Here is a 57671-nt window from a genome sequence, read left to right on the forward strand (position 1 = left end):
GGATGACATCTGCATCTTCGGCGTCGTCTGCTAATGTGTAGCCATGAGTCGCATCGAGAAGATCTGCCATTTTCTCAGAATCATACTCGTTCATCTGGCAACCCCAGGTTTTGATAAATAACTTCTTGTTCATAATAGCGATATTTCGTCTTTAATTAGTTCGATACGGCCCGAACGAACGATTTTTTCGAGTTCGCTTCGGCTGATCATTCCGCTAGGAATACATAAGTGTAACATTACATTTTAGACTGGAACAGTGATAGACGCTAGTTTATACGCTCGGTAGTTCATGTTTTATTTTGTTTAGATAAACCACCGTTGTCTAATCGTTACATTTGCTGCCCAAATTAAGAGAATTCCACCAAAAAGCATGCCCAATGTTAGCGGTTCGTCCCAGAATGTATAACCAATCATGGCGGCGAAAAATACACTTGAATAGCCGAGTAATCCTATTTTTACAGGGGAGGCGTAATGGTACGCTTGTGTCATCAGCAATTGTCCACAAACCGCCAGCGCACCTATTAGTACTAACAACGCCCAGTTGTGGTTATTGATAGCTTGCCAATCGGTTATCATTAGTGGGAATGAAAATAAGGTTGAAACACAAATGAAATAGAAAACTATTCGCACTGCGGGCTCGGTGTCAGACAATTTTCTAATTGTACATTTGGTAGTGGCAACTAACAGTGCACAAAACAAGACAATAAATAACAAATTGAATTCAATACCTTGCTGAGGGTTTATTATGAAAGCAACACCAACGAAGCCAATCATAATGGCTACCACGGTTTTGGATTGTATCCTTTCTTTTAACCATACTTTGGCAACTATCGGTATAAAGAAGGGGGCCATTTTTAAGGCCATTATAGCGGATGTAAATGGCATCTGTGCAAGTACATAAAAGAAACAATACATGCCACCAAGGCCAGTTGCAGCGCGAAATAAATGCAAACCAATACGCTGCGTATATATTGCTTCAGTACCCTGTTTTAGGCACCAAGGGCCCAAGAATAGTAACGCGAAAAAATTACGGAAGAAGACCATTTGAGATTCAGACAAGCTGTCACTTAAGCCTTTTACAATGGCGCCGACGCCTGCAAAAAATGCCTCTGCAATAACCAGCGCAATAGCCCCCAGAAACACTTTATTTTTCATTATTTATCATATTGTTGAGTTGGCGCATGAAAATATTAACGATACTATGTTAGCGTTGAGTATTTATTTACTATGCGGTTTTTTACCTATCTTTGTAACATTAAGTTCACTGGCAAACTTTGTAATTAAATGTTCAGCGCAGAGTATCGCGTGTAAGTTCGTGAACTGTTTGCTAATTGAAGCGTAGTTAAGCTTAAGGAGCTTGGTAATTCTTTCTCGACCCATGATGAAGAATAACTAACGATAGACTATTGCACGGCGGTTTAGTATGACTATAAATAACATCATAGAAAGTAGGAACGCATGAAGATAACTGTAGATTACTGTATTTTTGGTGGCGGTATGGTTGGCGGTGCTATGGCAATAGGACTGTCGAAGCTAGGCTATAAAGTTGCCATAATAGAGGCAAATAAACCCAAAGCATTCAACAATGCTGAGTTACCTGATTTGAGAGTTTCAGCCTTAAACCGCTTCACGCTGCGCCTGTTGCAATCCTACAATGTGTGGGACAAAGTACTCGCTATGCGATGTCAGCAATACCATCGACTTTCCGTCTGGGAAAATAGTGCTAGGGCGCTTAATTTTGAGGCCTCACAAATTGGTGAATCATACTTGGGATATTTTGTTGAAAACCGCATTTTACAACTTGCGCTACTGGACACTATTGAGCAAGAACATGCTGATAACATCCACTTGGTTTATGGTAGAGCCGTAGATATTAATTTGACCGCAGCCGATGTGTTACTAGATAACGATATTCATATTCAAGCTAATACGCTAATTGGTGCAGATGGTGGGCATTCGCAGTTGCGCCAACAAGCCAATATTGGTGTTACAGGCTGGCAATATGAACAGCAGGCCAACGTGCTTTTGGTAAAAATGGCATCGAAGTTTGAATCTGCAACTTGGCAACAATTTACACCACAAGGGCCGGTTGCTTTTCTGCCTTTGTTTGATGGCTATGCAAATTTAGTTTGGTACGCCGATTCAGCCACCAGTCAGCATATTCGAAACGCCAGCAATACCAATATAAAAAAAGAAATCCTTGCTCGATTCCCCCCTACTTTAGGCGATTTTGAGGTGTTAGATAAAACAGGTTTTCCATTGCGTCGAATGCATGCCAATCAATATTGGCGCAAAAATGTGGTGTTAGTAGGTGATGCAGCTCATCAAATTAACCCATTGGCAGGACAGGGTGTGAATCTTGGCTTTAAAGACGTAGATGCGTTGCTTACCTGTATTGAAAATAAACCCATTACTGCGAATGATAAGCAGGCATTGAAGGATTATGAAAATAGCAGACGAACACCCAATTTAGTTATGATGAGTGCGATGGATATTTTCTATCAAACTTTTAGTAATGACATTAGCGTGTTAAAAACGCTGCGTAATTTAGGTGTTAAAATGGCCAATGTAGCAGGCCCAATTAAGCACAAAGCACTCAAGTACGCCATGGGGATCGAATAAGCCAGAGCTTATCGTTTGTAAAGCGTATGAGGCCGACAAAAAACCAAGCTTAAGCAGCAAATAATTACTTAAGTATATAATAAGGAAGCATTTATGGCAATTTTAGGCATTTTGGCGGTTTTGTTTATCGCTCTTATTGTTATCGTTCCGATGCTTGAGAAATCAAGTGTGAGAATATCGCCAGAAACCCAAGCTAAATTCATGAAGTGGGTGATACCGCTCATCGTAATTCTGCTGGTTATACAGCTATTCATGTATATGTAGGTGTGTGAAAGGTAGGTCGGTAAAGTATAGCTGCGGATATAGATGTGGTATTGCAACGCGCAATCACTAAGAGTGAGCGCGCGTCCACATCAAGTCGGATTGCTACTTCCAAATGTTGTCTTCAGTGCTTCCTTGTATTTTGCAATCAGCTTCAACAAAATCCATTTTCGCCTGATTCTTACGTTTTTCATTATAGTCTTTAGTGACCGCAACAATGGTTGGCGTTAGCATCACAATAGCAATAATATTGACTACGGTCATTAACCCTAAGGCCATATCAGCCATCGCCCAAACTTTTGGCACTGCGGCCATTGAACCCCATAAAATCATTCCAAGGTAACCCGTGGTGTAGAAAGCACGGCCAAACTTATTATCGAGTTTAAATACATGTAAGTTACTCTCTCCGTAAGCGTAGTTTGCCACTACCGAGGTAAACGCAAATAAACTAATAGCAGCCGCCACAAAATCTCCACCGTAAGCCCCTAAATGACTTTCCATGGCAGTTTGTGTTAAGCGAATACCTTCCATTTGGCCAACATCATTGCCATGCCCTGCCAGCAATATTATAAAGGCAGTACAAGTACATAAAATCATGGTGTCAATAAATACACCGAGCATCTGAATATAGCCTTGTGATACCGGATGATTAGGGTGGGGCGATGCACTGGCTGCCGCATGCGGCACGCTACCTGAACCCGCTTCGTTAGAATATAAACCACGTTGGATACCGTTCTTCACTGCTGCTGCGAATGCGCCAGCACCGGCCTCTTGTAAACCAAACGCTGATTTTACGATATCGATAATAACGTCGGGCAACAATTGAATGTTAATAATAGTAATTACCAGCGCAACTAAAACGTAAGCGACACCCATAAAAGGAACTATCCATTCGGCAAATCTTGCAATGGCGCGTAAACCACCAATTACGATTAATCCTGCAAGGACAATAATGACCAGTCCTGAGTGTAAGGTTTCGATACCGTAGCTATTACTCAGCGCGTCGGTAATAGTATTTGCTTGAACCGCTGAAAATACAAACCCGTAGCCAAAAAACAAGCATAAAGCGAATAAGATAGCGAACCATGAATTATTTAAACCTTGCTTAATATAGTAAGCCGGACCCCCTCTATATTCGCCGTTCACGTCTTTGATTTTATATACTTGGCCTAATACGCTCTCAGCGTATCCTGTCGCCATACCGAGCAAGGCTATAACCCACATCCAAAATATAGCGCCAGCACCACCTAATGAAATGGCAACTGCCACCCCAGCTAAATTACCTGTTCCTACCCTAGCTGAAAGACTGGTGCATAGAGCTTGGAATGAACTGATACCAGCAGCGTCGCTTTTACTGCTGCCTTTGAGCAGTGAAAACATGTGTTTGAAGTTAAGTATTTGAATGAATTTTAGTTTAACCGTAAACCAAATGCCCGCGACCAACAGCAGATAAATTAGGACTTGGCCATCACCCCATAAAACCATATTGACAAAGTCGACCACAATGCTGACCCACTGACCCATGAGATTGACTAGTTGAGTAAAAATATTTGCGGATGCGCCAGTGGGTATTTGTATTTCAGTAACTAAGGTAAATAACAAAATTCTGTTCCTCTAAAACGCAAAAAACGCCGGATAAACCGGCGTTCTAAATTTGGCTGGGGTAGCAGGACTCGAACCTACGAATGACGGGATCAAAACCCGTTGCCTTACCAACTTGGCTATACCCCAAGAGTAATCAAGAGTGCTCTAAATTACAACTCAAAACTTTGAGTTTTAAAAACTGAGATGGCTGGGGTAGCAGGACTTGAACCTACGATCGCGGGATCAAAACCCGCTGCCTTACCAACTTGGCTATACCCCAACAGTTTTTGGTGCGGAAGGAGAGACTTGAACTCTCACGCCGTGAAGCACTGGAACCTAAATCCAGCGTGTCTACCAATTCCACCACTCCCGCATATCTCAGTCACTTATCATTCCTGATAAGTGAATTGGTGGCTACGGCGGGACTCGAACCTGCGACCCCATCATTATGAGTGATGTGCTCTAACCAGCTGAGCTACGTAGCCTACCTAACACTCCAAACCGGCGCTAGTCCGTTTCAGAGTGGCGCGTATTATGCTCAGTTGAAGTGAGGTCGTCAACCCCTTTTTTGCATGAAATAACTAGTTGGGCACAAATTAGCCAAGAAACCGTAACTATGCCCAATATTATGGAAATTTTCTTGGTAACATTCCAGTACCAATATTAAATTTTTGCATTTGTGAGACCAGTTTTAGGCCTAATACGGAGTCTGATAATCGCGGTACTCTGGTCTCATCTGTATCATAATTACTTTGTTTAAAAGCTAAGGTAAAATGTATGTCATGCTCGGTAAGCCCTTTGTGTCGGGTTTTAGCTGACAACTCACTTATTTTTCCAATGCTGTTTTTTCTTGAAAACCGCGCGAATGTTTTAAAGGTGAAATGTTCCTCTACATGGCGGTTACTTAAGTGTAATAACGCGTCCATTAAACTGAATAAAAGCGCATTTTCGGTAGGTGCTTCAATGAGCACATTAAAGCTAGACAGTACCAGTAGTTCAGGCAACTTGGTCGTATCAGAGCAATTGAACTGAACTGTTGCAAGCAGTTGCTCGCTGTTTAATGGTAAAAGCTCGACAAGCTCGAAGTAACCACCGTCATATTGTAATTTAGCAATCACCTTTTGCAGCGCAACCTCGCTTATATGGCCGCATTCATCATCGGTATTTGTTTTCCCTGACATCGCCATTAATGGGAGGTCATGATGGCAACTGAACGGTGTTGTCGCTTTGTTATTATCGTTGTATTTTATTAACTCTCGAACTTCATGTTCTCGCGCCTTCATTATCGCTAAAAATGCGGTTTGTATAATTTCAGAAGAAGGGAGCTGTGGTTCAACACGCCAGCGTCGGCCATAAACTATCTTTTGGCTGTCTTGTGATTGGGCACTCATATAATTGTCAACGCCAATAATGCCTACCTGAATAAATATGCCACCTTTGTCTTCGTCTACAAATATCAGGTAACTTGGATCGTAGCTTACTTCAGCTACGATATTGTCTACAGATTCTTTTGTGTGATGATAAGACAAATAGTGCTGCGGAATACAGTTGGTGCCGTCATCCAATAGCACTTTTGGTGCGCTAGGCAGCGCTGTCTCACCGGGTAATAATGGGAGTTGCGTTTTCATGTAGTTTTGTCACCAAATACTATTAACGTGCATTTGACCTACAATAAGTAAGTCGTAATTCGTTTTGTAGCCTTGTTACGTTAAATATATCTTTTGGGTTTTACATGAGAATAAAATATTTGTGATGGTTAGACTGAACCAAGTAATAGATAAATTAAATCAATTGCTTAGTTATGATTAATGAACTGAATGGAGTCGTATTAGGCCCACATTAACTAGTACTAATGCGGGCTTAAAATAAGTTTACACGTTAAAACGAAAGTGAATAACGTCGCCATCTCTGATAACGTAATCTTTACCTTCTAAACGCCATTTACCTGCGTCTTTGGCGCCTGCTTCACCTTTACAGGAAACGAAATCGTCATAACCAATGATTTCAGCACGAATAAAGCCTTTTTCGAAGTCGGTATGAATTTTACCAGCACCTTGTGGTGCGGTTGAGCCGATAGGATAGGTCCAAGCTCTGACTTCTTTGACACCGGCAGTGAAATAAGTCTCTAACGTCAGCAAGCTATAACCGGCACGGATCACGCGGTTTAACCCGGGTTCTGTTAAGCCTAAATCGGCCATAAATTCGGCTTTTTCTTCCTCGTCTAACTCGGCAATATCAGACTCAATAGCGGCACAAATACTGACGACAGTAGCGCCTTCGGCTTCAGCAATCGCACGCACTTTATCAAGATGAGGATTATTTTCAAAACCATCTTCGCTGACATTAGCAATATACATTGTTGGTTTTAAGGTTAAAAAGTTCATATAGGCTATGACCGCGTGTTCTTCTTTGCTTAGCTCAATAGAACGCAGTAATTGACCTTCGTTTAAACAAGGTAGCAATTTTTCAAGAACCTTTAACTCAAATTTAGCATCTGAATCACCACTTTTTGCTCTTTTCCCAACGCGAAATATGGCTTTTTCTGCGGTTTCTAAATCTGACAATGCAAGTTCAGTATTGATGATGTCAATATCTTCTTGCGGGTCTATTTTACCTGCAACATGAATAATGTTTTCATCGTCAAAACAGCGCACAACATGACCAATGGCATCTGTTTCTCGGATATTAGCTAAAAATTTATTACCTAAACCTTCGCCTTTCGAAGCTCCAGCCACTAAACCCGCGATATCCACAAATTCCATGGTGGTTGGAATGACGCGCTGAGGTACTACTATCTTTGCCAATGCATCCAGTCTTTCGTCAGGCACAGGGACAACGCCAGTATTAGGCTCAATGGTACAAAACGGGAAATTTGCTGCTTCGATACCTGCTTTGGTCAATGCATTAAAAAGGGTAGATTTTCCTACGTTTGGTAGGCCTACAATGCCGCATTTAAAACCCATATTAGTGGTCCTTTAATATCTATTTCTGGAGAAGCACTGCGTCAAACGCAATACTAAATAATATTTAATCCGCTTTGAAAGAATGCAATCGCTGTATAGCGGAGACTAAATCTTCTTTGATTAAGATCTCAGTACATCTGATTGCTTCATCTATAGCGGCATCAATTTTTTCTTGCTCTGCTTGTGCGGCTTTCCCTAAAACATGGCCGGTAACTTTACCTTTATGACCTGGGTGACCAATACCTATTCTTAGTCGGAAAAATTCCCGTTGATTGGCTAGGCTAGCAACAATATCGCGAATACCATTTTGCGTTGAACTACCACCTATTTTGAATTTAGCAACTCCTGGGTCAAAATCGAGTTCATCGAATGCAACTAAAAGTTGGTCATAATCTATTTTGTAGAAGTTGGCTAATGCAGCGACCGCTTGGCCACTTTTATTCATAAAGGTAGTTGGGATGAGCAAACGGATGTCGCGCCCGTGCAGCGTAAAACGACCGGTAAAACCAAAAAACTTACTTTCAAACGTTAAAGGACAATTAAATCTTGAAGCTAAGCTTTCAACAAACATCGCACCCGCATTGTGGCGGGTTCTTTGGTATTCGGGGCCTGGATTACCCAGACCCACGATTAGACGAATGTCAGACAAACTGATTATGCCTCAGTTGCGTCTGCTTCACCTTCACCTGCTGCTTCAATGCTTGGGCCCTTAGCCGTTTTAACAGTAACCACTGCTAAATCATGCTCTTCGCCTTTACCTAACTCAACCGATTCAACACCCTTAGGGAATTTAACGTTTGATAAGTGAATGGTTTGACCCATCTCAATATTACGTAAATCAATTTCAATATATTCAGGTAAGTCTTTAGGCATACATAAAACTTCGATATCGTTCATGTGATGCTCAGCGTGACCGCCATTCAATTTAACCGCGTCAGATTCTGCTGCGTTAATGAAGTGAATAGGTACGTTAGTAGTTAACGTTTGACCCGCAATAACGCGTTGAAAATCGATGTGCGTTACTTTTGGCTTAAACGGATGGCGTTGCATATCTTTAACAAGTACTTCTACTTTTTTACCATCAATGTTAATTGTTAACACGTGCGAGTAAAAAGCTTCAAACTCTTGAGCTTGGTTTACTTTATTATGTTCAAGGGTGATAGACATCGGTGCTTCGTCACCACCGTAAACGATTGCAGGCACTTTATCCTGAAGACGAAGGCGGCGGCTCGCACGTTTCCCTATGTCAGTTCGGATAGTTGCATCCAATTTAAAAATTGCTTTAGACATGTTATGTCTCCAAATATATAAAATTAATAAGCTCGATTTTGCGACCAAATCGAGTATGTTGTTGTTTTTCAACGTTTTTATTGTCGTCTGTTCTTTATTGTCGAATTAGTATTAAAAATATAACGTGAGTAGACGACACCGGTAAAAAACAAAAGCCCGTATTAAAACGGGCGGCGCATTCTATCACTGCGTGTACTAACACACAATGTAAACTTAAGCTCAGTCAGCCTAAATTAACCGCAAAGTAAGTAATCATTGGTTTGGTCAGTGTTTTGTTTTACAAATCTGTGTCATTAACGCTGGGACGTCCTGCTTTCTGCGCATTTGACGCATCTAGAATGACGACGCTTTCAACCTTAATAACCTCACCAAATTGGGTAGTTGTGAGCATATTAGGTAATAGTTTGCCGCTCAACTGGATTACTAAGCCATGACGTAAATCAGCTTTGCTCATGCCTATTGGCGTGTATTTATTACCATTCTCATCAATAAAACCAAAAAAACCGCCTTCCATTTGTTGAAATAATACTTGGCCTTTTAAAACCAATAATTCTGCTGTGTCGGAGGATACTTTTGGCATATCGTTACTCAATAGTTGCTCGATTACTTTATCTTCGGGCGTATTTTCAGCTTTATCTGTGTTTTCACTGGAGCACCCGGATAGCGCCGCAGTTAACAGTAAAAGACGAATGATGGAAACCGTTAACATACACATATTAATTTTCCCTTTAAAAAATTTAAGTCCAACTCTGCACCATTAACATTGCAGTTTAGATTGCTAGTGTTGATTGCAGCATGGTCGAACGCACTAAGGTCTATACACACTGGGTTTTGCAGCCTGACTTCATCATGATGTAATTAATTTAGAATAAGTCTGAGCGATGCTTTGTTTTCAATAAAAACAGATTTAAATAAATAACATAGCTTTAAATAGATAATATAATTTTAAATACAAAAAAAGCCGCAAATCGGCAACGATAGGCAGCTTTTTTAGTTGTTTTTAGCGCTTAATATTCAAACATCGCTGATATAGATTCTTCGTTGCTAATACGGCGGATCGTTTCTGCTAACATCTCTGAAAGTGACAACTGCTTAACTTTCTTGAGCGCTCTTATTTCTGCGCGAAGCGGAATACTGTCAGTAATAATGATTTCGTCAATCACAGAATCTCGCAGGTTCTCCACCGCATTACCTGAGAATATCGCATGTGTCGCATATGCAAATACCCTTGCTGCACCTTGCTCTTTAAGTGCTTCGGCTGCTTTCGCTAAGGTCCCACCTGTGTCGATCATGTCGTCGACAATAATGCAGTCCCTGCCTTTTACATCACCGATGATGTTCATTACCTGAGCAACGTTTGCTTTTGGTCGACGTTTATCAATAATAGCTAAGTCTGAATCATTTAACAGCTTGGCAGTGGCTCGCGCTCTCACAACACCACCAATATCAGGTGAAACGACAATGGGTCGAACAAAGTCACGCTGAAACATATCATCAAGTAATATTGGCGTACCAAACGCATTGTCTACCGGTACATCAAAGAAACCTTGAATTTGTTCGGCGTGTAAATCGACGGTTAAAACGCGATCTACGCCAACGTTTGACAGGAAGTCAGCAACAACCTTCGCTGTAATTGGCACTCTTGCCGAGCGCACACGGCGGTCCTGACGTGCATATCCAAAGTAGGGGATAACTGCGGTAATTCGCCCGGCAGAAGCGCGACGGAAGGCATCAATCATAACGATTAATTCCATTAAGTTATCATTGGTTGGCGCGCAAGTAGATTGAATAATAAAAACGTCAGAACCACGCACGTTTTCATGAATTTCTACACAAATTTCACCATCACTAAAACGACCAACACTGGCATTTCCTAATTTAGTGTATAAACGTTCGGCGACTTTCTGGGCGAGTTCAGGTACAGCATTTCCTGCAAAAAGCTTCATATCAGGCACAAGATAATCCTCAGTGCGTTGTTTAGGTGGTGGCTGGGGTAGCAGGACTTGAACCTACGATCGCGGGATCAAAACCCGCTGCCTTACCAACTTGGCTATACCCCAATAATGTTTTAACTTGTCAGGAACTGTATGTTAGCTATTTTAGAGACCTAGGGCGATATGTAAACCTGAACGGTTAACGCTTTTAGCAACAAAACCAGCATAACAATCGGGTAGCAAATGAAGAACTTTGTCTGCGTTTTCTTTCGCATCGAAAACTGCAAAAACACTTGCACCGGTTCCAGTCATCCGCGACGGTGCGTAGTGTAACAACCAGTGTAATAAATTTGCAACATCCTTATGCGTTTTCTCGACTAAACTTTGACAATCGTTGTGGGTTTTTTCAAAACTGTAGGTCTTGAAGTCGATCTTAGGCGTGTTTCGAGGTAAGTCAACCGAAGTAAATATTGTTTTTGTGGATATTGATACATTGGGTGTCGCCACTAAATACCATTTCTCAGTTGTGGCTGTTGGTAATAAAACGTCGCCAACGCCTTCTGCAAAAGCCGTATTTCCATGCACAAATATAGGTACATCAGCACCCAATGTTAGGCCAATTTGGGCCAGCGCTTCGGTGTTCAAGTTGCAATGCCATAGTTGATTTAACACAACTAAAACCGTTGCAGCGTTTGATGAACCGCCACCAATTCCGCCACCCATAGGTAAGCGTTTATTGATATGTAGTACACAGCCGTTTCTTTCATGAGCATAGGCTTTCAATGCTATCGCAGCGCGGTAAACTAAGTTTTCGTGCTCGGGCACGCCAGACAATTGCTCGGCTATTCTAATAGTACTGTTAGCATTGATGTCGAAACCAATTTCATCACCTTGGTCTAATAATTGAAATAGACTTTGCAACTGGTGATACCCATTTTCATAGCGACCGATAATGTGCAAAAATAAATTAAGCTTTGCAGGGCTTGGGTACCACTTTATTTTCGGTGCCACTGTCGGACCTTAAATTTTAATCGGGTTTGCTTTATTGGATTATTAACTTCAATTAAAAATGGAAGCCAAACACCTTGCACATATCCATATTGACTGTAGGTAATTTGCCAACCAGTGCACGTTGCACAAATAGGCTGAATAATTTCTGGTAAGCCTTTATCGTTCAATATTACGTGGTCGCGCTCACTGACGGAGCCTTTGATCCACTGGGGCAAGTTATCTAGAGGAAGTATCCACCCCGTGGTGCGGTATACAAGTGCTTCGGTCGATGCTCCCTCGTACTCCTCACCATCGGCTTCTAAACGCGCAACTTCACCGTTGTAAGTCAAATTGAGCAAAGATACACCAATCAAGTTAGTTAGTCGAAAGTCGACAACCTGATTCGACTGCTGCCAATTTAAATACGCACTCTTGCGTTCACTCGGTGTAATAATTGCCATTTTACCGGTGAGTTCCCAGTGACTCATTAATCTTAGCTTTTCTTGATTTTGTAATTGCAGATACTCAGCCGACATATCAATTACTTTTCGATTATGCAGGTTGTGCGTGTTTTTACAGCTACTAATCAGCAAAATAAGCAGACAAATACCAATAAATTTATATGATGAAGAAGTGAGCACTAAAAAACCTTTGGTAAAATAATACGTTGAAAGACTAGCATTTTGCTACTTAAATTAAATTAGCGAGATAATGAGATGATAAAGTTAAAAAATATGCATATCAATTGCTTAATTAATGCTCTTTACTATTTATTGAGCTAGGCCCTCAATTATAACGCTCATAATGAGTATTTTTAATAGTAAACCCTATTTAATATAGCATAATCGTCTTATAATCGAGCATGATCGACTGACGACGGACGTCTATTCGTAAATTCTTTAATCTCAATTTCTTTCAATCATATACGCTTTTTCGTACAATGCCGCGGACAAACTAAACATGGGACTAATATCTTTTTTTAATGACCATCATTGCGCTCGGGATTAATCACAAGTCTGCACCGGTAAATTTGCGGGAGAAAGTTGCGTTTTCGCCTGACAAACTTGCGCATGCTCTGCAATCTTGCCCTCAATATACGGGTGCTAAGCAGGTAGTCATATTATCTACTTGTAATAGAACTGAAGTGTACATCAAGGCTAAACAGCCTGAGGATGCGGACAAACTATGCCAGTGGTTAGCGGATTTTCATCAAACCGACTATGAGATTATTAATCAGCACAGTTATGTCAAGCACGGAGACAACGCCATTAACCATCTTATGCGAGTTGCGTGCGGATTAGATTCATTAATAATAGGCGAACCACAAATTTTAGGTCAAGTTAAGCAAGCATATACGGAATCTAAAAACGCGGGTAAAATCAGTGCTGAGTTTGAAAAGTTATTTCAATCTACTTTTTCTATCGCAAAAAAAGTGCGTACCGACACTGAAATTGGTGCTAATGCAGTTTCTGTTGCGTTCGCTGCAGTGCAGTTAGCAAAACAAATATTTTCAAAATTAACACACAGCAATGTGCTGTTGATTGGTGCAGGTGAAACCATCGAATTGGTAGCAAAGCACCTAGTCGATGCCGAAGCAAAATCGATTACAGTGGCCAATAGAACGCTTTCAAGAGCAAGTAAATTGGCACAAGGCCTTAACGGGACTGCAATTACAATTAGTCAAATACCGGAACATTTGGCGCAAGCCGATATTGTGATCAGTTCGACCGCTAGTTCATTGCCGCTTATTGGCCGAGGCACCGTAGCAACCGCGCTTAAAACAAGAAAGCATAAGCCTATGTTGTTGATCGACTTAGCGGTACCAAGAGATATTGAACATGAAGTAGGTGAGTTAGATGATGCGTATTTGTATACGGTAGATGACTTGCAGAATATTGTGGAACAAAACGTAGCAAATCGCGAAGTTGCAGCGCAACAAGCTGAACACATGATTAGCAAAATGGTAATTAGCTACGGATCTTGGCAGCAGCATTACCAAAATGTTGATTTAATAAAGAATTATCGTGAAAAAGCGGAACAAACACGTGATGATGCGCTGCAAAGAGCATTACGGCAGATTGATGATGGTATTGCGCCAGACGAGGCCATGAAAGAGTTGGCCTTCAAGTTAACCCAAGCTATGTTACACGGCCCAACAAAAGCTTTGCAACAGGCAAGTAAGCTGCCCGATGATAATAATCTAAACTTTTTAGCAAAAGCGCTAGGATTACAAGGGACAGTCAAAAGAGAAACAGGAAAAGAATGAAACAGTCCGTAGTCAATAAATTAGAATCGTTGGTGGAGCGTTTTGAAGAAGTCCAAGCGCTATTGGGCGATCCTGGTGTGATTGGTAATCAAGATAAATTCCGTAACTTAAGTAAGGAATATTCACAATTAGAAGCTGTTGTTACGCAGTTTGGCGGCTATCAGTCAGCACAAAAAGACGTTGAATCTGCGCTTGAAATGATTCAGGAGAATGATCCTGACATAAAAGAAATGGCGCAAGAAGAGTTAAAAGACAGCAAAGCTCGCGTTGAAGAGCTAGAAATGAGTTTGCAAATTTTGTTACTGCCCAAAGACCCGAAAGATGACAACAGTTGTTTCTTAGAAATCCGTGCTGGGGCTGGCGGTGATGAAGCAGCAATCTTTGCTGGCGATTTATTTCGTATGTATAGCCGCTACGCAGAAAACAAAGGCTGGAAGTTGGAGCTAATGACTTCTAACCTTGGCGATCATGGTGGCTACAAAGAAATCATTGTTAATGTCAGTGGCGCTGGAGCGTATGGCGTCTTGAAATTTGAATCCGGTGGACATCGCGTGCAACGAGTGCCAGAAACTGAATCTCAAGGACGTATTCATACGTCGGCTTGCACCGTCGCTGTATTGCCTGAAATCCCAGAGTCAGAAGCCATTGAGATTAACGCTGGAGATCTTCGCGTAGATACTTACAGAGCCTCGGGTGCCGGTGGTCAGCACGTTAACAAAACTGACTCTGCGATCCGACTTACGCATCTACCTACTGGTGTGGTTGTTGAATGCCAGGATGAACGCTCGCAGCATAAAAATAGAGCGAGAGCAATGTCGGTTTTGCAAGCACGGTTAAATCAGATTGAAGAAGATAAGCGAAATGCAGAAGAAGCTAGTACTAGAAAAAGCTTAGTGGGTAGTGGTGATCGCTCACAGCGGATACGCACCTACAACTTCCCTCAAGGGCGCGTAACGGACCACCGTATTAACCTAACCCTATATAAATTAGACGACATCATTGCAGGTGATTTAGGCGCGTTAATGGAACCTATCCGCCAAGAGCATCAAGCAGATATGCTTGCTTCACTGTCCGAAGAGTATTGATTAAAAAGTGGCATCGACTCGCAATAGCATAAAATTTGATGGCGCTGGTGAAACACAAGCTAGCGCTATCGGCATGTTCATCAGTTCATGCAATAGCATTGCTGACGCGTTGACTGCGAGTAAAAAAGTGTTATCTGAGCAGCAAGCTAACCTGACCTTTAATGACCCAAGGCTAGAGGCTAAAATATTTGTTGAGTTTGCATTTAATAAAACATCCATGCAATTAATTACCCAAAGCGATAAACCGCTATGTGCCAGTGGTAAAAAGAAGCTTGTCACGGCACTTAGCAAACGTATATTAGGATATCCAGTAGCCTATATCGTTGGGCATCAGCCTTTTTGGACACTCAATTTGAGCGTATCAGAACATACCTTAATTCCTAGAGCTGATTCTGAAATAGTGGTTGAAACAGCGATATCATTGCCGCTCCCAACTCATGCAAACGTGCTCGATTTAGGCACCGGTACTGGTGCTATCGCTTTGGCAATTAAATCGGAATGTCCACATTGGCTTATTACTGGGTGTGATTTTAAACAAGAAATAATTGAACTTGCAGAGGCAAATGCAATCGGTAACAACGTCGATGTTGCATTTGTATTGAGCAATTGGTTTTCGGCTATTGCAACAACGCAAAGGTACGATTTAATTGTTTCTAATCCTCCTTATGTCGAATCTAATTCAGTATGGCTCAAGCAAGGCGACGTTCGATTTGAACCTAGCAGTGCCTTAACTTCGGGTATAGACGGTTTAGACGATATCAAGCATATTATTTGCGAAGGTGCTCAGTTTTTAAATAATGGTGGCTATTTGCTTTTGGAGCATGGGCACAAGCAAGCTGGTATGATCCAGCAGATGCTGCAAGAAACCGGTTATAAAGAAGTGACGACAAAACAAGATTTAAATAGGTTAGATAGAGTGACACTAGGACGCTGGCTGCCTAATAATTAGCAATAAACATATAATGATAAAAAGGACGATGATATGTATGAAACAGTCCTCCATCTTCATGTGAGCGCTGTGGTGTCTAGTAAAGTCGTTGGCGTTATATTGTATATTGTGTCTGGGTTCTTTGCCTTAAAATGGGCACAAACAAATCGCTCAAGAACAGTCGGCTTTGTTTGTGCTGTTATTTGGGCGGTACTAACCGCCACTGTGGCCTTTACTAAGCAGCCATTTTTGTTTTTGGCATAGATATTCTCATATTAGCCAGTGTCTTTAGGCGTCTTTGCTGTAGTTGCTTAGCGTCAATATGCTGTAAACTGGAACGATGACCATAGGATTATTCTGTTGTGATTACACAAGTTAAAGTACAAAATATAACCGTTGATAATAGTGCACCATTTGTTCTTTTTGGCGGCATGAATGTGTTGGAATCTCGGGATTTAGCAATGCAGATTGTTGAAAAATATAAAGAAATAACTACTAAACTAGGCATTCCATATGTCTTTAAGGCATCATTTGATAAGGCAAACAGAAGCTCTGTTAATTCTTACCGTGGTCCTGGTTTGGAAGCGGGTTTAAAAATTTTTGAAGAAATTAAAAATCAATTCCAAGTACCTATTATTACAGATGTTCACGAAGCTTTCCAAGCAGCACCGGTTGCTGAAGTTGTGGACGTAATTCAATTGCCTGCGTTTTTAGCTCGTCAAACCGACTTAGTGGTTGCGATGGCAAAAACTAACGCGGTGATCAATGTGAAGAAGCCGCAATTTTTAGCACCACATGAAATGCGCCACATCATTAACAAATTTGCCGAGGCAGGAAATCAAAAAATTCTGTTATGTGAACGAGGTTCTTGTTATGGCTACAACAATTTAGTTGTTGATATGTTGGGGATGGACGAGATGAAAACTATGGCACCGGTTATTTTTGATGCCACCCACGCACTGCAGCAACCGGGTGGACGCACCGATTCTGCTGGAGGTCGCAGGCAACAAGCTGCTGAACTTGCTCGCAGTGGCATGGCATTAGGTATTGCTGGTTTGTTTATTGAGTCCCATCCTAATCCGGATGAAGCCAAATGTGATGGCCCATGTGCGCTGCCTTTAGCTAAGTTAGAAGGCTATTTGTCGCAAATGAAAGCGGTTGATGATTTGGTGAAAAGCTTTGCGCCGCTTAACATCAAATAGCAGTTTATTATCTCATCATGTCGTTGCGCCTGAATATGGTGTATTGATAACGTGATATTTAATAACGAAGCTGTGATCCTCTTGCATGGGTTGGCTCGCAAAGCCTCTTCAATGAAAAAGCTTGAGAGAGCCTTAAAAGAAAATGGATATCAGGTTGTTAATGTAGATTACCCGTCAACAAAACATGATATCGAGGCGCTTGCAGAATGGAGTATCGGCAATGCTATTAAAAAAGTGGGCCCAAATAGCAAAATTCATTTTGTAACGCATTCGATGGGTGGAATTTTGGTCCGCCAGTTTCTGCGCCAATATAAAATGCATAACCTTGGTCGAGTGGTTATGCTAGGGCCACCCAACTCGGGTAGTGAAATTGTGGATTTGCTGCAAAACGTACCCGGCTTTAAAACCGTTAATGGACCTGCTGGTTTGCAGCTTTCTGCAAAAAAAGATGCGTTACCTAATCAATTAGGTCCGGCTAATTTTGAACTGGGAATTATTGCTGGCTCTCGCAGTGTTAATTTGGTTTTATCAACAATGCTACCCATGCCTAACGATGGCAAAGTATCGGTTGAAAGTTCCAAACTAGAAGGGATGTCAGCTCACCTTACAATGCCGGTAACGCACACTTTTATGATGCGAAATTCGGCGGTTATTACACAAGTTATTCTATTCTTACAACAGGGAGCGTTTAAGTCGATTACAAAATAAAGTGGCTATTTTCGACAACACTTTTTGTATTTTACAGCACTGCCACATGGACACTCATCGTTTCGATTAGGTGTAAATTTTCCTGATTTATTTTGCATAACACCGGTGGTGTAATACCAATGCGCATCTTGCTTTATAAAACTGGACAGTTCGTGTATGCGAAAATAGTCAGTATCCAAAGCATAGGTCGCAATAAACTCGACAATTCCAACTGCGTCTCTTTCTGCCGATCCCAACACATCAAGTTTGAGCCACCTAGTGTTGTCAGTGGACTCACGTAATGTTGACAAGGTTAGGCTTCGTCTTTGTTCAGGAGCATAGGTGGCTAAAACGTAAGCATAATTTTTGACCGCATATGCACTAAATCGTGAGCGCATTAGTTGCTCTGGATCCAGAGCGCTTGTATTTTTAATTATAGGCTCGCAGCAATCTGAAAATAGACGATTGCTGCAACAATAACAGTACATATTTATCTCAATATCAACAATGTATGCTAACAAGATACTGAAAATGACTGTGTTGTTCTAGTGACAGAGACGAAATACAGTGCCAAAGTTATCGTATTTTTAGAATAAATCTAAAAATACGATAATACTCACAAATTGGCTTGCGCTAAAGCGAGCTAAACAAGCCAATCTCATCGGATGAGTCAGGAAGTCCAACGCAAATCATCCTATTCCTATATAAAAACAGTTTAAATTCCTTTAAAATATGCGCTTTCGAATTACATGTGCACATGATTTCTGTCAATAGGAAAAAACAGTTGATTGTAATCTAACAACAGTAAATTCGAACAATCTCGTTATTTTATTTTACAGTTTACACGCATTAGGAATTTTAATGACTACTGATACATCCAAGATTATTTACACCATTACCGATGAGGCTCCAGCGTTAGCCACGCAATCATTATTGCCGATCATTAAGGCATTTACTGCATCTTCTGGTATTGATGTTGAAACTCGCGATATTTCTTTAGCTGGCAGAATCATTGCAAATTTCCCAGATTATCTAACTGAAGAACAACGTATTGGTGACGCACTTGCTGAACTTGGTGAATTAGCTCAGACGTCTGAAGCAAATATTATCAAATTACCGAATATCAGTGCGTCAGTACCGCAACTTCAAGCTGCGATTAAAGAACTTCAGTCGAAAGGTTACGCTTTACCTAATTATCCAGAAATTGCAAAAACTGAAGAGCAAGAAACAGTCAAGCAAAGCTATGCGAAAGTGCTTGGCTCTGCAGTAAATCCGGTATTGCGTGAAGGCAACTCTGATCGTCGAGCTCCGGCTTCAGTTAAGCAGTATGCTCGCATAAACCCGCATTCAATGGGTGCATGGTCAATGGATTCTAAGTCTCATGTTTCGCATATGGAAGCAGGTGATTTTTATGCTAGTGAGCGATCAACAACCGTTTTAGGTGCACAAGATGTACGCATCGAGTTTGTCGCATCTAACGGCACGGTAACAACATTAAAACAAAAAGTGTCGTTGCTTGATAAAGAAATCATTGATGCTTCAGTAATGAGCAAAGCAGCGTTGGTTAGCTTTTTTGATAAAGAAATTGACTTGGCCAAAGAACAGGATGTCCTGCTTTCATTGCACATGAAAGCGACAATGATGAAAGTATCAGATCCTGTTATTTTTGGTCACGCGGTTGAAGTGTTCTATAAAGACGTGTTTGCTAAACATGCTGATATCTTCGCTAAAATTGGCGTTGACGTTAAAAATGGTTTAGGTGATGTATATGCCAAGATCGCATCATTACCAGAGCAACATAAAGCTGAAATTGAAGCAGATATTGATGCTGTATACGGCACGCGCCCTGAAATGGCAATGGTTGACTCAGACCGTGGTATTACTAATCTACATGTTCCAAGTGATGTTATTATTGACGCCTCAATGCCCGCCGCAATAAGAGCTTCAGGTCAAATGTGGGGACCAGACGGTAGGCAAAAAGATACCAAGTTTATGATCCCCGATCGCAGCTATGCAGGCGTATTCTCTTCAGTTGTTGAATTCTGTAAGAAACACGGTGCATTCGATCCAACAACCATGGGTACAGTGCCTAATGTTGGTCTGATGGCGCAGAAAGCAGAAGAATATGGTTCACACGATAAAACCTTTATTTTGCCCGCAGCAGGTGTGGTTCGAGTTGTTAATACTGCGGGTGATGTAATGCTTTCCCACAATGTTGAAAATGGTGATATCTGGAGAATGTGTCAGGCCAAAGATGCGCCTATACAGGATTGGGTGAAATTAGCAGTGACTCGCGCTCGTGCTACAAATTCGCCAGCCATTTTTTGGCTAGATGAAGACCGTGCACATGACGTGCAAATGATTAAGAAAGTAAACATATATCTTAAAGATCAGGACACTGCTGGTTTAGACATTCAAATAATGAGCCCTATTGAAGCGACCGAATTTACATTGCAACGTTGTGCAAGGGGTGAAGATACTATTTCTGTAACGGGCAATGTATTGCGCGATTATTTAACCGATTTGTTCCCGATCTTAGAATTGGGTACAAGCGCTAAAATGTTGTCTATTGTTCCATTGATGAATGGCGGTGGTCTGTTTGAAACCGGTGCCGGTGGATCTGCGCCTAAGCACGTTCAGCAGTTTGAAAAAGAAAATCATTTACGTTGGGATTCGTTGGGCGAGTTTTTAGCATTAGCGGCTTCTTTAGAACACTTAAGTGTAACGACTGATAAACCGAAAGCAAAAGTATTGGCAGATACATTGGACAGAGCAACAGCGACGTTCTTGCAAGAAAATAAATCGCCATCACGAAAAGTAAATGAATTGGATAACCGTGGTTCGCATTTTTATCTAGCGACGTATTGGGCACAAGAGCTTGCGGCACAATCGGGTGACGCTGAATTAAAAGCACAGTTTACGCCGGTAGCCGAAAAATTAAAGGCACAAGAAGCAACCATTGTTAACGAGTTGAACAGCGCCCAAGGCGTCGCTGTTAATGTAAACGGTTACTACTTTGCAGATGATAATTTGGTTGTTGAAACAATGCGACCGAGTGCAACATTGAATGAAATATTGGCGTCAGTCTAAAATGTTGAGGTGTTAACTGTAATCAACGTTAAGACTTTTGAGTCATTATGTACTGATTGCAAAGTAAAAAGGCTAGATGAAAAATCTAGCCTTTTTTGTTTTTAAGAATACAACAAAGTACAGTAAATTTGGGCTTTATTAATCTGACAAAACCCAATAACCGATATTTATCAAGTTTGTCACAATCGCGACAAATTCAAGGTTATTGAGTACTTCTTCGTCAATGTCTATACCCACCGATACGTCTTTATTGTTGAGTAAAACTTCAAAAGCATCCTTCAGGGCTATGCCGACCGTATATGAATTTCCATCAATGAAAAAAACAAAATTCTCAGACCTCTGTTGCTCGGCATATACAGGCTTGACGCCTGTCATTTTGGCTAATGATACACCGTCCAGTAATTCACTGCGGACATCCTCAACAGTGTAATTTGCTTGTAGTGCTTCGTCATTTGGCAAGCCTTGACGACTAAGTAATTGCAGAAGTGCATTCTCTGCTTGTTCAGAATTAATCAACTGCTCAAGATGTTGCTTTATTTTGTTTATTTCAGATGCATTAACCGCTGCGCTTGGTGTATTGATTGTTCTCAGGCTTCGTAATTGAGGATCGGTATAACGTAATGCAGTGGCCGGGTCGATAATGTTCTCATCAACCAAACCGCTCAGCAATTCGAGTGAAGTAGGTGCCCTAAAGCCGATACTGTAATTAAGGCAGTCGGTAAGCGCGACACCATTATGAGGATGTTTTGGGGGGATGTAGACAACATCACCAGGCAACAGTACTTCATCAATAATAGGTGTAAAACCATTAATCTGTTTTAGTAAAGGGTGGGGAATAGATTCGGTATAATCGCTGGGCAGACCAACTTGCCAGCGCCTTGACCCTTTTCCCTGAATAATAAATACATCATATTCATCAATATGTGCGCCAACGCCAGCACCTTCGTTTGAAAAGCTGATCATGACATCGTCAAGACGCCAGTTGGGGATGAAGTTGACTAATTGAGTCAGTTCGTCAACTTCATCAATGTATTTGTCAACGCCCTGAACAAGCAAAGACCAAGCGCCTATACATGTATCTTCATATGTCTGGAAAGGCCCTTGAGTTGCCGTCCATTTTCCGTTTAAACAGGAAACAATGCGGCTATCCACGTCATCTTCTTGAGCTAAGCCAGCTAATTCATGTTCATCAATAGGATCGTTGAATGACTCAACGAAACCCCTTATGATACACGGTTTTTTTTGCCAACATTCTGTTAAGAAGTGAGTTTGGTCGAATTTAGTGATGATCATTTTGCACCTAATAACTTATATACGGTAACTTGCCCTAAGCCTTTCAATGGCTGCGCCAACCCAGAACAAAACTGATAATTTTGCATACTATACAGCATGGTTTGTTGGCAGACCTGAATTTCTCTATTCGCTGCTGTTGATTCTAAGCGGGAAGCAAGGTTCATTGTATTCCCCCACACATCAAATGCCGGTCTTGATTGTCCAATAATGCCGGAAATTGCATTGCCCGATGCTATACCCATTTTAATCCCAATATTAACACCGGCTTGAATTTCAAATTCTCGACTGATGGCGAGCGCAAATTGACAGCATTTTTGACTCGTTTCGTAAGAGCTTAATGAGCGATTGTCCAGACCAACCCCTGCAATATACTGGTCGCCGTTAGTCTTTATTTTAGTTAGCTGATGTTGCTCTGCAATAGTATCAAATACACAATATATGCGATGTAAAAACGTCACCAAGTTTTTATCCGAGGTTTGGCGGCTATAGGGCGTGAACTGTGTGAAATCGATAAAGATGATGCTAGCAAATGGATGTTCAGTAATACAATTTTCTAAACTCAAAGGCTCAGCCGACATCAGATGACGTGCAATATTAATAGGGATCACTTTTTGTAATAGTTGCCTTGTTTTTTGTTCTGTCATTTGCATTTGTTGCCAACTACGATTTATCTGTCGGCGGATCCATGTCGCTATTAGGAAACAAGAAATCGACAATGTCCATGTGTTGACGTTCATGATGCCAAGCGGCCAATCTTCAGTTTCAATAGAAAACACGAATTGGTTTTGGAAGTATATAAATAATCCACAAAATATACACAGTGTTATCCACAGTTGTTTGGTCTCCTGAGGATTAAAAAAATAGAGACACGCAAACATGCCGAGTAAAAAGTAAAATTGAATATTTAGGTTTATTTGCCATAACAAAATAGCGGTGATGAGATAACTCATATAAGTCAAGATTAGTAAGCATCTAGCTAATTCAAACAGATTCAATTTGCTTAAGAAAAATGCGGACGAAAAAAAACTAAGATGCACTAGCATACTGATTATGTGAATGTGCACACTGGGTATATTCGAAAAGTATAATAATTTTAAGGATTGAACAAACAAAACTAAGCATAAAAACAAACAAACTCCGGCTAATATGTCCGCTTTCTTGCTTGGTTTTGATTGGATGCTTAGGGGACTAAAATTTAAACGCTCAAAATACTGTTTAAGCACAGGCATGACATTAAACATGACACACATCCTTGTGAGTCTTTAATTAGGGTTGTATTTTTTCAGCTTATTGCTCTGCAAGCAACTGATCAACAAGCCTAATTGCGTCACCAATATAGTTTGCAGGGGTCAATTTTTTTAATTCAACTTTGACTTCCTGTGGCAATTCCAAATTGTCTATGAACTCAGCCATTACTGCCGCATTTACCTTTTTACCACGCGTTAATTCTTTGAGTTTTTCATATGGTTTTTCAATGCCGTAGCGACGCATCACTGTTTGAATAGGTTCAGCCAGTAATTCCCAGTTATTATCGAGTTCAGCAAGTAGGCTTGGTTCATTGAGTTGTAACTTGCTTATGCCTTTTAACGTTGCTTGATAAGCAATGACCGCATAACCTAAACCGACACCTAAGTTTCTTAAAACAGTGGAATCAGTCAGATCTCGTTGCCAGCGGCTGACCGGTAGTTTCGTTGCTAAATGTCCTAAAATGGCATTCGCAATGCCCAAGTTACCTTCTGAATTCTCAAAGTCGATTGGATTGACTTTATGCGGCATTGTTGAAGAGCCAATTTCACCGGCAATGGTTCTTTGTTTAAAATGACCTAAGGCGATGTAACCCCATACATCGCGATCAAAATCGATGAGTATTGTGTTGAAACGAGCGATCGCATCATATAATTCAGCGATGTAGTCATGCGGTTCAATTTGGGTCGTAAAGGGATTCCATGTAATACCCAGTCCGATAACAAAATCGCCTGCAAATTTATGCCAGTCTGTATTTGGGTATGCACTCAAGTGGGCATTGTAGTTACCTACCGCGCCATTGATTTTGCCTAGCAGTTCGACGTTTGCAATTTGCGCTCTTTGACGCTTCAGACGTATCGTCACGTTTGCCATTTCTTTACCCATTGTTGTAGGTGAGGCTGGCTGTCCATGGGTTCTCGCCATCATTGGAATACGTTGGTATTCCCTGGCTAAGCGAGTAAGCTCAGAAATAAGTTGATCACAATAGGGCAGCAACACATCATCACGACCGCCTTTGAGCATCAATGCATGTGATAGGTTATTGATATCCTCAGACGTGCAAGCAAAGTGAATAAATTCATTAATCGCTTGTAGTTCGGCATTATCTGCTACTTTTTCTTTTAGGAAGTATTCTACTGCTTTGACATCATGATTTGTTGTCGCTTCAATATCTTTAACGCGTTGGGCGTCAGCTTCACAAAATTGTTCAATAATATTGTTTAACAGATCATTCGCTTCTTTACTAAAAGTAGGAACCTCAATGATATCTTGATGTTTTGCGAGCGCTTGTAGCCAGCGAACTTCAACAATAATGCGCTGCTTAATTAAACCATATTCGCTGAAATATTCTCTCAATTCCTTTGTTTTTGTGCCGTAGCGGCCATCCACAGGTGAAAGAGCGGTAAGTGCGGATAGGTTCATTGTGTGTCCTTAAAAATTATAAATTACGAATTAAATATGCATTTTACATTTGAGTCGCAGTGCCTTTCCCAACTTTCTGCGTTAGGAAATGACGCGTATGGCCTGCTTAGCCGCTTTTAAAATCTGATTTTTGTTGAATAATATGTGTCTTCTTTTACCGCCCATTTGGCGCCATAGCACGGCAGAACGAACACCAGCAAGGAGCAGTGCGCGCACTTTATGTTGATTCGTTTCCAAACCAAGGTACTGCTGATTTCCAGCGATCTGAATTTTCGGAGAAAGTGGGCTGACGACATCGGTATACACGCTTGCTAACGATGCCATTATTTGAGTATGCTCTATATCGACGTGCGCCAATTGACGTTGTACGTGTGATATTCGCTCGCCCAAGGTACTTAACGCGGTAGGATGTTTACTCAGCTTTCGTTCTAAACTTAAAATCGACGCTACATAACGCGTTATTTCGGCGTCTTTGTGGCGGCTTTCATTGTCTAACTGTGCGAGCAATGTCTTAAAACCCACCGTTAAGTTCGGTAGGGAACCATAGACTTGTTGCGGGTTATCCGGCGCCATAACCAAAATACTTGAAATACTTGCCTCAATGGATTGTGCATCAGCACTACCTTTTCTAGCTACACTTTGAACTAATGCTGCGGCTTGGCATACTCCCGCAAGGGCTATGTGACGTTCTATATCAGGGCTAATCATTTATTTCTTACCCTCATGCTTTAGCAATATTTGCTGGAAATGTTTTAACTTCGTTGTTAACCAAGTATCCTTCTATCACACCACCACCTAGGCAGGTGTCTTCAATATAAAAAACAGCTGACTGACCTGGTGTGACCGCTTTTTGAGGCTCATCAAAAATCACTTTTACGTTGCCATTGTCATCAGGTGTAACGGTACAGGGTATATCTGCTTGACGATAACGAGTTTTTACCATCATTTTGATTGTTTCGAGCGGCCCTTTTCTGTCAACCCAATGCAGCTGATTTGCAATCAAACCATCAGAATAAAGACGAGGGTGGTTGGCACCTTGGCCAACAATTAAGACATTGCGCAATACGTCTTTATCGACAACGTACCAAGGCGCTTCGCCGTGTTCTTTTTTGCCACCAATAAGTAATCCTTTGCGTTGTCCTAGTGTGTGGTACATAAGCCCATCATGATGGCCAATATCTTCACCTTCAGTGGTTTCTATAATGCCTGGGCTAGCAGGTAAATATTGGCCGAGAAAATCTTTGAATTTACGTTCACCGATAAAGCAAATACCGGTACTGTCTTTTTTGTTGTGTGTTACAAGCCCTTGTTGCAGGGCAATCTCACGCACTTTTGGTTTGGCGATAGCGCCAACAGGGAAGAGTGTTTTAGCGATATGCTCATGACCGAGGGTATATAAAAAATAACTTTGGTCTTTGTTGCTATCATGACCACGAACCATCTTCCATTTACCATCTTCAAACTGGCGTTGTACATAGTGACCTGTCGCAATGTAGTCGGCACCTAAGTCTTCTGCCGCAAATTCTAAAAAAGCCTTAAACTTGATTTCTTTGTTGCACATAATATCTGGATTAGGTGTTCTACCTGCTTTGTATTCTTCAAGAAAATATTCAAATACATTATCCCAGTATTCAGCAGCAAAATTGATTTGATGAAGATAAATACCAAGCTTGTCGGCAACTGCTTGTGCATCATCTAGATCCTCGGCAGCCGCACAATATTCGTCATTGTCGTCTTCTTCCCAGTTTTTCATAAACAAACCTTCAACTTGGTAACCTTCTTGTTGCAGAAGATAAGCTGAAACTGAAGAATCAACACCGCCGGACATGCCGACGATGACCTTTATTTCAGAGTTTGGTTTAGATGAACTAAGCATATTATTGTCAGTCAACGAGCTATTACCTTTTATGTTAATACGAATGGCAAGCGATTTAGGGCACATATAATAGCAATTTTTAACCAGGGTTTATAGTTTCTCATAGCGTAAAGTTGACTAATTTAGTTCGCTTTTAGTTGAACTCAACTCAACATACTCACCACTGGCTATGTTGTCTAATGTCCAACTGCCGATGCTGTATCGAATGAGTCGCAGCGTAGGAAATCCGATATGTGCTGTCATACGACGAACCTGCCTATTTCGTCCTTCTGTAATAGTGATGGACAACCATGTGGTAGGAATGTTTGCTCTAAACCTCACTGGAGGCGTTCTTTCCCATAAGTCAGGAGCAAGGATTTGTTCGACTTTAGCGCCAACAGTTGGACCATCGTTTAAAGTAATACCGTTACGCAGCTTGTCTAAATCGGATGCGCAAGGTTGTCCTTCTACTTGTACCCAATAGGTTTTACTTGTTTTATTTTTTGGTGATGAAATTTTATTTGCTAGTTTACCGTCATTGGTCAATATCAACAGGCCCTCACTGTCACGATCGAGACGACCGGCAGCATACACGTTTAAGATAGGAATAAAGTCTTTGAGCGTTTTACGCCCCTGTTGGTCAGTAAATTGAGTGAGCACCATGTAGGGCTTATTAAAAAGCACGGTTTTTTTAGGCTCTGAGGGCTTATTTTCTTGTTTTTTTCGTCGTTGACTAAAATACGTTGACGTTGAATTTTTCACGAAAATTGACTGCCTGAACTTTATTCTCAGTATTTAATGTCAATAATTATGCCACGAAGTCGTGTTTAGCGTAAGAATCTTTTTACGTTTACCTGAATTTGAAGCCTGTTGAGCCCTCATTTTACGAATCAAGCGTGGCGCAATTGATACTATCTTGACATGTTTTGTGACTACAAATTGATATTCAAGCGTAATATTCAGACACAAAAAAGCAGGACTAACTCCCGCTTTTTGTATCTGTTTAAATGCTTATAAACGATTTTCGGCTATCTTTCCGGCTCTTCATCATTTAAGCCAATGTTTTCCGCATGTAAACCTTTTGGACCTTGTTGGACTTCATAAGTCACGTCTTGGCCAGCTTTGAGAGAACGATATCCATCCATTTTGATCGTCGAATAATGCGCAAATATATCTTCGCCGCCATCTTCGGGTACAATGAAACCGAACCCCTTAGCATTGTTAAACCATTTAACTTTGCCTAATGCCATGCTATTTCCTTTTCTTGATCCTTGAATTAGAGCAAATTTGTCCCCACAATAAAAGAGACCATGAAGTGGTGCTCACCAAAAAAGCATCACAGACTAAAAATGTATGTTTTTTGACCAGTAATTGTCAAGTACAAATTAAGTATTATGACAATTTATTAAAAAAACTGGTCTTGTTCTTATCTTTGACACTATTATAGTAACTATGACTAAACAAAATATAATTCTCACTGACGGCGAAAAGCAAATTGACACCGTTAAGAAAAAAGTTGAGCCGCCGCCGATGTACAAGGTGATGCTCAACAACGACGACTATACGCCTATGGAGTTTGTGATAGAGGTACTTGTAACCTATTTCAATGTAAATCCTGAAAAAGCGAATCAGTTAATGCTTACCGTACATACTCAAGGTAGGGCTGTTTGTGGCATATTTACTGCAGAGATTGCAGAGACCAAAGTGATGCAAGTGAATCAACATTCACGAAAATACCAACATCCATTGATGTGTACAATGGAACCGGCGCAATAGTAAGGGGAAGAAATGTTAAATAAAGATTTAGAACAGACATTAAATGAAGCCTTTGTTTTCGCGCGTCAGCATCGTCATGAATTTATGACTGTAGAGCATTTGTTACTTATGTTGCTCGACAATTCTGCCGCTAAAGAGGCATTAAAAGCGTGTGGTGCAAGTATCGAAGCGTTGCGCACAGAACTCACCGATTTCGTCAATGAAACCACACCTTTGATGTCTGAACAACAAAGCAGCGAGCGTGAAACGCAGCCTACGCTAGGATTCCAGCGTGTATTACAACGCGCAGTATTCCATGTGCAATCTTCTGGAAAAGGTGAAGTAAACGGGGCAAACGTGCTCGTCGCTATTTTTAGTGAGCAAGAATCACAGGCCGTTTATATTCTGAAAAAGGCTGACGTTACTCGTTTAGATGTCGTCAATTACATTTCACATGGTGTTAGTAAAGTCGACGAAGAATCAGGTACGCGAGAAGAAGTACAGGAAGAAGGTGCTGAGAATGAAGAAAACCAGTCAATGCTTTCTAAATATACGAGTAACCTAAATGTTGCCGCTAAAGAAGGTAAGATTGATCCGCTAATTGGCCGTGATCAAGAATTAGAAAGAAGTATTCAAATTTTATGTCGCCGTCGTAAGAATAATCCGCTATTAGTTGGCGAAGCTGGTGTTGGTAAAACCGCAATTGCTGAAGGTTTAGCGTACAGAATTGTGCAAGAAAGTGTGCCGGATGTCATTGCCTCATCCACGGTTTACTCGCTTGACCTAGGTGCCCTGTTGGCAGGTACAAAGTATCGGGGTGACTTTGAAAAACGATTGAAAGGTATTTTAAAAGAACTCAGCAACGATCCTGATGCCATTCTCTTTATCGATGAAATTCATACTATTATTGGCGCTGGTGCTGCGTCTGGTGGCGTCATGGATGCGTCTAATCTGTTGAAGCCAAAACTAAGTAGTGGTGAGTTACGCTGTATTGGTGCAACAACGTACCAAGAGTTTCAAAGTATTTTTGAAAAAGACCGTGCACTTGCTCGACGCTTCCAGAAAGTGGATGTAGTTGAGCCTAGTGTTAGTGATACTACGAAAATATTAATGGGCTTGAAATCTCGTTATGAGGAGCACCACAGTGTGCGCTTTACGCAAAAAGCGTTAGCTGCCGCTGCGGAGCTTTCAGCTAAATACATTAATGAACGTCATTTGCCGGATAAAGCAATAGACGTGATGGACGAAGCCGGAGCAAGTCAGCGCCTATTGCCAGCTTCAAAGCGTAAGAAAACCATCAATGTTAGCGATATTGAACAAATTATTGCCAAAATTGCACGTATTCCAGAGAAGTCCGTGTCAAGCTCTGACAAGGAAGTACTGAAGAACCTTGGACGTAATCTTAAAATGGTGGTGTTTGGCCAAGATAAAGCGATTGATATACTATCAGACGCAATTCAGTTATCTCGTTCTGGTCTAGGAGATGAGACTAAGCCGATTGGTAGCTTCCTATTTGCAGGTCCAACTGGAGTAGGTAAAACCGAAGTCACCCAACAACTTGCAAAGGTGATGGGTGTGGAATTAGCGCGTTTCGATATGTCTGAATATATGGAGCGTCATGCAGTTTCACGTTTAATCGGTGCACCACCGGGTTATGTTGGTTACGATCAAGGCGGATTATTAACTGATGCGGTTATTAAAAACCCATACTGCGTTGTTTTATTAGATGAAATGGAAAAAGCCCACTCAGACATTTACAACATACTATTGCAAGTGATGGACCACGGTACACTCACTGACAATAACGGTCGTAAGGTGGATTTCAGAAATGTTGTACTGGTAATGACGACTAATGCCGGCGTACAACAAACAATGCGTAAATCTATTGGCTTTAAAGAACAAGACCATAGTCATGACGCTATGTCTGAGATAAATAAGACATTCGCACCTGAATTTAGGAACCGACTCGACGGGATCGTTTGGTTTAATCATTTGGACGAGCAAGTCATTCTGCAGGTCGTGGACAAGTTCATTATTGCATTGCAAGCTCAACTGGACCAGAAAGGCGTGTCATTAGAAGTGTCGGACAAAGCGCGTGACTGGTTGGCAAAGAAAGGCTATGACAAGACAATGGGTGCAAGACCGATGGCTAGGATTATTCAAGAGAAACTTAAAAAGGAACTTGCCTCCGAGTTATTGTTTGGGAAACTAAGCAACGGTGGTGAAGTAAAAGTTGGTCTGAAAAAAGACGAGTTGACTTTTGCATACGCTCCTATAACCAAAGCTAAATCTGAGGCTTAATGATTACCTCTCATTGTCGTCATTAATCAGACAAAATAAAAAACCGCCAGAAGGCGGTTTTTTTTTGAAACTTTTACGCTTGTTTAATTAATGACTACCGTCATTGCAAGCCAGCATCATTTGAGTCAACGCGTTTTAATTAAAAGCAGTAGTCCTGATGACTCAAGGCCTCAGTTTTGACTATTAACGCGCTCTATAGATGATACGGCCTTTACTAAGGTCGTATGGAGTCATCTCAACGGTAACCTTGTCACCAGTTAATATACGAATGTAGTTTTTACGCATTTTACCTGAAATATGCGCAGTCACTACGTGACCATTTTCCAATTCAACTCGGAACATGGTGTTTGGTAGTGTATCTAACACCGTACCTTCCATTTCAATACAATCTTCTTTTGCCATCTAAAGCAACAACCTCAATCTGTTAGTCAATATTTTGCCGCGCAGAAAGTAACTCAAATGCACTGGTATGTAAAGGGATTCATGTGTTTTTTACAGATAAATGCCACTTATTGTCAAAGAAACGTTCATGCGGGTAAAAGTTCTGTTTGTAATTCATTTTTTTACATGCATCAACTTGGTAACCCAAATAAAGGTAGGGAAGCTGCTCATCTGCAGTTAATTGGATTTGCTGTAGTATAAAAAAGATACCAAGCGAACGTTTGCTCATACTGGGCTTAAAAAATGTATATAGCGCTGAATACCCATACTTGAGTTTATCGGTGACGGCAACCCCGATAAGTTCGTCATTCAAAAAGGCTTCAATAAAGATAGGCCGTTGCCATTCACAATTAACAAAGCCATCGTATTGGTCCTGTGAGGCGGGGAACATAGCGCCATCAAAGTGCACATTATTGATGTACCTTTCGTATAATAAGTAATATTCAGGCTTATTTTGCTGACTAATATTTATCCGCAAATCTTTGTTTTTAGATAAAACGCGTTTTTGGCTTTTGCTTATGGTGAATGCTCTAGCTAATATTTTGATTGATTGGCATTGGTTGCAATGTAAACAGTGTGGTCGGTATATTTGTTCGCCTGAGCGCCTAAAACCAGACTCTGTTAAGTCTGAGAAAACATGTTGCAGAACAGCAGGGGGTTCAACACACACAAGCAACTGTTCTTTCCTGTCTGGCAGATAGTTACAGTCAAATTGTTGTGTAATACCAAATTTCAAATCAATTTTCCTAATGATTGAGAACGCCAAATTTCAGGACTTATTTTGCGACCTTTATACTGTTCTAAACGTTTAAGAAATGAATCTCGAGAAACTGTTTCACAGCCTAGAGTGGCTAAATGAGGTGTTTCCATTTGGCAGTCTATAAACCCCATATTACTATTTTTCATGTGCTGAACCAGCGCATATAAACCGACTTTCGATGCGTCTGGTCTAGAGTGAAACATAGACTCGCCACAAAAAACGCCACCCACAGAAACACCATATAGCCCGCCAACCATATCTTCTTCATACCAAACTTCAATTGAATGCGCATATCCTGCTTCATGCAATTTGATATAAGCCTGAACCATTTCGTCAGTTATCCAAGTTTGTGTGCTTGTTTGGTCGCTTTGTCTCAATCCAGCCGCTTTTCTTGGTATTTGTGAACATTGATTAATAACACCTAAAAAATTCGTGTTTAGTGTGACTTGGTATTCGCCTTTTCTGAGTGATTTACGCAAGCTCTTCGAGGCATGAAATTTATCTAACTCTAATATGCATCGAGGATCGGGTGACCACCACAGATAAGGATCTTCATCGCCAAACCATGGGAATATGCCTAAGCGATAAGCACTTATTAGTCTGCTAATTGACAAATCACCACCAAACGCTAATAAGCCATTAGGCTCACCTAGCGCAAAATCGACAGCGGGGAAATGATTTGTGTGGTCGAGTTTAAATAGTTCAATCATGCGGCGTCCTGAGAGGGACTACCGCATGATTGAATGTGAGCAAAGGGTTACTGGGCATCCAAGAACTTTTCAGCATCTAGCGCTGCCATACAGCCCGTTCCAGCTGATGTAATTGCTTGCCTATAGACATGATCGCTGACGTCACCCGCAGCAAAGACACCTTCAACGCTGGTTTGCGTCGCATTACCTTCTAAACCACTTTTTACTTTGATGTAGCCATTGCTCATTTCTAATTGACCGTCAAAGATGCTGGTATTAGGTGAATGACCGATAGCGATGAACACCCCCATAACATCAATTTTAGAGATATCACTGCTTTGCGTATCTTTAATGTTGATGCCGGTAACGCCCATATTATCACCAAGTATTTCATCCAGTTCTTTGTTTAAATGCAATATAACGTTGCCGTTCTTTGCTTTTTCCATTAAGCGATCTACAAGTATCTTTTCACTACGAAAGCTTTCTCGACGGTGAACTAAATGAACTTCTGAAGCGATATTAGATAAGTAGAGTGCTTCTTCTACAGCGGTGTTTCCGCCGCCAACAACGGCTACTTTTTGATTTTTATAAAAGAAACCATCGCAGGTTGCGCAGGCTGAAACGCCTTTACCCATGAATTCTGTTTCAGATGGTAAACCAAGATACTTGGCCGATGCGCCAGTTGAAATAATAAGTGCATCGCAAGTGTAAACGCTTTGATCGCCCGTTAGTGTGAATGGTCGTTTGCTTAAATCTGTTGTGTGAATATGATCAACGATAATCTCAGTATCGAACTTTTCCGCATGCTTTTGCATACGAACCATTAGATCAGGCCCCGTTAAGCCTTCAGGATCACCTGGCCAGTTTTCCACGTCAGTTGTGGTGGTTAATTGACCGCCCTGTTCAATTCCCGTTAACAAAACGGGTGTTAAGTTTGCTCTTGCTGCGTACACAGCGGCTGAATAGCCTGCTGGTCCAGACCCTAATATAAGCAAGGGTACGTGTCTGGTTTTTGCCATGTAAATCTCCAAAAACTGCGTGATAGTGTAAGAACAATATTGGGATGGTTATTTTCAATTCAATGTTGATCTTTGCTTGTGCGAGCAGAAGTATAAACTACTTTGGGGAAGGCTCTATGCTTAATCACTATATCTGCAATTGTTTTGGAATAATGAAGAAATATTGTTCCTTTTTTGTGCTAATATTAACCCAATTCGGGTTTAGTTTTGAAACGGTGAACGTATATGACTAATCAACTACCAAATGTAATCCAGCAAGGTCAAAGCTACATGGAAGCTTGGCCAATGGAGAAGCAACTATATGGCCTTTTTCCTGAATGCAGAATTATTGCCGCGACCAAATTTGGTTTTAAAGTGATGCCAGCGCTGGCCGTATTGACGGTTGCAGTGCAATATCATTTTATGGGGTCCTCGCAATTGCCCCAAGCACTTACGTTGGGTTTATTCTTTCTAAGTTTACCAATTCAAGGCCTCATTTGGCTTGGGTTTCGCTCGCAAAAAGTACTGCCGCCGGCTATAAAAGTTTGGTATCAGGACATTTACCTCAAGATGCAACAACAAGGGTGTGCTGTAGAGCAACCAAAGTCTCAACCACGATTTCATGAACTGGCTTGCTTGTTGCGTACTGCTTATGCTGAGTTGGACAAAGCATTTACCAAACACTTATTTTAAATTATCGACACTTTGTAATAACGCATTCAATCAGCACAAGTTAATACGGTCTTGCATTTCTGGCAGCGGTAACGTTGCTTGCCGCGTGATACCTTGTTATGACGAACGGTGCTTAACATTATTAACTTATTGCAGTCGCACCGATAAGCAAACTCTTGCATGCCGACATCGGCAACATTATATTTGTGGGTAACATGTGCATCTAAATTGAATAGTGAGCGCATAATACGTTGCCATTCTATGCCATGCGGCTTCACTTTTCCGAATTTTTGATAGCAAATTATATGTGCAACTTCGTGGGGAATAACCTGATATAAAAAGTCCTCGAAATTTTGAATGAATAGTTTTTTATTTAACTTGATTACATTTTTTTGTAAATGTGCGCTGCCTGCAATTTTACCTCGCTGATTCAAGCTAACAGAGGGCATTAAAAAGTGTGTTGAAAAGTACGTATTGGCAAGTTTACAGCTTTGTTCAATTGCTGTCTCTGCTGAGTGGAGAAGGTCGATATCGTTCATTCTTGTAGTTTACTGTAGGCATAAAAAAATGGACAGTCGAAACTGTCCATTTTTGCATTTATGTATAATAACCTACTTTCAAAAAAAGTAAGTTAACAGCCATTACTTAGCGCTAACTTTTACTCAACTTGGCATTCAATGCACATTGCATAAGTTGCTAGTGGATCATTCAATTGTGTAAATTGTTTCAAGTCTGCATCGACTCTAGCTAATATTTCTTGAAAAGCACTTGTTTTCGGCTCAATATCTAAGCCAGAAAACATAGAGGCAGTCCCTGCTAAGAAACTTTGCCAGAACAATTCTTTGTCAGACAATGTTTTAACAATATACTTAATATCATAATCCTCTAATTCAGCCAAGGCAGCAGCTGATTCAATCGCATCCTGTAAGTTTCCTAATTTATCTACTAAACCAAGCTCTAGTGCTTGCGTGCCGATCCAAACACGACCTTGTGCAATTTTATCAACCGCATCTGCGGTCATTCCACGTTCAGTCGCCACTAGGTTGATGAAACGTTCATAGCCACGTTCGATGTTCATCTGGATAATCTGCTTTATACCAGGAGAAAGTGCTCGTGTCGGGCTCATACCAGCGAGTTCGGTTGTACCTACACCGTCGGTTCTCACGCCAACATATTCTAAGGTTCTTTCAAATGTTGTCATCATGCCGAAAATACCAATCGAGCCAGTTACGGTGCTAGGTTCAGCAATAATTTCGTCAGCGCTTGCAGATATCCAATAACCACCAGATGCTGCGTATGTGGCCATTGAGGCAACCACAGGTTTACCTGCTGCCTTGATGAGATCTATTTCTTTACGGATAACTTCAGAAGCAAAAGCACTGCCGCCGCCTGAGTCAACTTGCAATACAACCGCTTTGACTTTGTCGTCTAGGCGCGCTGCTCTCAATAACGCAGCAGTGCTGTCGCCGCCTATTGTACCTGGCTTTTGAGTGCCATCCAAAATAGTGCCTTTGGCAATAACAATAGCTACTTTATCTTTAGATGATTCAGGTAACGCAATTTTTGGTGTGATTAATCCTAAATATTTCTGGTAACCAACAGTGTTGTATCCTTGCTTATTATCAGCTTCACCTAACAGTGCGACCATTTCCTCACGGAACTCGTTACGTGATCTTAAGCCGTCAACCCAACCATTTTGCAATGCATATTCGGCAAAGTCACCGTTGACTGATTCAAATTTAGGCAGCAATTGTTCCATTTTCTCATCAAAATTGCTTATGTCCATGTTTCTTGCGATCGCAACATCTGATTTATACTGGGCCCATAGCTCGTTCATCCAAGTTTCATTGGCAAGTCTAGCTTCAGGTGACATGTCGTCACGTAAAAAAGGTTCTACAGCAGATTTAAACTTTCCTACTTTGAATACGTTTACTGAGGCGCGCAGTTTTTCCAAGCCTTCTTTATAATACATTCTATAACGACCATAACCCTCAATAATCATCGCACCCATTGGGTTAAGATAAAGATTGTCAGCATGAGCGGCGAGGTAATACTGATTCTGTCCGTAATAATCACCCATTGCATAAATAGGTTTGCCAGAGGTTTTAAAGTCGACTAGTGCTGCGGCTACTAAACGCATTTTGTCTAAACCACCGCCACCAAGTCCACCTAATTGCAAGACCAAGGCCTCGATTCGTTTGTCTTCTTTGGCATTGTTGATGACCTTGACCAAATCTCTCACTAATATTTCGGGATTATCAGTAGCTTGACCAAATGCTTCAGCTGCAAATTTTGCAGCAGGTTCGACATATTGTTTCTCAATTACCAAGTTTCCGGTGAGATTTAGGACCAGCGCACTGCTTTTATCTACCGTTGATTTTTCGCCGCTTGAATTGCTAATTCCTACAAGAACGGCAATAAGTATGATGAAGAATATAAGGTTCAAAACGAACTTTCTCGTAAAATTAATCACGTTCCATGAACCGATGAAAAACGACTTAGTCCAACTTTTTTTCTCTGACATTTTATTAATTTACCTTTTAATTTCGTTCATTTACTATGATATCGAACTGGTTTCAAAAACGACAACATTTAAATGTAATTGTTTGTTACAGTTTAATTTGTTGCTCGTTTAACCAGGCTTGAATTATTTGAGCTACTAGTTTGTGATCATTGTTTGCGTAGGTCATCAGTAGATCGCTTTGACGTTTTTGAATATGCGACGCCTTTGCATGTTTACGCATAATGCGTTGGAACGGCCTTAATTTTTTGGGTTGCTGCATCATAACATCGCGTGTTGTTCTTTCTTTTAGGTACAAGAGTACAATACAATAGGATAGAACACAGTATGCTATATGCCTACGTTTGTTTGCATAAAAATACTTTTGACTGTCGTTGTAATCCTAGACAGGTACCATAATTTATATACCGTTTTTTTTGGAGACGAATGTGCAAGCCTTAGATCTATTACTAAACCGAAGTTCTCAACCACGATTGACCGAGCCAGCACCAGAAGGAATTGTATTGGAGAACATCATGCAAGCAGCTTTGCGTGCGCCAGACCATCGCTGTTTAACACCTTGGCAATTTATTGTTTGTAAAGGAAAAGGACTCGTTAAATTAGGAGAAGTATTCGAGCAGGCAGCAATAAATTCTGGCGTTGAACAAGCTATTGTCGACCGAGCTATGCAACTTCCATTGCGAGCACCAATGGTCATTGTGGCTATTTGTAAATACAAAGAAGACGATAAGGTCCCTTGGGTTGAACAGGTCGCATCAACTGCTTGCGCTGTTCACAGTATGCAAATGGCAGCATTGGCGCAGGGTTTTCAGGGCGTTTGGCGATCCGGGAGTTATGCCCAAGACAAAACTGTTAAAGATGCGTTTGAGTGTTTTGAGCATGATGAAATTTTGGGTTTTCTTTATGTAGGCAGCAGCAAGTTGAAAACCATGCCAAAACCAAAACGCGCAAGTAGTGCGTATTTCGATGTTTGGGAATAATCAGTTGTAGACGCTTTCTGTATATCTTCAAGCGAGATCATTGGAACGTCCAGCGAGCTCGCTTGAAACAAAGCATGTGTTGACATTTTCGAGAGGTTTTATGCCTCTATTTTGAAAGGCTTTATGCCTCTATCTTGAAAGTGAGTCCTGCATTATTTTGTAAACGTTTTATTAATGCATTACCCAGCGCTGGAGCAGTTGTATAAAATCCACCTTGAATATTGTCCACATTTTCAACTAAACACAAAGCGCTTTCAGCAATCATACGAGACGTTGAACCGTAACCAGGATCAACCTCACCTGCAACGCTGACAATATGTGTTTTGTTGTTAATATCTTGACCGACAAACATGACGTCGTAAAAACCATTGTCACGTTCTTCCTTGGTCGGACCTTCGCCTGGCTTAGGACCGTCATCGCCGCCCAATGACTTATCGCTGGCGACAGCGTTTGCTGTTGCTTCGCCACGTTCACCAGGACCGGTAAGCATCATTTCATCATATTTGAAATTATGCCCATACTGATGGCCGAGTAACATATTTGAACGATGTACATTACGAGTGTTAATTGCAGCCATGATAAATGGTGCAACCCAACTTCCTAAAGCCTCATCAAAATACGGTTTTTCACCATTTGGTTGCTCGACAGCATTGGTTGTTGATGCCAGAGCATATGGATTTTTCAGTACTTCCATAACACTTGGGTCTGCAAATGCAGCTTTCATAGTGGCTTTTAAACTGGCTGCAGTGCCGCCTGAGAATTTGCCTTGCATTTTACGCACTCGACCTTTGACATATTCAAGTGGGAAACCCGTTTCAGCAATTACTTTCTGCTGTAAATGGAATACGCCAAGGTCAAAAGGTATAGAATCGAAACCACATGAAAATACAATTTTAGCGCCACTGCTTTGCGCTTGTGTTTGATATTTAGTAATCATGTCGTGCATCCAAGTTGGTTCACCACAAAGGTCAACGTAACCAGTACCGGATACAGCACAGGCTCTTATCAAGTTTTCACCGTATAATTGATAAGGGCCTACTGTGGTTAACACAACAGCAGTTTGTTCGACTAATTTAGCGATACTATCCACGTCTTCACCATTAGCCTCTATTAATGGCGTATCGGTAGGCGCATTTAATTGGTCTCGGACTTTGGCGAGTTTTTCCAAGTTCCTGCCAGCCATTGCCCAGCTAATTTGGTCATTACCTGCGTATTGACTAAGAAAGTATTCGACGACTAGCTTACCAGTAAAGCCAGTGGCGCCGAAAATCACAACATCATATTTTTTATTTGCGGTATTTAACATGCTAGTCTCTTTATTAAAATAGTGTCAACGTAGCCCTTAACTATACGACCGAAGGTTGCTCGACAGTATTTTTTTAGATTATTTATGCGTATCACTCAAACTTCTTTTAAGCGATAGTCACAATTTTACATGCATTCGTAGCACCAACAGTTTCCATACGATCGCCATAAGTTAAGATCACTTGATCACCAACTTGCAACAGGCCTGATTCTTTTAGCGCCTCGATAACATCAAAGGTCAATGCACCAGGAAGGCTTTTTGTTGAATCAAAATATAGCGGTATAACACCACGGTAAAGCGCCATCATGTTTAATGTTGCAATGTGTCTAGACATTGCAATAATCGGCAAAGACGTGGTAATTCTGGACATTAATTTGGGTGTTGTGCCACTTTCGGTGAGGCCAACAATCGCTTTAATTGTAGGTAAGTGATTTGCTGCATACACTGCTGACATAGCAGTCGTTTCACTCACATCTTTAAAGAATTCATCTAATCGATGTTTAGATATTTGAACGTTTGGGTGTAGTTCCGCACCTATACAAACTCGGGCCATTGCTTTAACAGTTTCAACCGGATATTTACCGGCTGCAGTTTCGGCTGAAAGCATCACTGCATCTGTGCCGTCAAGGACTGCGTTTGCCACATCCATGACTTCAGCACGCGTTGGCATTGGGCTTTCAATCATTGATTCCATCATTTGTGTAGCCGTAATGACAACCCGATTTAGCTGTCTGGAACGTGCAATCAATTTCTTTTGTACACCGACAAGTTCAGCATCACCAATTTCTACACCTAAGTCGCCGCGGGCTACCATAACGGCGTCAGACGCCAGAATGATATCGTCCATGGCTGCCTCGCTGGCAACAGTTTCTGCGCGTTCAACTTTGGCACAAATTTTAGCCTTCGAGCCAGCTTTCAGGGCTAGCTCACGTGCATAATCGAGGTCAGCGCCGCAGCGAGGAAAAGAGACGGCTAAATAATCAACACCAATTTCGGCTGCAGTAACAATGTCACGTTTGTCCTTCTCTGTTAATGCTTCGGCTGTCAATCCACCGCCTTGGCGGTTAATACCTTTATTATTGGATAGTTTGCCGCCAACCGTAACCGTTGTAATTACTTTGCTGCCTTCAACGCGATTGACAAACAGCTGAATTCTACCATCATCTAATAACAATAAATCGCCTTCGCTAACATCATCAGGAAGGGCTTTGTAATCGATGCCAACGGCTTCATTGGTGCCTGCATTGACGTCGAGTTCGGCATCTAATGTAAATGTTTGTCCAATGTCTAATTGAACGGCTGAATCTATGAAGCGAGAAACACGTATTTTAGGCCCTTGGAGATCGCCTAGAATAGCCACATATCTGTTCAGTTTTTTTGCCGCGATGCGTACTTTATTCGCGCGCTCAATGTGGTCTTGCGCATTACCATGCGAAAAGTTCATTCTAACCACGTTTGCACCTGCTGCTATAATGGCTTCAATCATCTCCTGGGTATCAGTTGCAGGACCTAAAGTGGCAAGTATTTTTGTTCTACGCGACATATCTTTACTCAATTTGTGTTGTGGTTTCGGATTTATTTATTACTTTTATTTGTAATCAGTGACGTCTTGACGTTAAAACTCAAATCAATTGATAGCTACGTCTCTGTTTTGTTAAAGCGGCTGCCTCGTAAGGTGTCTTTTACTCTTTTTAAGTTCTCTCTAAACTTGGTGCCTCTGCGAAGAGTGAAACCCGTGGCTAACACATCAATTAATGTCAGTTGCGCAATACGGGACGCCATTGGCATATATAAGTCAGTATCTTCAGGAACCGCTAGCGAAAGTACGTAATTGCACTCTTTGCTTAATGGACTATCAGCAGAAGTTATACCTACAACAACTGCGTCATTTGATCTTGCTATTTGTGCAATATCAACCAAACTTTTGGTTCTACCCGTATGCGATATTAACATCACGACATCTTCTTCCGTGCAGTTCATACAACTCATGCGTTGCATTAACGTATCTTCAAAATAGACGACGGGCACGTTAAATCTAAAGAATTTGTTGAGTGCGTCATGAGCCACCGAAGAAGACGCTCCCACACCAAAAAATGAAATCCTTTTAGCTTGAGTCAGCAGGTCAACCACTCGATTGACCGTCGCGATATCAAGAGACTGACGAGCCACTTCTAAAGAGGCCATGGTGGATTCGAAGATTTTATTGGTGTATTCAGTTGGCCCGTCAAATTCATCAACGTGGCGATTTACATATGGGGTACCATTGGCGAGGCTTTGCGCTAGATGCAATTTAAAGTCTGGGTATCCTTTGGTGTCTAATCGTCTGCAAAATCGATTGACTGTTGGCTCACTAACGTTCGACATTTTAGCTAATGTTGCAATTGAAGAATGAATAGCCACTTGTGGATTAGCAAGGATAACTTCAGCCACTTTTTTTTCTGATTTACTGAAATCAGCTTTTTGCCGTGTAATTTTTTCGAGGATGTTCATTATTATTATCTCACTAAAGAGGCTTTTATTCACTCTCTTTGTTATTTTTAGCACGCTCCAAGTAAATTCGGAAATCCTTTTGGTCGCTCACGAACAGTTAAACTGTAATAATACTACGATTATTTTTAACGTTTGTCATTTTTGTTGTAACTTATTGACAACAATAATTAACATTTTACTGAATTTAACCCTGAGTATTACCGCTAGTTATCGCCCCATTTAGTTGTTTCATAGACAAAGATTTCTATGCTTTATAGTCATTATAAGTGCCGTAAATAGACAAATTTATGATTTTTAAGGTGACTTGTAGATTGATATTATAAAAACAAATGTGCTGTTTATTTTTTGTTAAAGAGTTTGGTGTTTCGAACTTGTATTAGTTGTAATATTACTACATTTGTTGTCTACTATGTACAACGATTACCTGTCAATAATTACAATGTTGCATGAATTCGATGCAAAGAGGCTACTATGATTATAGATACTGGGGCAACCAATTCTGGTTACGAACCCATTGATTTTGTTTTATTTGGCACCTTAGGTGACTTAGCAAGACGCAAACTACTTCCTTCCCTTTATCAGCTTGAAAAAGCTAAGCTATTAAATAGCGACACCAATATTATCGGTGTTGCGCGCCAAGACATGCAACAAGCAGAATATGTTGCTAAGGTTAAAGAAAACATCAGCAAATTTTTAGGCGAAACTTTTTGCGATGAAACATGGCAACGATTTGAACAACGTTTAGATTATGTTCAAATTGACATGAAAAATGCAGAAGATTATTCAAAACTTTGTGAACATGTTGATGTCTCTCGCACCATGGTTTGTTATTTCGCAACTCCGCCTTCGATATACGGTGATATTTGTAAGGGCATGGAAGCCGCCAATGTCATCGACCCTAGTGTAAGAGTGGTGTTAGAGAAACCCATTGGTCATGATTTAGCATCGTCGAAAGTAATTAATGAGCAAGTCGCGGCGTTTTTCAGTGAGAGACAAATTTACCGCATCGATCATTACCTCGGTAAAGAAACGGTGCTGAATTTGATTGCATTACGTTTTGCAAACAGCATTTTTGCAACTAACTGGGACCATAACTGTATTGATCATGTGCAAATTAGCGTCGCTGAGTCGGTCGGTATTGAAGGGCGCTGGGGCTATTTTGATGATGCGGGTCAAATGCGAGACATGGTGCAAAATCATCTTTTACAAATTTTGTCCTTGGTTGCAATGGAACCACCGACTACCTTAGATGCTGACAGCATTCGCGATGAAAAACTAAAAGTACTCAAAGCGCTGCGCCCAATTAATTCATCGAATGTGGCAGAAAAAACGGTCAGAGGACAATATGTCGCTGGTTTTGTGCGCGGCGCAGAAGTGCCTGGTTACCTTGAAGAACCTGATGCTAACGAAAAAAGTAAGACGGAAACTTTTGTTGCGATTAAAGCTGAAATTGATAATTGGCGCTGGGCGGGCGTTCCATTCTATTTAAGAACGGGTAAACGGTTACCGAATAAGACCAGTGAAGTCGTGATTTATTTCAAGCGTCAACCACATAACTTGTTTGGGGATAGTTTTACTACGTTGCCTCAAAACAAATTAGTGATCCGTTTGCAGCCAGATGAAGGCGTTGAAATAACCGTAATGAATAAAGTGCCTGGCTTGACCAGTTCTCGTTCGATGGACCTGCAGAAGTCCAAACTTAACTTGAGCTTTTCAGAAGCATTCGAAGCCCAGCGAATTCCTGATGCTTACGAAAAGCTGCTGTTGGAAGTCATGATTGGTAATCAAGCATTGTTTGTGCGCCGTGACGAGATAGAACAAGCCTGGACGTGGGTTGACTCAATTAAAGCTGCTTGGGGTAAAAGTAATGAACCTGCCGAAAGCTATCAAGCTGGCACCTGGGGACCAGTGTCTTCCATTGCCCTGCTAGCGAGAGAAGGACGCTCTTGGTATGAGAGTAAAATGAAGCGTGGCAAATAGGAGCGTAATATGAGTTTAAAAACAACCACGTTTAGTTCAGCTAATGAATTGGTGACTGTTTTCAGTCAACGTATTGCAGATATACTAAAGCAAGCCATCAGTGAAAAAGGTAAAGCCAGTTTAGTGGTCAGTGGTGGCAGCACGCCGGTGCCCTTGTTCAAAGCTTTATCTGTTCGCGCTATTGATTGGTCAAAGGTAACAATAACTTTAGCTGACGAACGATGGGTCGCATCAACTGATGCCGCGAGCAACGAAAGACTGGTAAGACAAAATTTACTGCAAGACAAAGCTGCAGCAGCTAATTTCATTCCATTAAAAACAGGGCATAACAATGCTGAAGATGCAGTAGAACAATTAACTGCTACGTTTATGAAAGTTGGCTTGCCATTTGATGCTGTTATTCTCGGTATGGGTGAAGATGGCCACACGGCTTCATTGTTCCCATGTTCAGCGCAAATTGAAGCCGGTCTCGATGTTAATCTACCTGCGATGTTAATCGCAACACAACCAATCACTGCGCCACATCAACGCATTTCATTTACGTTGCGTGCTCTCGTTAGCAGCGCCAATGTGTTTCTACACCTAACTGGTCAGAAAAAAAGAGACGTACTACATCATGCGTTAGAACACTCCAGCGACTTGGAAAAGCCAATTAAGGCTGTTTGCGATAAGACCACAGTTGAATTGATGTGGGCCCCTTAGGAGAAAATATGAATCCAATTATTCAAGAAGTAACTCAACGCATTGTTGAGCGCAGCAAAGAATCACGTCAAGCATACTTAAACAAAATTGCCAAAGCGCGCAAGCAGGGTCCGTTGAGAGGCGCATTGTCTTGCGGTAACCTAGCGCATGGTTTTGCAGCCTGTAATACAGAAGATAAATCTAATTTACGCAGTATGGTAAAAGCCAATATAGCCATCATTTCATCTTACAATGATATGTTATCTGCGCATCAGCCCTACGAGACATTCCCTCAAGAAATCAAACAAGCCATTAGAGAAGTGGGCAGCGTTGCACAATTTGCAGGCGGAGTACCGGCTATGTGTGATGGCGTTACTCAAGGTAATGCCGGCATGGAATTAAGCTTAATGAGTCGCGATAATATCGCGATGGGGGCGGGCATTGCACTTTCTCATAATATGTTTGACGCCACTATTATGATGGGTATTTGTGACAAAATAGTCCCTGGATTATTATTAGGTGGTTTAAGTTTTGGGCATTTGCCTACGGTATTTGTGCCAGCTGGTCCAATGCCATCGGGTTTACCAAACAAAGAAAAAGCACGTATTCGCCAAGCCTATGCCGAGGGCAAGGTGGGCCGTGATGAATTGCTTGAGGCTGAGTCTCAATCATATCATTCTGCTGGTACTTGTACGTTTTATGGTACCGCAAACAGTAATCAGCTAGTGGTTGAAGTGATGGGCTTGCATTTACCCGGGGCTTCATTTGTTAATCCGGGGACGCCACTGCGTGAGGCACTAACAAAAGCGGCTTCTGTACAGGCAACGCGTATTACTGATTTAGGCGAAAGCTATATGCCCATAGGTCATATCGTTGATGCCAAATCAATGGTGAATGGCATTGTTGCATTGTTAGCAACCGGCGGTTCTACTAATCATACTATGCACTTAGTTGCTGTTGCACGTGCCGCTGGCCTGATTGTGAATTGGGATGACTTTTCTGATCTATCCAAAGCAACGCCCTTGTTAACGCGAATTTATCCAAACGGTTCTGCCGACATAAATCATTTTACTGCCGCTGGTGGCACGGGTTTGTTGTTTAAGGAACTGCTAGGCGCTGGTCTACTGCACAATGATGTAAATACAATTTGTGGCAGAGGCTTAGAACAATATACAAAAGAACCTATTTTGCGCGACGGCCAACTATTATGGGTTGACTGTCCCGAAGAGTCGCTTGATAAAGCGGTGTTAACCACCGTCGCTGAACCATTTAAACCAGATGGCGGTTTGTCGGTATTGAAAGGCAATATTGGTCGTGCTGTTATGAAAACATCAGCATTACGTGAGCCAAATTGCCACATCAAGGCGCCTGCGGTTGTTTTTGAAGATCAATACACTTTTGATAAAGCGTTTAACCAAGGTGACTTAAATAAAGATTGCGTTGTGGTTGTCCGATTCCAAGGTCCAGCAGCAATTGGGATGCCTGAATTACATCGTTTGACACCACCATTGGGTGTATTGCAAGACAAAGGTTTTAAGGTAGCGCTAGTGACTGATGGTCGCATGTCAGGCGCTTCTGGGAAAGTGCCTGCAGCTATTCACTTAACCCCTGAGGCATACAAAGGCGGGTTAATAGCGAAAGTGAAAAATGGCGATGTAATTGAATTAAACACCTCAACAGGTGAGTGTATCTTGCATGTTGAAGAGACTGAATTAGCCTCACGTGAATCCGCAAAGGTGGATTTAACCGACAGCCATGTAGGCATGGGAAGGGAGATGTTTGGGAGTATGCGTGCATCTCTCACAGGTGCTGAGGAAGGCGCTTGTTCATTATTTTTTAAGCACGAGTAATCAATATGAGTAACATGTTCGTGGCTGATGTCGGTGGTACAAATATACGCTTAGCATTAGTACTAGATGGTGAGTTGCAACAAATCACTAAGTACTTGTGTAAGCAGTTCGACACTATTACCGACGCAATTAACCAATTTGCAATCGATGTAAACGTTGACAGCTTCGAGCATGGTTGTATTGCCATTGCTTGCCCAGTCAATAATGATGTTGTTAAAATGACCAACCATACCTGGACATTTTCGAAAATTGAACTGCAAAATCAGTTGAGTCTAAACAGCCTGTTAGTTATTAATGATTTTTCGGCTGTGGCCTTCTCATTACCTAACTTGAAAATGGAACAAGTCATTCAAATTGGTCCTGGTGAAGCTGTCGAAAAAGGTAATATTGTGGTTTTTGGGCCCGGTACAGGTTTAGGCGTCGAGCATCTTACTTGGACAGATAGTGGCTGGCAGACCCTAGACGGCGAGGGAGGGCATGTTGATTTTGCGCCAAACGACGAACAAGATATTATTGTTTGGCGTTATATTAAAGCAAAATTAGGCCGAGTCGCTGCTGAAGAACTGCTTTCCGGAAGAGGCCTTGTTAATATTTACACAGCACTTGTTATGCATGCTGGTGGCAACGTTGAGTATACAGACCCTGCTGATATTACGCAGCATGCGCTTGCCAGTACAAACCTGACATGCGTTAAGGCGGTGCAACAGTTTTGCCGAATTATGGGCAGTTTTGCTGGTAATTTAGCATTGAATTTGTGCACCACTGGTGGGGTTTTTATCGGTGGTGGTATTGCTCCTCGATTGGGCGATTTTTTTGCCAACAATGAATTTCGCCAAAAATTTGAAGATAAAGGTAATTTGGCCAGGTATGTCAAAAATATTCCTACCTACTTAATTAATGAACCCAACCATGGATTATTGGGTGCATTAGCATATTTACTACAACAAACCAAAGAGAAACATTGATAATGAATAACTGGATCTTTTCCTCAGAAGAAATTTTTAGCCAAGGGCCGGTTGTACCTGTTCTCGTGATTGAAAATGTTGAAGATGCTGTGCCTATCGCGAAAGCTTTAATAGCGGGTGGCATCAATGTATTAGAAGTAACACTGCGCACGGAAGCTGCGATGGATGTTATTCGTGTTATTGCTAAAGAACTGCCGGATGTCTATATCGGAGCAGGCACAGTAACTAATCGTGAGCAATTGAAAGCGGTAACGGAAGCGGGTGCAAAGTTCGCAATTAGCCCAGGTTTGACTGCAGATTTATTGCAAGCAGGTAAAGAAGGAACAATTCCACTTATTCCTGGTATTTCAAATATTTCAGACTTAATGAAAGCGAAAGATGCAGGTTACGACCATCTGAAATTCTTTCCTGCAGAAGCCGCGGGTGGAGTGAAAGCGTTAAAATCGATTGGTGGACCATTCCCAGATATCAAATTTTGCCCTACTGGCGGTATTAGTCCAAGTAACTACAAAGATTACCTAGCATTGCCGAACGTTAAATGCTGCGGTGGCTCATGGTTAGCGCCAGCAGATGCGATTGAAAAGAAGCAATGGTCTATAATCACTGATCTTGCGAAGCAAGTGGTAAAAATCTAGTTAGCTAATTAAGAGAATGTGGTGGTTTTGCATTCTATCTACAAAAGGAAATTTGGCTAATAAAGAGCGCTTTATTAGCCAGCCCTTTATTAGCCTGCAGTTATTAGCCAATGATTTGGACTAACTCATGCTGTTGGTTTGCAGCTAAGACCGTTCCTTGCGTTATGGACGCTTCAATACAAAGCATATTATTGTAGCTATTATCTTGCATATCAGTCATCGTTTTGCTTTTCTTTTGCCACGGATTCCAAACTACAACTGAGTCATGTCCGTGTTGTTCTATACTGATTTTTTTGTCGGGGCAAACCAGATGGATAAAATCAAAGAGATTATTTTCGTCTTGCAAATGTATCCTATCCGTTTCACTGCTTATTAAGTAGGGTAATAACTGCTCGAATGCAGCGCTAGCTTTGGTCTTGTCGATGTATTTCCCAGCAACGCCGATTATTTTAGTTTGATGAATATTAGTCACATTGAAATAACTATGTAGGGCAGCCGTGATTTTTATCGCTTGCTCACTCGTATTTTTGGTAATGAGCTTAACCCTGCATTTTTTTGAAAAGGTGAATTCAACAGACGTTAACAGCTGTTCAGAAAATCCATACAAACCAAGTTGAGTTGGACTCAATGTAATAGTTGTGGCCTCAGTACTTTCTACAATGTTAACAACTTGCCAATCCTGCGTCCGCACAAAACCATGAGCTGGTAATTTGGCATTATTGCGAGTATTTTTGTCAGAAGAAATATCAGCAAACCATGGCCAGCAAATAGGAATGCCGCCGCGTATCGGTTTACTTTTATTTAATACCGCTGTGTCGCTCAGCCAAAGTCGCTCTTTAGCATCAGAGTTTGGAATGAAACTGAGCAGATGCGCACCGAAAAGTGCTATTTCAGCGCTGCAGTGCCCATTGGTAATTTTCAATGTGGGCAATTGTTCTCTGCTACCCATCGACACCGAGGTATATTGTTTACTCATGTGCGTGTGCATGTCGTTTCCTGCATAGTTAAAAATAAAAAGACGGCGTTGAGCCGTCTATTATATATGTCGTTCTGTGTAACTTACCTAGCCAGTTGCTTTATAAACAAAATGCTAGCTGAGCGCAAAGTTCATTATTTAGAAATATGTGCCACCAAATCTAATACGCGGTTTGAATAGCCGACTTCGTTGTCATACCAAGCCACGACCTTTACAAACGAATCGTTAAGTGAGATGCCTGCTGTCGCATCAAAAATGCTGGATAAAGTGTCGCCAATAAAGTCTTGTGATACAACGGCATCATCAGTGTAGCCAAGTATACCTTTTAATGGGCCCTCTGAAGCCGCCTTCATCACTTCACATATTTTTGCATAGCTAGCAGGTTTCTCTAAATTAACAGTTAGGTCAACCACAGAGACGTTTGCAGTAGGCACTCTGAATGCCATTCCTGTTAGTTTACCATTCAGTTCGGGAATTACTTTGCCAACTGCCTTCGCTGCACCCGTCGATGATGGAATTATATTTTGAGAAGCACCACGACCGCCACGCCAATCTTTCATGGAAGGTCCATCAACAGTTTTTTGGGTCGCTGTTGTGGAGTGCACGGTTGTCATCAAGCCGTCTTTGATACCAAATGCATCATTCAATACTTTTGCGATGGGTGCCAGACAGTTAGTTGTGCAAGACGCGTTAGAAACAATCGTTTCACCTGCATATTTAGTGTGGTTAACACCCATTACAAACATGGGTGTGTCGTCTTTAGAAGGAGCTGATAGAACCACTTTCTTGGCACCCGCAGCAATGTGCTTTAGGGCGGTTTCTTTGGTTAAAAATAGGCCCGTCGATTCAATTACAACGTCAGCATTTACGTCGCCCCAAGCTAAGTCTTCGGGGTTTCTTTCTGCTGTCACTCTAATTTCTTTACCATTGACAACTAACTTACCGTCTTTGACTTCAACTGTTCCGTTGAATCTGCCGTGCGTTGAATCATATTTGAACAGGTAAGCGATATAGTCTATATCCAATAGATCATTTATTGCGACAACCTCAATATCTTCGCGGGTTGCTGCTGCGCGTAATACTAAGCGACCAATTCGACCGAAACCATTTATACCGACACTAATAGCCATTAAAAACCTCTTTTGAAATAAAAATTTATTATTTGAAATAAAATTACAGAAATTATTGATCAAACACCTAAATATTGCAAAATTATATCAACAATTGTTGTTTAATTACAGGCTTTTTAGCGTAAAATGGGTCTGCAAACGTATTAATACCTTATTCAGCTAATTTGTTGAATAATAGTTAGCTAAAATTAGCTGACAAAAACGCTGACAACTTTCTTTGGTGCAGCAAAAAAGTTGAGTTCGAAAAGATTGGGATAAATTAAATGAGCGAAATAATTGAAGGTTTAGTGGGAGCACGAGGAATCGAATCAACATTCGTAGATGCATGGGGAGCTCCTGCAACGGTAGAAGATGAAACCAAAGTGAAACTTCTCAAGGCAATGGGATACAAAGTTGACGACGATAGAGCACTTGAGCAACAAGTTGAAGATGACTTCGTTAAACAGTGGATGCTTGCGCTGAACCCAGTACAAGTCATAAAGCACGATGAAGACTTTGTGTTTCCGTTGCGCTTATCTATTGAGATGGCCGCCCAAAAACTGGTCTTATTGGTGCAATTTGAGGATACCAATATAGAAACTCGTGAGATAGAAGCGGTTGACCATCAATTAATCAACGTGGTTGAAATTGAAGATGAAGAATTTCATGAATATGCAATTACATTAGACATTCACCTACCCATGGGTTATCACAAACTAAGCGTGCAATTGGGTGACCTCGAACTTGCATCTTCATCTATTATAAAAGTACCACCGCGATGCTTTATTCCAGATGATATTGAAAAAGGCAAAAAGATATGGGGCTTAAGTGTGCAGCTTTATTGTGTGCGCAGCCGCAGCAATTGGGGCATTGGGGACTTCACAGATTTGACCTTTCTAGTTAAGCAAGCGGCGTCCCGAGGGGCTGACTTTGTCGGACTAAATCCGATCCATGAATTATACCCAGCTAATCCAGATATATGCAGCCCTTATGGGCCGAGTTCTCGTCGCTGGCTCAATTATTTGTATATCGATGTGGAGCAAGTACCAGAGTTTGAAAATAAAGCAGTTCAAGCTTGGTTTAATAACAATGCTATTAGCCAACAATTAGTGACCTTGCGCACGGCCGATTACGTCGATTACAGCGGTGTGGCGGCGATTAAGTTAGCAGCGTTGAACCAAGTTTTTACGCACTACAGAGTGAAGTATTTAACAAAAAACACGAAGCAGAATAAAGTGTTTAAAGTATTTATAACCAAAGGTGGTAAGAGTTTGCAAACGCTTGCTGTTTTTGAAGCACTGCAAGAAAGTCTAAAAGCGGAGGGGAAAGATTGCTGGGGCTGGCCGGTTTTTCCTGACGAATATAAAGCCTACGATATGCCCAGCGTTGCAAAATTTGCAAAGCAAAATAAAAATAGGGTTAATTTTTACCTCTTTTTACAATGGCAGGCTGCGTTGCAATTTGAGGCAGCCAGCAACGCTGCTAGCGAAGCCGGAATGTTAATAGGTTTATATCGCGACCTTGCCGTAGGAGTCAGTGAAGGTAGCGCTGAAATATGGGGTAATAAAGACCTCTATTGTGTCGATGCGAGTGTTGGTGCGCCGCCTGATATATTGGGACCGTTGGGGCAAAATTGGGGATTGCCACCAATGGATCCGAACAAGCTTTATGAGCAAGCCTATCAGCCCATTATCGATTTGTTTTCATCCAATATGCATGCGTCGGGTGCTTTGCGCATCGACCATGTTATGGCGCTATTGCGCTTATGGTGGGTATATCGAGGTGATAATGCAAAACTAGGCGGTTACGTTTACTACCCAGTTGACGATCTATTAGGCATATTAGCGCTAGAAAGCCAGCGTAATCAAAGTTTAGTCATTGGTGAGGATTTAGGGACGGTACCCGAACAGATACGTTCGGCGTTAGCCGAAAATGGCATCTATTCATATCGCGTGTTTTTCTTTGAACAAGCCGAAGATGGCGGTTTTTATGCTCCAGACCACTATCCAGACCAGTCTATGGCAACGTTAACGACGCATGACATGCCGACGTTGATTGGTTATTGGCATTGTGATGACCTCGCGTTAGGCAAGAAGGTAGGCTTATATCCAGACACGGATGTGCTAGCTTCGCTATATGATACGAGGCATGAAAATAAACAACACATATTAAATACCTTGCATGGGCACCATTCAATTTCTAATAGTATTAGTCATAATGTAAACGATGTGGCAATGACAACTGAGTTGAACTACGGTATGCAAACCCACATGGCATCCGGTTCTAGTGCTCTGTTGAGTTTGCAGCTAGAAGATTGGCTGCAAATGGATAAGCCGGTCAATATTCCAGGAACATTTAATGAATATCCAAATTGGAAGCGAAAATTATCGTGTGATTTAGAGGATATCTTCGAAGATGATGGTATTGTAAACTTAACTAAAAACTTGACTAAACAAAGGTCAGTGGCCAGTAAAAGCAAATAAATAATGGAGCGAATATGGTGAATTATTCAGAATTAACGCATGGACATTGTGCGCTGCCTTTTGATGTATTAGGGCCTAAGCAAGTAAAAACAAAAACCAGCGTTACTCTCTGGATACCAGAAGCTAAAAAAGCGACTCTTTATTGCGCCAAACACAATACAAAATTAGCTCAATTAAGGTTAAGCCCCGAAGGTGTGTTTGTCGGACAATTTAAAACGCCAAAGGAAAATAATTTCATATATGAAGTTGTTGCTGAGTATGCTGATGGCGAACATCGCTTTATTGACCCTTATCAATTTCAAGCTGAAGCTTATCATGCGGTCCATTTTGTTGACCATGAGCCAGAAAATTTATACCAACAAATTGGCGCCCAATTAGTCGGATCCAAAGGTGTGAATGGTGTTCGTTTTGCCGTTTTTGCGCCAAGCGCCGCTTCCGTATCAGTTATAGGTGACTTTAATATTTGGAACCGTCTGTCACATCCTATGCAGAAAACTGATTTGGGTTACTGGGTTCTGTTTGTACCTGGTATGAAAGTAGGGGAGAAATATAAATATTCCCTCAAAGACGGTTCTGGACACCAACTGCCAGATAAGGCTGACCCATTGGGATTTCATCATCAACAGTATCCATCACATTGCTCTGTCATTTACGATCAAGATGCATACGAATGGAAAGATAATGATTGGTTAACGCGAAAAAATATAAATCATTATAAAACACCAATGAGCATTTATGAGGTACATCTAGGTTCATGGCGTAAGCCTGGAAATCCAGAACAACGTTATTTACGTTATCAAGAACTTGCCGTAGAGTTAGTCGAGTATGTAAAAGAGATGGGCTATACGCACATAGAGGTAATGCCCGTATCAGAGTTTCCGTTTGACGGTTCTTGGGGCTATCAACCCGTTGGTCTATTTGCACCAACTAGCCGCTTTGGTGACCCTGATAGTTTTAAATATTTTGTTGATACCTGTCATCAGCAAAATATTGGCGTCATTGTTGATTGGGTGCCCGCGCACTTTCCTGAAGATGGGCATGGTCTAGCGCGCTTTGATGGTTCTAATTTGTATGAATATGAGGATCCTCGTAAGGGCTGGCACCCTGATTGGAATTCATGTATTTACGACTTTGGCAAACAAACAGTACGCCAATTTTTAGTTGCAAACGCTTTATTCTGGTTCGATAAATATCATGTGGATGGTATCCGAGTTGATGCTGTTGCATCCATGCTGTATCTGGATTATTCACGCAATGACGATGAGTGGATCCCAAATGTCGATGGTGGTAATTACAATTATGAAGCCATCAGTTTGCTGCAATGGATGAATACAGAAGTGTATGCAAAGTATCCGTGGGCGATGACAATTGCCGAAGAGTCGACTTCGTTTGCGGGTGTCTCTAAACCAGTGGATGCCGGCGGACTTGGTTTCGGTTTTAAGTGGAATATGGGGTGGATGCACGATTCATTGCATTATATCGCTAAGGATCCTGCTTATAGACGTTTCCATCATTCAGAATTGACCTTCAGTATGGTTTACGGTTTTGATGAAAACTTTATACTGCCTATTTCGCATGACGAGGTCGTGCATGGCAAAGGCTCAATGTTACAAAAAATGCCAGGTGATGAATGGCAAAAAGCGGCTAATTTGCGCGCATATTATGCTTTTATGTTTGCCCACCCGGGTAAAAAGCTACAGTTTATGGGTAATGAATTTGCCCAAGACCGTGAATGGAATCATGATATTTCGCTGGATTGGCATTTGCTAGAGCAACCAACGCATTCGGGTATTAGCAATCTATACAAAAGCTTAAATAAAACCTACCAATCTACACCTGCGTTATATGAATGCGATCATGACCCTGCAGGATTTCGTTGGATAGATCATAATAATGCTGAACAATCGGTAGTATCTTTGCTGCGTCGTAACGCAAGTAATACCGAACAAGTTGTGGCAGTTGCTAACTTTACTCCTATTCCTAGAGACAACTTTCGTGTTGGCGTAGAACAAAAAGGGGATTATGTTCTTATTCTGAATACCGACAATGCTGAATACGATGGCAGTGATTATCTTTCATCAACGAATGTAGTGCGTTCAAGTGAAAACCAAGCATGGAATGATTGTCCTTATTCTATCGTGATAACTCTGCCGCCTTTGAGCGTGCTAATGCTGAAGTGGAATAAATCCTAATTATGTTTGAAATATCGTCTGGTCACGATTTTGGCTTATTACCCGGACAGGTCGCTCCGTTTGGTGCGACTTTGCATCGCGATGGTTGCAACTTCTCAATTTATTGCCCTGACGCTCAAGATGTTTATCTTTGCTTGTTCGACAAGGACGACCATGAAGTGGTGCAAATAAAACTTGAGCAGCGTGTTCAATCAAAATGGTTTGGTTTTGTTAGCAACATCAAAGAAGGGCAAAAATACGCATACAGAGTGAATTCGAAACTTAATCGCAAAGTAAATTTTGAGATGGATTTAGGGCGCTTGCTTATAGATCCCTATGCAAAACAATTAAGCCATGCATTGAATTGGGATGGTGAGGCTTACTTGGGAGTACCTAAATCTATTTTAGGTGATTCTGTAAAGGACAATCAAGCTTTTATTCCAAAGTCAATTGTGACGGCCTGTGCCTCTAATGAAGCAGGGGCGGATGCGAATTTGTCTAGTTTGCGCAAGGTTTTAAATACGCAGCACAAAGGCAATATCCAGCAAGATAGAATTATCTATGAAGCGCATATTAAAGGGTTAACACAATTGCATCCTGACGTGCCAGCAGAACAAAGAGGTACATACTTGGGGGCGTGCCATCCTAGTGTCTTGGCGCATCTTGAAAAATTAGGCGTCACCTGCATTCAGTTCTTACCTATTTTTGCTTTTATGCCAGAACCTTTTATTAGTGACAAAGGATTAACTAATTATTGGGGATACAACCCAATTAATTTTTTTAGTCCGGATCCAAGATATTGCATCAAAGATGCACTTGCTGAGTGCAGAAAGATGGTAAGTGAATATCAAAAAGCGGGTTTTGAAGTCATATTGGATGTTGTTTTTAATCATACAGCGGAAAGTGGCGAGCCCGGCAGTATATTGTCTTTCAAAGGCTTTTGTCACAAACATGCTTATTTACAAGTTGAAAATGATGAGCTAAACACGCCCACCTATATTAACTATTCTGGTTGCGGCAATACGGTAAACTCCGCAAATACTTACATGATGACTCTTATTATAGATTCACTGCGATATTGGGTAACTGAAGTCGGGGTTGACGGTTTCAGGTTTGATTTAGCTGCCTCTTTAGGCCGAGAGCCATTAGATTTTCATGCCGATGCTGTTGTGTTTAAAATACTTAGGCAAGACCCTGTTTTAAAGGGTGTTGTAATGATAGCTGAGCCTTGGGATATTGGACCTGGAGGCTACCAACTAGGCCAGTTTCCAGACTATTGGCTTGAAGTTAATGATAAGTTTAGAGACACAGTACGAGGATTTTGGCGCTCAGATACTGGCTTGAAAGCAGCATTTGCGACTCGTTTTATGGGTTCTAGAGACGTTTTTCCAAAAGGCGTTAGACCGATGAAAACGAGTGTAAATAACGTGACTTATCATGATGGTTTTACGTTACATGATATGGTTAGCTATTCACAAAAGCACAACCTCGCAAACTTAGAAGATAACTATGACGGACATAACCATAACCTGAGTGATAATTACGGTGTAGAAGGGGAAACAACCGACACCGTTATTTTGGCTTTGCGCGAAAAGCAAAAACGTAATTTGTTTAGCACCTTAATTTTGTCTCAAGGAACCCCGCATATATTAGGTGGCGATGAGTTAAGCCGCAGCCAAAAAGGCAATAACAACGCCTATTGCCAAGACAACGAACTTAATTGGTTAAATTGGGAATTAGATGCGAGCCAATCGGCATTTCTTGCGTTTAGCCAATATGTCATTGCGTTGCGCAAAAACAACCCTTTGTTGAGCCGAATGATGTTTGAGGATGATCAGTTTAACAACGAAGTAAACATCGAAACCACTGATTGGTATCGCATAGACGGGACGTTTAAGCGAGACCAAGACTGGACTAACGATAGCCATCATTGTTTCGCTTTGCACTTAGTAGGACATACCAGCTCATTTGGTGATATGTCCGATGTTGTTTTTCAAGAATGGCTATATATTGTTAATAGTTCAACAGAAAATGTTGAGTTTAATTTACCTTTGCTGTTGAACACTCAGGATTGGGAATGCGTATTGAATACTGCTCTGAGTGAAGTAGCGCAATATAGTTCAGAAAAAGTCAGCCCATTGCTAATGATGGAATCGCGTAGTTTTTGTTTGTTAAAGCTGAAAGCTTAAGCCTGTGTTGGATGATGACTCAGGCTGACCGGTTATAAGAGTAAGCGTTGCTTTGTAAAAATCCAAATTCGAACAAAAGAAATCGTAAAGCTGTTTATCCGATTGTACTTTGAATGGTATTATCATAGCCTACTCGAAGAAAAGAGAACTATACATGACTGTTAGATTCGTAAATCCCGAAAAAAATGAAGCATCAACCTTATGTGATATAGGATTTATAGGATTGGGGGTAATGGGAAAAAATCTCACACTCAACTTGGCTGATAACGGCTACAAGGTGGCTTGTTTCGACCTCGACCAAAGTAAAATAGATGCCATTGTCAGTCAGGATGATTTAGAGCGAAAAACGCCTGAGCCAAGAGTTGTCGGCTGTCGTTCATATACTGAATTGCTGAAAAATCTCAAAGCGCCGCATACCATCATATTGTCTGTTCCCGCCGGTGAGCCAGTTGACCATGTTTGTCATCACTTAATCGATGCTGGCGTGCAAGCAGACGATATTGTTGTGGATACTGGAAATAGTCTATGGACCGATTCGGTTGAGCGTGAGGCCAAATACAAAGGTAAATTCATCTTTTTCTCTACCGCGATTTCCGGCGGTGAAGTTGGTGCTCGTTTTGGGCCCTCACTCATGCCATCTGGCGACCCATATGCATGGACTCGTATCGAATCTATTTGGCAAGCAATAGCGGGCAAAGTCGATCCTAAAACAGGTTTGCCCATTGAGTCTTATGAGGTAGGTAAGCCTATCACTGAGGGCGATCCTTGCGCCACTTATATAGGCCCTGTTGGCGCCGGGCATTATGTTAAGATGGTTCACAACGGCATCGAGTATGCTGACATGCAGCTTATTTGTGAGGCCTACCACATTATGCGTAATGGGCTTGATATGAGCCCTAAAGAGATTGCACAAACCTATCGAGATTGGAATAAGGGTGAATTAAATAGTTATCTGATTGAAATAAGTGCAGAGGTACTAGATCAACTTGATCCTGAGACAGG

52 protein-coding genes and 5 tRNA genes (2 of these 57 only partly in view) are annotated in these 57671 nt (G+C 41.4%); 22 read left to right on the forward strand and 35 right to left on the reverse strand.

Annotation, left to right across the window (positions count from 1 at the left end; all coding sequences use genetic code 11):
- Both miaB and CXF81_RS17330 read right to left on the reverse strand, forming a co-directional pair.
- Window positions 1-133, reverse strand: the 5' portion of a protein-coding gene (miaB, locus tag CXF81_RS17325) for a tRNA (N6-isopentenyl adenosine(37)-C2)-methylthiotransferase MiaB (protein ID WP_101182595.1). Its footprint begins 1295 nt before the window's first position; only the first 133 of its 1428 coding nucleotides appear in the window; it begins with the start codon at window positions 131-133; the stop codon falls past the left edge of the window.
- Window positions 134-303: 170 nt separating this feature from the next.
- Window positions 304-1155 (reverse strand): DMT family transporter, encoded by an 852-nt coding sequence (locus CXF81_RS17330; protein WP_101182597.1) that lies wholly within the window; start codon window positions 1153-1155, stop codon window positions 304-306.
- Between the two features lie 303 nt (window positions 1156-1458).
- On the opposite strand from CXF81_RS17330, the gene CXF81_RS17335 reads away from it, so the two are divergent.
- Both CXF81_RS17335 and CXF81_RS20120 read left to right on the forward strand, forming a co-directional pair.
- Window positions 1459-2622: an FAD-dependent monooxygenase gene (locus CXF81_RS17335; protein ID WP_101182599.1), complete on the forward strand. Its 1164-nt coding sequence runs from the start codon at window positions 1459-1461 to the stop codon at window positions 2620-2622.
- Between the two features lie 93 nt (window positions 2623-2715).
- Complete coding sequence (locus tag CXF81_RS20120; protein ID WP_006010446.1) at window positions 2716-2886, forward strand: hypothetical protein; 171 nt, start codon at window positions 2716-2718, stop codon at window positions 2884-2886.
- Between the two features lie 102 nt (window positions 2887-2988).
- Here the strand turns inward: CXF81_RS20120 and CXF81_RS17340 are convergent, their stop codons facing one another.
- The 14 genes from CXF81_RS17340 to lolB all read right to left on the reverse strand — a co-directional run bounded on the left by CXF81_RS17340 (window position 2989) and on the right by lolB (window position 12285).
- On the reverse strand, window positions 2989-4407 hold the full coding sequence (locus CXF81_RS17340; protein WP_101183108.1) for a sodium:alanine symporter family protein: 1419 nt from the start codon (window positions 4405-4407) through the stop codon (window positions 2989-2991).
- Window positions 4408-4538: 131 nt separating this feature from the next.
- Window positions 4539-4614 (reverse strand) — tRNA-Gln (locus tag CXF81_RS17345).
- Window positions 4615-4672: 58 nt separating this feature from the next.
- A tRNA-Gln gene (locus tag CXF81_RS17350) sits at window positions 4673-4747 on the reverse strand.
- An 8-nt stretch (window positions 4748-4755) separates the two neighbouring features.
- A tRNA-Leu gene (locus CXF81_RS17355) sits at window positions 4756-4840 on the reverse strand.
- 35 nt (window positions 4841-4875) lie between these two features.
- A tRNA-Met gene (locus CXF81_RS17360) sits at window positions 4876-4952 on the reverse strand.
- A gap of 141 nt (window positions 4953-5093) precedes the next feature.
- On the reverse strand, window positions 5094-6095 hold the full coding sequence (locus CXF81_RS17365) for a hypothetical protein (protein WP_101182601.1): 1002 nt from the start codon (window positions 6093-6095) through the stop codon (window positions 5094-5096).
- 243 nt (window positions 6096-6338) lie between these two features.
- Window positions 6339-7430 carry a redox-regulated ATPase YchF gene (ychF, locus tag CXF81_RS17370; protein ID WP_006010443.1) on the reverse strand — a complete coding sequence of 364 codons (1092 nt, stop codon included), beginning with the start codon at window positions 7428-7430 and terminating at the stop codon, window positions 6339-6341.
- Window positions 7431-7494: 64 nt separating this feature from the next.
- A complete protein-coding gene (gene pth, locus CXF81_RS17375; protein WP_101182603.1) occupies window positions 7495-8079 on the reverse strand; it encodes an aminoacyl-tRNA hydrolase in 585 nt (194 codons plus the stop codon).
- Between the two features lie 5 nt (window positions 8080-8084).
- Window positions 8085-8720 carry a 50S ribosomal protein L25/general stress protein Ctc gene (locus CXF81_RS17380; RefSeq protein ID WP_101182605.1) on the reverse strand — a complete coding sequence of 212 codons (636 nt, stop codon included), beginning with the start codon at window positions 8718-8720 and terminating at the stop codon, window positions 8085-8087.
- 277 nt (window positions 8721-8997) lie between these two features.
- Window positions 8998-9435 carry a hypothetical protein gene (locus CXF81_RS17385; protein ID WP_101182607.1) on the reverse strand — a complete coding sequence of 146 codons (438 nt, stop codon included), beginning with the start codon at window positions 9433-9435 and terminating at the stop codon, window positions 8998-9000.
- Between the two features lie 292 nt (window positions 9436-9727).
- Complete coding sequence (locus CXF81_RS17390; RefSeq protein ID WP_006010439.1) at window positions 9728-10675, reverse strand: ribose-phosphate pyrophosphokinase; 948 nt, start codon at window positions 10673-10675, stop codon at window positions 9728-9730.
- A gap of 30 nt (window positions 10676-10705) precedes the next feature.
- Window positions 10706-10780 (reverse strand) — tRNA-Gln (locus CXF81_RS17395).
- A 39-nt stretch (window positions 10781-10819) separates the two neighbouring features.
- Window positions 10820-11665, reverse strand: a complete 846-nt coding sequence (ispE, locus tag CXF81_RS17400; protein ID WP_101182609.1) for a 4-(cytidine 5'-diphospho)-2-C-methyl-D-erythritol kinase — start codon at window positions 11663-11665, stop codon at window positions 10820-10822.
- Window positions 11650-12285: a lipoprotein insertase outer membrane protein LolB gene (lolB, locus tag CXF81_RS17405; RefSeq protein ID WP_101182611.1), complete on the reverse strand. Its 636-nt coding sequence runs from the start codon at window positions 12283-12285 to the stop codon at window positions 11650-11652. Before lolB ends, ispE begins: the two co-directional genes overlap by 16 nt.
- A gap of 341 nt (window positions 12286-12626) precedes the next feature.
- Between lolB and hemA the strand changes: the two genes are divergently transcribed.
- From hemA to CXF81_RS17435, 6 genes are all read left to right on the forward strand, one after another.
- On the forward strand, window positions 12627-13910 hold the full coding sequence (gene hemA / locus CXF81_RS17410; protein ID WP_101182613.1) for a glutamyl-tRNA reductase: 1284 nt from the start codon (window positions 12627-12629) through the stop codon (window positions 13908-13910).
- On the forward strand, window positions 13907-14995 hold the full coding sequence (gene prfA, locus CXF81_RS17415) for a peptide chain release factor 1 (RefSeq protein ID WP_101182615.1): 1089 nt from the start codon (window positions 13907-13909) through the stop codon (window positions 14993-14995). Before hemA ends, prfA begins: the two co-directional genes overlap by 4 nt.
- Window positions 14996-15002: 7 nt before the next feature.
- Window positions 15003-15944 (forward strand): peptide chain release factor N(5)-glutamine methyltransferase, encoded by a 942-nt coding sequence (gene prmC, locus CXF81_RS17420; protein ID WP_101182617.1) that lies wholly within the window; start codon window positions 15003-15005, stop codon window positions 15942-15944.
- A 33-nt stretch (window positions 15945-15977) separates the two neighbouring features.
- Entirely contained in the window at window positions 15978-16187 is a 210-nt protein-coding gene (locus tag CXF81_RS17425) for a SirB2 family protein (RefSeq protein ID WP_101182619.1), read from the forward strand.
- Window positions 16188-16285: 98 nt separating this feature from the next.
- Window positions 16286-17125, forward strand: coding sequence for a 3-deoxy-8-phosphooctulonate synthase (kdsA, locus tag CXF81_RS17430; RefSeq protein WP_101182621.1), 840 nt, complete (start codon window positions 16286-16288; stop codon window positions 17123-17125).
- Window positions 17126-17176: 51 nt separating this feature from the next.
- Complete coding sequence (locus tag CXF81_RS17435) at window positions 17177-17833, forward strand: triacylglycerol lipase (protein ID WP_101182623.1); 657 nt, start codon at window positions 17177-17179, stop codon at window positions 17831-17833.
- Window positions 17834-17838: 5 nt separating this feature from the next.
- Here the strand turns inward: CXF81_RS17435 and CXF81_RS17440 are convergent, their stop codons facing one another.
- Complete coding sequence (locus tag CXF81_RS17440) at window positions 17839-18300, reverse strand: YchJ family protein (RefSeq protein ID WP_255409470.1); 462 nt, start codon at window positions 18298-18300, stop codon at window positions 17839-17841.
- Between the two features lie 373 nt (window positions 18301-18673).
- On the opposite strand from CXF81_RS17440, the gene CXF81_RS17445 reads away from it, so the two are divergent.
- Window positions 18674-20902 (forward strand): NADP-dependent isocitrate dehydrogenase, encoded by a 2229-nt coding sequence (locus tag CXF81_RS17445; protein WP_101182627.1) that lies wholly within the window; start codon window positions 18674-18676, stop codon window positions 20900-20902.
- Between the two features lie 138 nt (window positions 20903-21040).
- Here CXF81_RS17445 and CXF81_RS17450 read toward each other — a convergent pair whose 3' ends face one another.
- The 7 genes from CXF81_RS17450 to cspD all read right to left on the reverse strand — a co-directional run bounded on the left by CXF81_RS17450 (window position 21041) and on the right by cspD (window position 27967).
- Window positions 21041-22195: a cupin domain-containing protein gene (locus CXF81_RS17450; protein WP_101182629.1), complete on the reverse strand. Its 1155-nt coding sequence runs from the start codon at window positions 22193-22195 to the stop codon at window positions 21041-21043.
- On the reverse strand, window positions 22192-23145 hold the full coding sequence (locus tag CXF81_RS17455) for an adenylate/guanylate cyclase domain-containing protein (protein WP_232771980.1): 954 nt from the start codon (window positions 23143-23145) through the stop codon (window positions 22192-22194). Before CXF81_RS17455 ends, CXF81_RS17450 begins: the two co-directional genes overlap by 4 nt.
- A gap of 337 nt (window positions 23146-23482) precedes the next feature.
- Window positions 23483-24862, reverse strand: a complete 1380-nt coding sequence (purB, locus tag CXF81_RS17460) for an adenylosuccinate lyase (RefSeq protein ID WP_101182633.1) — start codon at window positions 24860-24862, stop codon at window positions 23483-23485.
- 81 nt (window positions 24863-24943) lie between these two features.
- On the reverse strand, window positions 24944-25570 hold the full coding sequence (hflD, locus tag CXF81_RS17465) for a high frequency lysogenization protein HflD (RefSeq protein ID WP_101182635.1): 627 nt from the start codon (window positions 25568-25570) through the stop codon (window positions 24944-24946).
- 13 nt (window positions 25571-25583) lie between these two features.
- Window positions 25584-26738, reverse strand: coding sequence for a tRNA 2-thiouridine(34) synthase MnmA (mnmA, locus tag CXF81_RS17470; protein WP_101183109.1), 1155 nt, complete (start codon window positions 26736-26738; stop codon window positions 25584-25586).
- A gap of 117 nt (window positions 26739-26855) precedes the next feature.
- Window positions 26856-27479: a pseudouridine synthase gene (locus CXF81_RS17475; protein WP_198556424.1), complete on the reverse strand. Its 624-nt coding sequence runs from the start codon at window positions 27477-27479 to the stop codon at window positions 26856-26858.
- A 266-nt stretch (window positions 27480-27745) separates the two neighbouring features.
- Entirely contained in the window at window positions 27746-27967 is a 222-nt protein-coding gene (cspD, locus tag CXF81_RS17480; protein WP_101182637.1) for a cold shock domain-containing protein CspD, read from the reverse strand.
- A 202-nt stretch (window positions 27968-28169) separates the two neighbouring features.
- On the opposite strand from cspD, the gene clpS reads away from it, so the two are divergent.
- On the forward strand, window positions 28170-28493 hold the full coding sequence (clpS, locus tag CXF81_RS17485; RefSeq protein ID WP_101182639.1) for an ATP-dependent Clp protease adapter ClpS: 324 nt from the start codon (window positions 28170-28172) through the stop codon (window positions 28491-28493).
- A gap of 12 nt (window positions 28494-28505) precedes the next feature.
- Window positions 28506-30773, forward strand: coding sequence for an ATP-dependent Clp protease ATP-binding subunit ClpA (gene clpA, locus CXF81_RS17490; protein ID WP_101182641.1), 2268 nt, complete (start codon window positions 28506-28508; stop codon window positions 30771-30773).
- Window positions 30774-30956: 183 nt separating this feature from the next.
- Here clpA and infA read toward each other — a convergent pair whose 3' ends face one another.
- From infA to trxB, 4 genes are all read right to left on the reverse strand, one after another.
- Entirely contained in the window at window positions 30957-31175 is a 219-nt protein-coding gene (gene infA / locus CXF81_RS17495) for a translation initiation factor IF-1 (protein ID WP_006010397.1), read from the reverse strand.
- Window positions 31176-31254: 79 nt separating this feature from the next.
- On the reverse strand, window positions 31255-31950 hold the full coding sequence (locus CXF81_RS17500) for an arginyltransferase (RefSeq protein WP_101182643.1): 696 nt from the start codon (window positions 31948-31950) through the stop codon (window positions 31255-31257).
- Window positions 31947-32684 (reverse strand): leucyl/phenylalanyl-tRNA--protein transferase, encoded by a 738-nt coding sequence (gene aat, locus CXF81_RS17505; RefSeq protein ID WP_101182644.1) that lies wholly within the window; start codon window positions 32682-32684, stop codon window positions 31947-31949. The genes CXF81_RS17500 and aat overlap by 4 nt, the downstream gene beginning before the upstream one ends.
- Window positions 32685-32731: 47 nt before the next feature.
- Window positions 32732-33682 carry a thioredoxin-disulfide reductase gene (gene trxB / locus CXF81_RS17510; RefSeq protein WP_101182646.1) on the reverse strand — a complete coding sequence of 317 codons (951 nt, stop codon included), beginning with the start codon at window positions 33680-33682 and terminating at the stop codon, window positions 32732-32734.
- 225 nt (window positions 33683-33907) lie between these two features.
- Here trxB and yfbV point away from each other — a divergent pair, with 225 nt between their 5' ends.
- The gene (gene yfbV, locus CXF81_RS17515; protein ID WP_101182648.1) at window positions 33908-34354 is read left to right on the forward strand and encodes a terminus macrodomain insulation protein YfbV; all 447 of its coding nucleotides are present in this window, start codon (window positions 33908-33910) and stop codon (window positions 34352-34354) included.
- Between the two features lie 26 nt (window positions 34355-34380).
- Here yfbV and CXF81_RS17520 read toward each other — a convergent pair whose 3' ends face one another.
- Window positions 34381-34872: a SprT family zinc-dependent metalloprotease gene (locus CXF81_RS17520; protein ID WP_101182650.1), complete on the reverse strand. Its 492-nt coding sequence runs from the start codon at window positions 34870-34872 to the stop codon at window positions 34381-34383.
- A 119-nt stretch (window positions 34873-34991) separates the two neighbouring features.
- Window positions 34992-36857 (reverse strand): signal peptide peptidase SppA, encoded by a 1866-nt coding sequence (gene sppA, locus CXF81_RS17525; RefSeq protein ID WP_101182652.1) that lies wholly within the window; start codon window positions 36855-36857, stop codon window positions 34992-34994.
- Between the two features lie 425 nt (window positions 36858-37282).
- Here sppA and CXF81_RS17530 point away from each other — a divergent pair, with 425 nt between their 5' ends.
- Window positions 37283-37834, forward strand: a complete 552-nt coding sequence (locus CXF81_RS17530; RefSeq protein ID WP_101182654.1) for an NAD(P)H nitroreductase — start codon at window positions 37283-37285, stop codon at window positions 37832-37834.
- 121 nt (window positions 37835-37955) lie between these two features.
- Here CXF81_RS17530 and CXF81_RS17535 read toward each other — a convergent pair whose 3' ends face one another.
- The 3 genes from CXF81_RS17535 to CXF81_RS17545 form a co-directional block, all read right to left on the reverse strand.
- Window positions 37956-39140, reverse strand: coding sequence for a trans-acting enoyl reductase family protein (locus CXF81_RS17535; RefSeq protein ID WP_101182656.1), 1185 nt, complete (start codon window positions 39138-39140; stop codon window positions 37956-37958).
- Between the two features lie 106 nt (window positions 39141-39246).
- Window positions 39247-40683, reverse strand: coding sequence for a pyruvate kinase (gene pyk / locus CXF81_RS17540; protein WP_101182658.1), 1437 nt, complete (start codon window positions 40681-40683; stop codon window positions 39247-39249).
- Between the two features lie 95 nt (window positions 40684-40778).
- Window positions 40779-41630: a MurR/RpiR family transcriptional regulator gene (locus tag CXF81_RS17545; protein ID WP_101182661.1), complete on the reverse strand. Its 852-nt coding sequence runs from the start codon at window positions 41628-41630 to the stop codon at window positions 40779-40781.
- Window positions 41631-42101: 471 nt separating this feature from the next.
- On the opposite strand from CXF81_RS17545, the gene zwf reads away from it, so the two are divergent.
- The 5 genes from zwf to CXF81_RS17570 are packed head-to-tail and all read left to right on the forward strand — an operon-like array spanning window position 42102 to window position 47741.
- A complete protein-coding gene (zwf, locus tag CXF81_RS17550; RefSeq protein ID WP_101182663.1) occupies window positions 42102-43610 on the forward strand; it encodes a glucose-6-phosphate dehydrogenase in 1509 nt (502 codons plus the stop codon).
- A gap of 9 nt (window positions 43611-43619) precedes the next feature.
- Window positions 43620-44312 carry a 6-phosphogluconolactonase gene (pgl, locus tag CXF81_RS17555; RefSeq protein ID WP_101182665.1) on the forward strand — a complete coding sequence of 231 codons (693 nt, stop codon included), beginning with the start codon at window positions 43620-43622 and terminating at the stop codon, window positions 44310-44312.
- Window positions 44313-44320: 8 nt separating this feature from the next.
- Complete coding sequence (edd, locus tag CXF81_RS17560; RefSeq protein ID WP_101182668.1) at window positions 44321-46141, forward strand: phosphogluconate dehydratase; 1821 nt, start codon at window positions 44321-44323, stop codon at window positions 46139-46141.
- A 5-nt stretch (window positions 46142-46146) separates the two neighbouring features.
- Window positions 46147-47106 carry a glucokinase gene (gene glk / locus CXF81_RS17565; RefSeq protein WP_101182670.1) on the forward strand — a complete coding sequence of 320 codons (960 nt, stop codon included), beginning with the start codon at window positions 46147-46149 and terminating at the stop codon, window positions 47104-47106.
- A 2-nt stretch (window positions 47107-47108) separates the two neighbouring features.
- Window positions 47109-47741 (forward strand): bifunctional 4-hydroxy-2-oxoglutarate aldolase/2-dehydro-3-deoxy-phosphogluconate aldolase, encoded by a 633-nt coding sequence (locus CXF81_RS17570; protein WP_101182672.1) that lies wholly within the window; start codon window positions 47109-47111, stop codon window positions 47739-47741.
- Between the two features lie 103 nt (window positions 47742-47844).
- Here CXF81_RS17570 and CXF81_RS17575 read toward each other — a convergent pair whose 3' ends face one another.
- A complete protein-coding gene (locus tag CXF81_RS17575; protein ID WP_101182674.1) occupies window positions 47845-48729 on the reverse strand; it encodes a D-hexose-6-phosphate mutarotase in 885 nt (294 codons plus the stop codon).
- 122 nt (window positions 48730-48851) lie between these two features.
- Window positions 48852-49847 carry a type I glyceraldehyde-3-phosphate dehydrogenase gene (gene gap, locus CXF81_RS17580; protein ID WP_101182676.1) on the reverse strand — a complete coding sequence of 332 codons (996 nt, stop codon included), beginning with the start codon at window positions 49845-49847 and terminating at the stop codon, window positions 48852-48854.
- Between the two features lie 263 nt (window positions 49848-50110).
- Here gap and malQ point away from each other — a divergent pair, with 263 nt between their 5' ends.
- The 4 genes from malQ to gndA all read left to right on the forward strand — a co-directional run.
- On the forward strand, window positions 50111-52309 hold the full coding sequence (malQ, locus tag CXF81_RS17585) for a 4-alpha-glucanotransferase (RefSeq protein ID WP_101182678.1): 2199 nt from the start codon (window positions 50111-50113) through the stop codon (window positions 52307-52309).
- Between the two features lie 14 nt (window positions 52310-52323).
- Window positions 52324-54501 carry a 1,4-alpha-glucan branching protein GlgB gene (gene glgB, locus CXF81_RS17590; protein WP_101182680.1) on the forward strand — a complete coding sequence of 726 codons (2178 nt, stop codon included), beginning with the start codon at window positions 52324-52326 and terminating at the stop codon, window positions 54499-54501.
- A gap of 2 nt (window positions 54502-54503) precedes the next feature.
- A complete protein-coding gene (glgX, locus tag CXF81_RS17595) occupies window positions 54504-56669 on the forward strand; it encodes a glycogen debranching protein GlgX (RefSeq protein ID WP_101182682.1) in 2166 nt (721 codons plus the stop codon).
- A 154-nt stretch (window positions 56670-56823) separates the two neighbouring features.
- Window positions 56824-57671, forward strand: the 5' portion of a protein-coding gene (gene gndA / locus CXF81_RS17600; RefSeq protein ID WP_101182684.1) for an NADP-dependent phosphogluconate dehydrogenase. The gene runs 709 nt beyond the window's last position; 848 of the gene's 1557 nt are visible here — the first part of the coding sequence; its start codon is at window positions 56824-56826; its stop codon lies beyond the right edge, outside the window.

Origin of the sequence: Glaciecola sp. 33A (genome assembly GCF_002836745.1) — a bacterium.
Classification (GTDB): Bacteria; Pseudomonadota; Gammaproteobacteria; order Enterobacterales; family Alteromonadaceae; genus Glaciecola.

Bases quoted from the DNA above. Each gene is read 5' to 3' on its own strand.
- CXF81_RS17330 (WP_101182597.1), bottom strand. From the start codon at position 1,155: ATGAAAAATAAAGTGTTTCTGGGGGCTATTGCGCTGGTTATTGCAGAG.
- CXF81_RS17335 (WP_101182599.1), top strand. From the start codon at position 1,459: ATGAAGATAACTGTAGATTACTGTATTTTTGGTGGCGGTATGGTTGGC.
- CXF81_RS20120 (WP_006010446.1), top strand. From the start codon at position 2,716: ATGGCAATTTTAGGCATTTTGGCGGTTTTGTTTATCGCTCTTATTGTT.
- CXF81_RS17340 (WP_101183108.1), bottom strand. From the start codon at position 4,407: ATGGGTCAGTGGGTCAGCATTGTGGTCGACTTTGTCAATATGGTTTTA.
- CXF81_RS17365 (WP_101182601.1), bottom strand. From the start codon at position 6,095: ATGAAAACGCAACTCCCATTATTACCCGGTGAGACAGCGCTGCCTAGC.
- ychF (WP_006010443.1), bottom strand. From the start codon at position 7,430: ATGGGTTTTAAATGCGGCATTGTAGGCCTACCAAACGTAGGAAAATCT.
- CXF81_RS17380 (WP_101182605.1), bottom strand. From the start codon at position 8,720: ATGTCTAAAGCAATTTTTAAATTGGATGCAACTATCCGAACTGACATA.
- CXF81_RS17385 (WP_101182607.1), bottom strand. From the start codon at position 9,435: ATGTGTATGTTAACGGTTTCCATCATTCGTCTTTTACTGTTAACTGCG.
- hemA (WP_101182613.1), top strand. From the start codon at position 12,627: ATGACCATCATTGCGCTCGGGATTAATCACAAGTCTGCACCGGTAAAT.
- prfA (WP_101182615.1), top strand. From the start codon at position 13,907: ATGAAACAGTCCGTAGTCAATAAATTAGAATCGTTGGTGGAGCGTTTT.
- CXF81_RS17425 (WP_101182619.1), top strand. From the start codon at position 15,978: ATGTATGAAACAGTCCTCCATCTTCATGTGAGCGCTGTGGTGTCTAGT.
- CXF81_RS17440 (WP_255409470.1), bottom strand. From the start codon at position 18,300: ATGTACTGTTATTGTTGCAGCAATCGTCTATTTTCAGATTGCTGCGAG.
- CXF81_RS17445 (WP_101182627.1), top strand. From the start codon at position 18,674: ATGACTACTGATACATCCAAGATTATTTACACCATTACCGATGAGGCT.
- CXF81_RS17450 (WP_101182629.1), bottom strand. From the start codon at position 22,195: ATGATCATCACTAAATTCGACCAAACTCACTTCTTAACAGAATGTTGG.
- CXF81_RS17455 (WP_232771980.1), bottom strand. From the start codon at position 23,145: ATGAGTTATCTCATCACCGCTATTTTGTTATGGCAAATAAACCTAAAT.
- purB (WP_101182633.1), bottom strand. From the start codon at position 24,862: ATGAACCTATCCGCACTTACCGCTCTTTCACCTGTGGATGGCCGCTAC.
- hflD (WP_101182635.1), bottom strand. From the start codon at position 25,570: ATGATTAGCCCTGATATAGAACGTCACATAGCCCTTGCGGGAGTATGC.
- mnmA (WP_101183109.1), bottom strand. From the start codon at position 26,738: ATGCTTAGTTCATCTAAACCAAACTCTGAAATAAAGGTCATCGTCGGC.
- cspD (WP_101182637.1), bottom strand. From the start codon at position 27,967: ATGGCATTAGGCAAAGTTAAATGGTTTAACAATGCTAAGGGGTTCGGT.
- clpS (WP_101182639.1), top strand. From the start codon at position 28,170: ATGACTAAACAAAATATAATTCTCACTGACGGCGAAAAGCAAATTGAC.
- clpA (WP_101182641.1), top strand. From the start codon at position 28,506: ATGTTAAATAAAGATTTAGAACAGACATTAAATGAAGCCTTTGTTTTC.
- infA (WP_006010397.1), bottom strand. From the start codon at position 31,175: ATGGCAAAAGAAGATTGTATTGAAATGGAAGGTACGGTGTTAGATACA.
- aat (WP_101182644.1), bottom strand. From the start codon at position 32,684: ATGATTGAACTATTTAAACTCGACCACACAAATCATTTCCCCGCTGTC.
- trxB (WP_101182646.1), bottom strand. From the start codon at position 33,682: ATGGCAAAAACCAGACACGTACCCTTGCTTATATTAGGGTCTGGACCA.
- yfbV (WP_101182648.1), top strand. From the start codon at position 33,908: ATGACTAATCAACTACCAAATGTAATCCAGCAAGGTCAAAGCTACATG.
- CXF81_RS17520 (WP_101182650.1), bottom strand. From the start codon at position 34,872: ATGAACGATATCGACCTTCTCCACTCAGCAGAGACAGCAATTGAACAA.
- sppA (WP_101182652.1), bottom strand. From the start codon at position 36,857: ATGTCAGAGAAAAAAAGTTGGACTAAGTCGTTTTTCATCGGTTCATGG.
- CXF81_RS17535 (WP_101182656.1), bottom strand. From the start codon at position 39,140: ATGTTAAATACCGCAAATAAAAAATATGATGTTGTGATTTTCGGCGCC.
- pyk (WP_101182658.1), bottom strand. From the start codon at position 40,683: ATGTCGCGTAGAACAAAAATACTTGCCACTTTAGGTCCTGCAACTGAT.
- CXF81_RS17545 (WP_101182661.1), bottom strand. From the start codon at position 41,630: ATGAACATCCTCGAAAAAATTACACGGCAAAAAGCTGATTTCAGTAAA.
- zwf (WP_101182663.1), top strand. From the start codon at position 42,102: ATGATTATAGATACTGGGGCAACCAATTCTGGTTACGAACCCATTGAT.
- pgl (WP_101182665.1), top strand. From the start codon at position 43,620: ATGAGTTTAAAAACAACCACGTTTAGTTCAGCTAATGAATTGGTGACT.
- edd (WP_101182668.1), top strand. From the start codon at position 44,321: ATGAATCCAATTATTCAAGAAGTAACTCAACGCATTGTTGAGCGCAGC.
- glk (WP_101182670.1), top strand. From the start codon at position 46,147: ATGAGTAACATGTTCGTGGCTGATGTCGGTGGTACAAATATACGCTTA.
- CXF81_RS17570 (WP_101182672.1), top strand. From the start codon at position 47,109: ATGAATAACTGGATCTTTTCCTCAGAAGAAATTTTTAGCCAAGGGCCG.
- CXF81_RS17575 (WP_101182674.1), bottom strand. From the start codon at position 48,729: ATGCACACGCACATGAGTAAACAATATACCTCGGTGTCGATGGGTAGC.
- gap (WP_101182676.1), bottom strand. From the start codon at position 49,847: ATGGCTATTAGTGTCGGTATAAATGGTTTCGGTCGAATTGGTCGCTTA.
- malQ (WP_101182678.1), top strand. From the start codon at position 50,111: ATGAGCGAAATAATTGAAGGTTTAGTGGGAGCACGAGGAATCGAATCA.
- glgB (WP_101182680.1), top strand. From the start codon at position 52,324: ATGGTGAATTATTCAGAATTAACGCATGGACATTGTGCGCTGCCTTTT.
- glgX (WP_101182682.1), top strand. From the start codon at position 54,504: ATGTTTGAAATATCGTCTGGTCACGATTTTGGCTTATTACCCGGACAG.